The 57,671-nt window shown below is 67.9% G+C and carries 50 protein-coding genes, 2 pseudogenes and 1 riboswitch; of the genes and pseudogenes, 23 read left to right on the top strand and 29 right to left on the bottom strand.

Going from position 1 to position 57,671, the window contains the following annotated elements:
- Window positions 1–2: 2 nt before the first annotated feature.
- Window positions 3–899 (bottom strand): heme o synthase, encoded by an 897-nt coding sequence (locus ON22_RS15490; protein ID WP_231508164.1) that lies wholly within the window; start codon window positions 897–899, stop codon window positions 3–5.
- A 478-nt stretch (window positions 900–1,377) separates the two neighbouring features.
- On the opposite strand from ON22_RS15490, the gene tkt reads away from it, so the two are divergent.
- From tkt to pgl, 5 genes are read left to right on the top strand one after another with little or no spacing between them, the layout of a single operon-like run.
- The gene (gene tkt, locus ON22_RS15495) at window positions 1,378–3,519 is read left to right on the top strand and encodes a transketolase (protein ID WP_033241661.1); all 2,142 of its coding nucleotides are present in this window, start codon (window positions 1,378–1,380) and stop codon (window positions 3,517–3,519) included.
- 6 nt (window positions 3,520–3,525) lie between these two features.
- Window positions 3,526–4,659, top strand: a complete 1,134-nt coding sequence (gene tal / locus ON22_RS15500; RefSeq protein ID WP_033241660.1) for a transaldolase — start codon at window positions 3,526–3,528, stop codon at window positions 4,657–4,659.
- A 5-nt stretch (window positions 4,660–4,664) separates the two neighbouring features.
- The gene (zwf, locus tag ON22_RS15505) at window positions 4,665–6,239 is read left to right on the top strand and encodes a glucose-6-phosphate dehydrogenase (RefSeq protein ID WP_051157670.1); all 1,575 of its coding nucleotides are present in this window, start codon (window positions 4,665–4,667) and stop codon (window positions 6,237–6,239) included.
- Window positions 6,236–7,153 (top strand): glucose-6-phosphate dehydrogenase assembly protein OpcA, encoded by a 918-nt coding sequence (gene opcA / locus ON22_RS15510; RefSeq protein WP_174375589.1) that lies wholly within the window; start codon window positions 6,236–6,238, stop codon window positions 7,151–7,153. The genes zwf and opcA overlap by 4 nt, the downstream gene beginning before the upstream one ends.
- The gene (gene pgl, locus ON22_RS15515; RefSeq protein ID WP_051157671.1) at window positions 7,137–7,892 is read left to right on the top strand and encodes a 6-phosphogluconolactonase; all 756 of its coding nucleotides are present in this window, start codon (window positions 7,137–7,139) and stop codon (window positions 7,890–7,892) included. The genes opcA and pgl overlap by 17 nt, the downstream gene beginning before the upstream one ends.
- 33 nt (window positions 7,893–7,925) lie before the next feature.
- Here the strand turns inward: pgl and ON22_RS38540 are convergent.
- A pseudogene (locus ON22_RS38540) lies at window positions 7,926–8,117 on the bottom strand (histidine phosphatase family protein); the annotation flags it as partial.
- Window positions 8,118–8,160: 43 nt separating this feature from the next.
- On the opposite strand from ON22_RS38540, the gene ON22_RS15520 reads away from it, so the two are divergent.
- Window positions 8,161–9,123 carry a phosphatase PAP2 family protein gene (locus ON22_RS15520; RefSeq protein ID WP_051157672.1) on the top strand — a complete coding sequence of 321 codons (963 nt, stop codon included), beginning with the start codon at window positions 8,161–8,163 and terminating at the stop codon, window positions 9,121–9,123.
- A gap of 262 nt (window positions 9,124–9,385) precedes the next feature.
- Window positions 9,386–9,946, top strand: a complete 561-nt coding sequence (locus ON22_RS15525) for a TetR/AcrR family transcriptional regulator (protein ID WP_033241658.1) — start codon at window positions 9,386–9,388, stop codon at window positions 9,944–9,946.
- A gap of 36 nt (window positions 9,947–9,982) precedes the next feature.
- Here the strand turns inward: ON22_RS15525 and ON22_RS15530 are convergent, their stop codons facing one another.
- Both ON22_RS15530 and ON22_RS15535 read right to left on the bottom strand, forming a co-directional pair.
- Window positions 9,983–11,104 (bottom strand): alpha/beta hydrolase, encoded by a 1,122-nt coding sequence (locus ON22_RS15530; protein WP_051157673.1) that lies wholly within the window; start codon window positions 11,102–11,104, stop codon window positions 9,983–9,985.
- A 345-nt stretch (window positions 11,105–11,449) separates the two neighbouring features.
- Window positions 11,450–12,016: a histidine phosphatase family protein gene (locus ON22_RS15535; RefSeq protein WP_051157674.1), complete on the bottom strand. Its 567-nt coding sequence runs from the start codon at window positions 12,014–12,016 to the stop codon at window positions 11,450–11,452.
- Window positions 12,017–12,229: 213 nt separating this feature from the next.
- On the opposite strand from ON22_RS15535, the gene ON22_RS15540 reads away from it, so the two are divergent.
- Window positions 12,230–13,429, top strand: coding sequence for an alpha/beta hydrolase family protein (locus tag ON22_RS15540; protein WP_051157675.1), 1,200 nt, complete (start codon window positions 12,230–12,232; stop codon window positions 13,427–13,429).
- 173 nt (window positions 13,430–13,602) lie between these two features.
- Window positions 13,603–15,882: a S9 family peptidase gene (locus tag ON22_RS15545; RefSeq protein WP_033241655.1), complete on the top strand. Its 2,280-nt coding sequence runs from the start codon at window positions 13,603–13,605 to the stop codon at window positions 15,880–15,882.
- A gap of 255 nt (window positions 15,883–16,137) precedes the next feature.
- On the opposite strand, the gene ON22_RS15550 is transcribed toward ON22_RS15545, so the two are convergent.
- The gene (locus ON22_RS15550) at window positions 16,138–16,500 is read right to left on the bottom strand and encodes a MerR family transcriptional regulator (RefSeq protein ID WP_033241654.1); all 363 of its coding nucleotides are present in this window, start codon (window positions 16,498–16,500) and stop codon (window positions 16,138–16,140) included.
- Between the two features lie 210 nt (window positions 16,501–16,710).
- On the opposite strand from ON22_RS15550, the gene ON22_RS15555 reads away from it, so the two are divergent.
- On the top strand, window positions 16,711–17,616 hold the full coding sequence (locus ON22_RS15555; RefSeq protein ID WP_033241653.1) for an NmrA/HSCARG family protein: 906 nt from the start codon (window positions 16,711–16,713) through the stop codon (window positions 17,614–17,616).
- A gap of 346 nt (window positions 17,617–17,962) precedes the next feature.
- The gene (locus tag ON22_RS15560; protein ID WP_033241652.1) at window positions 17,963–20,437 is read left to right on the top strand and encodes a thiamine pyrophosphate-dependent enzyme; all 2,475 of its coding nucleotides are present in this window, start codon (window positions 17,963–17,965) and stop codon (window positions 20,435–20,437) included.
- 10 nt (window positions 20,438–20,447) lie between these two features.
- Here ON22_RS15560 and ON22_RS15565 read toward each other — a convergent pair whose 3' ends face one another.
- Genes ON22_RS15565 through ON22_RS15575 form a run of 3 tightly spaced genes read right to left on the bottom strand, consistent with a single transcriptional unit; the run spans window position 20,448 to window position 23,056 of the window.
- Entirely contained in the window at window positions 20,448–21,395 is a 948-nt protein-coding gene (locus ON22_RS15565) for a phosphotransferase (RefSeq protein WP_033241651.1), read from the bottom strand.
- Between the two features lie 60 nt (window positions 21,396–21,455).
- The gene (locus ON22_RS15570) at window positions 21,456–22,433 is read right to left on the bottom strand and encodes a dipeptidase (protein ID WP_033241650.1); all 978 of its coding nucleotides are present in this window, start codon (window positions 22,431–22,433) and stop codon (window positions 21,456–21,458) included.
- A gap of 29 nt (window positions 22,434–22,462) precedes the next feature.
- The gene (locus ON22_RS15575) at window positions 22,463–23,056 is read right to left on the bottom strand and encodes a TetR/AcrR family transcriptional regulator (RefSeq protein ID WP_033241649.1); all 594 of its coding nucleotides are present in this window, start codon (window positions 23,054–23,056) and stop codon (window positions 22,463–22,465) included.
- 68 nt (window positions 23,057–23,124) lie between these two features.
- On the opposite strand from ON22_RS15575, the gene ON22_RS15580 reads away from it, so the two are divergent.
- Window positions 23,125–23,952, top strand: coding sequence for a class I SAM-dependent methyltransferase (locus ON22_RS15580; RefSeq protein WP_033241648.1), 828 nt, complete (start codon window positions 23,125–23,127; stop codon window positions 23,950–23,952).
- A 57-nt stretch (window positions 23,953–24,009) separates the two neighbouring features.
- On the opposite strand, the gene ON22_RS15585 is transcribed toward ON22_RS15580, so the two are convergent.
- Window positions 24,010–24,678: an HAD family hydrolase gene (locus ON22_RS15585; protein WP_033242326.1), complete on the bottom strand. Its 669-nt coding sequence runs from the start codon at window positions 24,676–24,678 to the stop codon at window positions 24,010–24,012.
- Between the two features lie 90 nt (window positions 24,679–24,768).
- Window positions 24,769–25,734 (bottom strand): alpha/beta fold hydrolase, encoded by a 966-nt coding sequence (locus tag ON22_RS15590; protein WP_033241647.1) that lies wholly within the window; start codon window positions 25,732–25,734, stop codon window positions 24,769–24,771.
- 54 nt (window positions 25,735–25,788) lie between these two features.
- Between ON22_RS15590 and ON22_RS15595 the strand changes: the two genes are divergently transcribed.
- On the top strand, window positions 25,789–26,637 hold the full coding sequence (locus ON22_RS15595; protein WP_033241646.1) for an SDR family NAD(P)-dependent oxidoreductase: 849 nt from the start codon (window positions 25,789–25,791) through the stop codon (window positions 26,635–26,637).
- Window positions 26,638–26,640: 3 nt separating this feature from the next.
- Here the strand turns inward: ON22_RS15595 and secG are convergent, their stop codons facing one another.
- The 3 genes from secG to ON22_RS15610 are packed head-to-tail and all read right to left on the bottom strand — an operon-like array spanning window position 26,641 to window position 29,886.
- Window positions 26,641–26,874, bottom strand: coding sequence for a preprotein translocase subunit SecG (gene secG / locus ON22_RS15600; RefSeq protein ID WP_033241645.1), 234 nt, complete (start codon window positions 26,872–26,874; stop codon window positions 26,641–26,643).
- Window positions 26,875–26,888: 14 nt separating this feature from the next.
- On the bottom strand, window positions 26,889–28,496 hold the full coding sequence (locus ON22_RS15605) for an MFS transporter (protein WP_086007744.1): 1,608 nt from the start codon (window positions 28,494–28,496) through the stop codon (window positions 26,889–26,891).
- A 31-nt stretch (window positions 28,497–28,527) separates the two neighbouring features.
- Entirely contained in the window at window positions 28,528–29,886 is a 1,359-nt protein-coding gene (locus ON22_RS15610; RefSeq protein WP_081595603.1) for an MFS transporter, read from the bottom strand.
- Window positions 29,887–30,036: 150 nt separating this feature from the next.
- Here ON22_RS15610 and ON22_RS15615 point away from each other — a divergent pair, with 150 nt between their 5' ends.
- On the top strand, window positions 30,037–30,834 hold the full coding sequence (locus tag ON22_RS15615; protein WP_033241644.1) for an META domain-containing protein: 798 nt from the start codon (window positions 30,037–30,039) through the stop codon (window positions 30,832–30,834).
- A 14-nt stretch (window positions 30,835–30,848) separates the two neighbouring features.
- On the opposite strand, the gene ON22_RS15620 is transcribed toward ON22_RS15615, so the two are convergent.
- Window positions 30,849–31,142, bottom strand: a complete 294-nt coding sequence (locus ON22_RS15620; protein WP_033241643.1) for a hypothetical protein — start codon at window positions 31,140–31,142, stop codon at window positions 30,849–30,851.
- A gap of 145 nt (window positions 31,143–31,287) precedes the next feature.
- Window positions 31,288–31,881 carry a TetR/AcrR family transcriptional regulator gene (locus tag ON22_RS15625; protein WP_033241642.1) on the bottom strand — a complete coding sequence of 198 codons (594 nt, stop codon included), beginning with the start codon at window positions 31,879–31,881 and terminating at the stop codon, window positions 31,288–31,290.
- A gap of 268 nt (window positions 31,882–32,149) precedes the next feature.
- On the opposite strand from ON22_RS15625, the gene ON22_RS15630 reads away from it, so the two are divergent.
- Window positions 32,150–33,688: an MFS transporter gene (locus ON22_RS15630; RefSeq protein ID WP_051157676.1), complete on the top strand. Its 1,539-nt coding sequence runs from the start codon at window positions 32,150–32,152 to the stop codon at window positions 33,686–33,688.
- A 28-nt stretch (window positions 33,689–33,716) separates the two neighbouring features.
- Here the strand turns inward: ON22_RS15630 and tpiA are convergent, their stop codons facing one another.
- Genes tpiA through gap form a run of 3 tightly spaced genes read right to left on the bottom strand, consistent with a single transcriptional unit; the run spans window position 33,717 to window position 36,752 of the window.
- A complete protein-coding gene (gene tpiA / locus ON22_RS15635) occupies window positions 33,717–34,502 on the bottom strand; it encodes a triose-phosphate isomerase (RefSeq protein WP_033241641.1) in 786 nt (261 codons plus the stop codon).
- Window positions 34,502–35,725, bottom strand: a complete 1,224-nt coding sequence (locus ON22_RS15640; RefSeq protein WP_033241640.1) for a phosphoglycerate kinase — start codon at window positions 35,723–35,725, stop codon at window positions 34,502–34,504. Before ON22_RS15640 ends, tpiA begins: the two co-directional genes overlap by 1 nt.
- Window positions 35,726–35,732: 7 nt before the next feature.
- Complete coding sequence (gene gap / locus ON22_RS15645; RefSeq protein ID WP_033241639.1) at window positions 35,733–36,752, bottom strand: type I glyceraldehyde-3-phosphate dehydrogenase; 1,020 nt, start codon at window positions 36,750–36,752, stop codon at window positions 35,733–35,735.
- A gap of 280 nt (window positions 36,753–37,032) precedes the next feature.
- Here gap and ON22_RS15650 point away from each other — a divergent pair, with 280 nt between their 5' ends.
- Window positions 37,033–37,641 carry a GNAT family N-acetyltransferase gene (locus ON22_RS15650; protein WP_033242322.1) on the top strand — a complete coding sequence of 203 codons (609 nt, stop codon included), beginning with the start codon at window positions 37,033–37,035 and terminating at the stop codon, window positions 37,639–37,641.
- A gap of 480 nt (window positions 37,642–38,121) precedes the next feature.
- Here the strand turns inward: ON22_RS15650 and whiA are convergent, their stop codons facing one another.
- The 4 genes from whiA to uvrC form a co-directional block, all read right to left on the bottom strand.
- The gene (whiA, locus tag ON22_RS15655) at window positions 38,122–39,099 is read right to left on the bottom strand and encodes a DNA-binding protein WhiA (RefSeq protein ID WP_174375588.1); all 978 of its coding nucleotides are present in this window, start codon (window positions 39,097–39,099) and stop codon (window positions 38,122–38,124) included.
- A complete protein-coding gene (locus tag ON22_RS15660; RefSeq protein ID WP_033241637.1) occupies window positions 39,096–40,157 on the bottom strand; it encodes a gluconeogenesis factor YvcK family protein in 1,062 nt (353 codons plus the stop codon). Before ON22_RS15660 ends, whiA begins: the two co-directional genes overlap by 4 nt.
- The gene (rapZ, locus tag ON22_RS15665; protein ID WP_373280865.1) at window positions 40,154–41,029 is read right to left on the bottom strand and encodes an RNase adapter RapZ; all 876 of its coding nucleotides are present in this window, start codon (window positions 41,027–41,029) and stop codon (window positions 40,154–40,156) included. The genes ON22_RS15660 and rapZ overlap by 4 nt, the downstream gene beginning before the upstream one ends.
- Window positions 41,030–41,274: 245 nt before the next feature.
- On the bottom strand, window positions 41,275–43,317 hold the full coding sequence (uvrC, locus tag ON22_RS15670; RefSeq protein ID WP_033241636.1) for an excinuclease ABC subunit UvrC: 2,043 nt from the start codon (window positions 43,315–43,317) through the stop codon (window positions 41,275–41,277).
- Between the two features lie 235 nt (window positions 43,318–43,552).
- On the opposite strand from uvrC, the gene ON22_RS15675 reads away from it, so the two are divergent.
- The 3 genes from ON22_RS15675 to ON22_RS15685 all read left to right on the top strand — a co-directional run bounded on the left by ON22_RS15675 (window position 43,553) and on the right by ON22_RS15685 (window position 46,569).
- On the top strand, window positions 43,553–45,505 hold the full coding sequence (locus ON22_RS15675; RefSeq protein WP_033241635.1) for a gamma-glutamyltransferase family protein: 1,953 nt from the start codon (window positions 43,553–43,555) through the stop codon (window positions 45,503–45,505).
- A 123-nt stretch (window positions 45,506–45,628) separates the two neighbouring features.
- Window positions 45,629–45,696, top strand: a riboswitch (guanidine-III (ykkC-III) riboswitch).
- A gap of 9 nt (window positions 45,697–45,705) precedes the next feature.
- Window positions 45,706–46,026 (top strand): DMT family transporter, encoded by a 321-nt coding sequence (locus ON22_RS15680; protein ID WP_033241634.1) that lies wholly within the window; start codon window positions 45,706–45,708, stop codon window positions 46,024–46,026.
- A gap of 81 nt (window positions 46,027–46,107) precedes the next feature.
- Complete coding sequence (locus ON22_RS15685) at window positions 46,108–46,569, top strand: GNAT family N-acetyltransferase (protein WP_033241633.1); 462 nt, start codon at window positions 46,108–46,110, stop codon at window positions 46,567–46,569.
- Window positions 46,570–46,683: 114 nt separating this feature from the next.
- Here the strand turns inward: ON22_RS15685 and ON22_RS15690 are convergent, their stop codons facing one another.
- The 4 genes from ON22_RS15690 to ON22_RS15705 form a co-directional block, all read right to left on the bottom strand.
- Window positions 46,684–47,178 carry a PH domain-containing protein gene (locus ON22_RS15690; RefSeq protein WP_051157679.1) on the bottom strand — a complete coding sequence of 165 codons (495 nt, stop codon included), beginning with the start codon at window positions 47,176–47,178 and terminating at the stop codon, window positions 46,684–46,686.
- 3 nt (window positions 47,179–47,181) lie between these two features.
- Window positions 47,182–47,661, bottom strand: a complete 480-nt coding sequence (gene ribH / locus ON22_RS15695; RefSeq protein WP_033241632.1) for a 6,7-dimethyl-8-ribityllumazine synthase — start codon at window positions 47,659–47,661, stop codon at window positions 47,182–47,184.
- 28 nt (window positions 47,662–47,689) lie between these two features.
- The gene (locus tag ON22_RS15700; RefSeq protein ID WP_033241631.1) at window positions 47,690–48,934 is read right to left on the bottom strand and encodes a bifunctional 3,4-dihydroxy-2-butanone-4-phosphate synthase/GTP cyclohydrolase II; all 1,245 of its coding nucleotides are present in this window, start codon (window positions 48,932–48,934) and stop codon (window positions 47,690–47,692) included.
- A gap of 78 nt (window positions 48,935–49,012) precedes the next feature.
- The gene (locus ON22_RS15705) at window positions 49,013–49,633 is read right to left on the bottom strand and encodes a riboflavin synthase (protein ID WP_033241630.1); all 621 of its coding nucleotides are present in this window, start codon (window positions 49,631–49,633) and stop codon (window positions 49,013–49,015) included.
- Between the two features lie 667 nt (window positions 49,634–50,300).
- Between ON22_RS15705 and ON22_RS15710 the strand changes: the two genes are divergently transcribed.
- Entirely contained in the window at window positions 50,301–50,762 is a 462-nt protein-coding gene (locus ON22_RS15710) for a hypothetical protein (RefSeq protein WP_033241629.1), read from the top strand.
- Window positions 50,763–50,946: 184 nt separating this feature from the next.
- On the opposite strand, the gene rpe is transcribed toward ON22_RS15710, so the two are convergent.
- A complete protein-coding gene (gene rpe, locus ON22_RS15715; protein WP_033242319.1) occupies window positions 50,947–51,618 on the bottom strand; it encodes a ribulose-phosphate 3-epimerase in 672 nt (223 codons plus the stop codon).
- 187 nt (window positions 51,619–51,805) lie between these two features.
- Between rpe and ON22_RS15720 the strand changes: the two genes are divergently transcribed.
- The 3 genes from ON22_RS15720 (at window position 51,806) to ON22_RS15730 (ending at window position 55,442) form a co-directional block, all read left to right on the top strand.
- Window positions 51,806–52,228 carry an ATP-binding protein gene (locus ON22_RS15720; protein ID WP_043740180.1) on the top strand — a complete coding sequence of 141 codons (423 nt, stop codon included), beginning with the start codon at window positions 51,806–51,808 and terminating at the stop codon, window positions 52,226–52,228.
- On the top strand, window positions 52,225–53,163 hold the full coding sequence (locus tag ON22_RS15725) for an RNA polymerase sigma factor SigF (RefSeq protein WP_081595605.1): 939 nt from the start codon (window positions 52,225–52,227) through the stop codon (window positions 53,161–53,163). Before ON22_RS15720 ends, ON22_RS15725 begins: the two co-directional genes overlap by 4 nt.
- A 113-nt stretch (window positions 53,164–53,276) precedes the next feature.
- Window positions 53,277–55,442: a molybdopterin oxidoreductase family protein gene (locus ON22_RS15730; RefSeq protein ID WP_033241628.1), complete on the top strand. Its 2,166-nt coding sequence runs from the start codon at window positions 53,277–53,279 to the stop codon at window positions 55,440–55,442.
- A 30-nt stretch (window positions 55,443–55,472) separates the two neighbouring features.
- On the opposite strand, the gene ON22_RS15735 is transcribed toward ON22_RS15730, so the two are convergent.
- Window positions 55,473–55,826: an MmcQ/YjbR family DNA-binding protein gene (locus tag ON22_RS15735; RefSeq protein WP_033241627.1), complete on the bottom strand. Its 354-nt coding sequence runs from the start codon at window positions 55,824–55,826 to the stop codon at window positions 55,473–55,475.
- Between the two features lie 74 nt (window positions 55,827–55,900).
- Window positions 55,901–57,313 (bottom strand): annotated as a pseudogene (locus tag ON22_RS36335) (RsmB/NOP family class I SAM-dependent RNA methyltransferase); the annotation flags it as partial.
- Window positions 57,314–57,671: the final 358 nt, after the last annotated feature.

A 57,671-nucleotide genomic window follows, 5' to 3' on the forward strand; every position in this document is an offset into this window, starting at 1 on the left:
GATCAGCCGAAGAAGACCTCGCCGAGGGTGGTCCAGCCGAGGACCGAATCGACGGCCAGACCGCAGAACACCACGGCGAGGTAGTTGTTGGACTGCAGGAACAGGCGCAGCGGTTTCACCGATTCGCCGCGGCGGACACCCGAGTAGAGCTGATGCGCCATGAGCAGGAACCAGGCCCCGGCGACCAATGCCACCGCCGCGTAGATCACGCCGGTCGCCGGGACCAGTGCCAGGGTGGTGAGGACCGTGAGCCAGGTATAGATGACGATCTGTTTGGTCACGGCCTGCTCGGTGGCCACCACGGGCAGCATCGGCACGCCGGCGGCCCGGTAGTCCTCCTTGTAGCGCATGGCCAGCGCCCAGGTATGCGGCGGTGTCCAGAAGAAGATCACACCGAACAGGGCCAGCGCGGGCCAGCCGATATCCCCGGTCACCGCGGACCAGCCGACGAGTGCGGGCATACAGCCGGCCGCACCACCCCAGACGACGTTCTGCGCGGTGCGCCGTTTCAGGCCCAGTGTGTAGACGAAAACATAGAAGAGGATGGTGGCGACCACCAGCAGACCGCTGAGCAGATTCGCCTGCCACCACAGCCACGCGAAGGAGCCGATTCCCAGGACGACGCCGAAGACGAAGGCGTGCGAGGTAGGAACGGCATCGCGGGCCAGCGGCCGTTTGGCGGTCCGCTTCATCACTTTGTCGATATCGGCGTCGGCCACACAGTTCAGCGTGTTCGCGCTGGCCGCACCCATCCAGCCACCGAACAGGGTGGCCAGAATGAGCCCGATATCGACCTGGCCGCGGTCGGCCAGCAGCATGGTGGGAATGGTCGCGACCAGCAGCAGCTCGATCACACGCGGTTTGGTGAGAGCGAGATACGCCAGCGGGCGGCGGGCGATCCGGGCGAGTTTCGCACTGCCGAGGACGCGGTCCGCAGGTGCCGGGGCGGAATCGTGGGCGCCGCCGACCCCCGGGTCATGACCGATCCGCAACTGTCTCTCCTCGCACACTGTCGAACGGGCGCAGCCGGATCCACCTCGCTCGCAGCCACACCGGCCGGAGCAGAGCCGGAGGCCGCTGCGCATCGCATCCGGTTCGCGGGCGAGCAGCGCGCGGCTGCGACGCGGCTACTACTACACACGATGGTAGACCCAGGACCGCGACGCCCTGCCGCGCGCCCCTGCGACCCCGGCCACATTCCCGGGCTACGCCCCGCGGGAACGGCGGGTCCGTCTTGGCCGGGGGCCGTGCGCAGGGGCGGCCGGACGCATCTAGGGTATGGGGTGTATGCGGCGCCGCCGTCACCGCGCCGTACCGGTTCGCCGCCCCTGCCCGCCCCCTTTTCGACGCCTCGAAAATGTCAGGAGAAACACGGTCGTGTCAGTGACAGACGACATCCGCGCCCTCACCCAGCCGAACCTGCCGGACGACTGGACCGATCTGGACACCAAGGCCGTCGATACGGCCCGCGTCCTGGCCGCCGACGCCGTGCAGACCGCGGGCAACGGCCATCCGGGCACCGCTATGAGCCTGGCGCCGCTGGCGTACACGCTGTTCCAGCGGACCATGCGGCACGACCCCGCCGACCCGGAATGGGTCGGGCGCGACCGATTCGTGCTGTCCTGCGGCCATTCCAGCCTCACCCTCTACATCCAGCTGTACCTGGCGGGTTTCGGGCTGGAACTCGACGATCTGAAGAATCTGCGCAAATGGGGTTCGCTGACACCGGGACATCCGGAGTACCGGCACACCAAGGGCGTCGAGATCACCACCGGCCCGCTGGGCCAGGGGCTGGCGTCGGCGGTGGGTATGGCGATGGCGGCCCGCCGTGAGCGCGGCCTGTTCGATCCGGAGGCCGCGACCGGTGCGAGCCCGTTCGACCATCACATCTATGTGATCGCCTCCGACGGCGATATGGAGGAAGGCGTCACGTCCGAGGCCTCCTCGATCGCGGGCACCCAGCAGCTCGGGAACCTCGTGGTGATCTACGACGACAACAAGATCTCCATCGAGGACGACACCACCATCGCTTTCACCGAGGATGTGGCGGCCCGCTACGCGGCGTACGGCTGGCATGTCGAGGTGGTCGAGGGCGGCGAGGATGTCGTCGCGATCGAGGCGGCGCTGGCCGCGGCGAAGGCCGAAACCGATAAGCCGACGCTCATCCTGCTGCGCACCATCATCGGTTATCCCGCGCCGAACAAGATGAACACCGGCGCGGCGCACGGTGCGGCGCTGGGCGCGGACGAGGTGGCCGCCGCCAAACGTGCCCTGGGCTTCGATCCCGAGCAGACCTTCCAGGTCGACGACGATGTCATCGCGCACACCCGCAAGGCCGCCGAACGCGGCGCGAAAGCGCATGCCGGCTGGACCGTCGAATTCGACGCCTGGGCCCAGCGGGTGCCGCAGGGCAAGGTGCTGTTCGACCGGCTGTTCAACGGTCAGCTGCCGGACGGCTGGACCGACGGTCTGCCCACCTGGGAGCCGGACGCCAAGGGCCTGGCCACCCGGAAGGCTTCGGCCAAGGTCCTCGCCGCCGTCGGCCCGGTACTGCCGGAACTGTGGGGCGGTTCGGCCGACCTCGCCGAATCCAACAACACCACCATTCCGGAATCGATGAGCTTCGGTCCCGAATCCATCTCCACCGGAATGTGGAAGGCCAACCCGTACGGCCGCACCCTGCACTTCGGTGTCCGCGAGCACGCGATGGGGTCGATCCTCAACGGCATCGCCCTGCACGGACCCACCCGCCCCTACGGCGGCACCTTCCTGGTGTTCAGCGACTACATGCGTCCGGCGGTGCGGCTGGCCGCGCTCATGCGGGTGCCGGTGACCTACGTCTGGACCCACGATTCCATCGGTCTCGGCGAGGACGGCCCCACGCACCAGCCGATCGAGCATCTGGCCGCACTGCGCGCCATCCCTGGCCTGTCGGTGGTGCGCCCCGGTGACGCCAACGAAACCGCCTACGCCTGGCGCGCGGTGATCGAGAAGCACAGCGGTAAGCACAATTCGCCGTTCGTCTCCAGCGATGCCGTGGGCACCGGCGGCCCGGCCGCGCTGGCACTGACCCGGCAGGACTTGCCGGTACTCGAGGGCACCGACCTCGACGGCGTGTCCAAGGGCGGTTACATCCTCGCGGAGGCCTCCACCGGCGTTCCGCAGGTGATTCTGATCGGCACGGGCTCCGAGCTCCAGCTCGCCGTGGCCGCGCGCACTACCCTGGAGGAGCAGGGCATCGGCACCCGGGTGGTCTCGATGCCGTGCGTGGAATGGTTCGACGCGCAGGACAAGGCCTATCGCGACGAGGTGCTGCCGCCGGCAGTGGCCGCCCGGGTCGCGGTCGAAGCCGGTATCGCGATGCCGTGGCACCGGTTCACCGGCGATGCGGGCGAGATCGTGTCGATCGAGCATTTCGGCGCCTCGGCCGATTACAAGACCTTGTTCCGCGAGTTCGGCTTCACGCCGGAGGCTGTCGTGGCCGCTGCGCAGCGCACGCTCGACAATGTGAAGGGATAAGGGTTCATGGCACAGAACGAGAACGTCGCCGCCCTGGCCGCGGCCGGAGTGTCGGTGTGGCTGGACGATCTGTCACGCGATCGGATCAACTCCGGCAACCTCGCCGAATTGATCGCCACCCGCGGGGTCGTCGGGGTCACCACCAACCCGACCATCTTCCAGGGTGCCCTCAGCAAGGGGCACGCCTACGACGAGCAGGTCCGGGCGCTGGCCGCCCGCGGCGCCGATACCGACGCCGCCGTCCGCACCATCACCACCGACGATGTCCGCGCGGCCTGCGATGTGCTGGCCCCGGTCTTCGAACAGACCGGTGGCGTGGACGGGCGGGTCTCGATCGAGGTCGATCCGCGGCTGGCCTTCGACGCCGACAAGACGGTGGCCCAGGCCGTCGAACTGTGGAAGATCGTCGACCGGCCGAACCTGTTCATCAAGATCCCGGCCACCGAAGCCGGCCTGCCCGCCATCACCGCGGTCATCGAGGAGGGCATCAGCGTCAACGTGACCCTGATCTTCTCGGTACAGCGGTACCGCGCGGTCATGGGCGCCTACCTGGACGGGCTGCGTAAGGCCCGGGTCGCCGGGCATGATCTCGCCAAGATCCATTCGGTGGCTTCGTTCTTCGTCTCCCGGGTGGATTCGGAGATCGATAAGCGGCTCGAGGCGATCGGTACCCCCGAGGCCCTGGCACTGCGCGGTAAGGCAGGCGTGGCCAACGCCCGGCTCGCCTACGCCGAATACCTGGATGTCTTCGGCTCCGGTGGTGACCACGCCTCGACCTACAACCATCTGGCCTCCGCCGGCGCGAACCGGCAGCGACCGCTGTGGGCGTCGACCGGGGTGAAGAACCCCGAGTACCCGGACACCATGTACGTCACCGAACTGGTCGCCACGAATACGGTGAACACGCTGCCGGAGAAGACGCTCGAGGCCGTCGCCGATCACGGTCAGGTCCGCGGCGACACTGTCTCCGGGACCGCCGACGAGGCGGCCGGGGTCTTCGAGCAGCTCCGCGAGGTGGGTATCGATCTCGACGATGTCTTCGCAGTACTCGAACGCGAGGGCGTGGACAAGTTCGAGAAATCCTGGCAGGAACTGCTGGATGCCACCACAGCCGAATTGGCTGCCGCAGGAGGTAACTGACCCCGATGGCCGGCGCTCCGGAGAGCACAGTGACGGCGTCCGGCACCCCGTGGCGTAATCCGCTGCGGGACAGCCGCGACAAACGGATACCGCGGATCGCGGGCCCGTGCAGCATGGTGATCTTCGGAGTCACCGGAGATCTCTCCCGGCGCAAGCTCATGCCGGCCATCTACGATCTCGCGAACCGGGGGTTGCTGCCCCCGGGTTTCGCGCTGGTCGGTTTCGCCCGCCGCGAGATGTCGGACCGGGATTTCGGCGATATCGTCCACGACGCGGTGCGCGCGCATTCGCGGACTCCGTTCCGCCAGGAGGTCTGGGATCATCTGGCGGAAGGGTTCCGCTTCGTCCAGGGCACCTTCGAGGACGACAACGCCTTCGCGACGCTCGCCGATACCCTGGCCTGCCTCGATACCGAACGTGGTACCGGCGGTAATCACGCCTTCTACCTCTCGATCCCGCCCGATTCGTTCCCGGTCGTGCTCGATCAGCTGCATCGGCACCGGCTCACCAGCCGGCACGCCGATCAGGGGCCGGCACCGTGGCGGCGAGTGGTGATCGAGAAACCGTTCGGGCACGATCTCGACAGCGCCCGCGAGCTCAACGCATTGGTGAATCGGGTGTTCCCCGAGGAGACCGTTTTCCGGATCGACCACTATCTCGGCAAGGAGACGGTGCAGAACATTCTGGCGTTGCGTTTCGCGAACCAGCTGTTCGATCCGATCTGGAACGCCAACTATGTCGACCACGTGCAGATCACCATGGCCGAGGATATCGGCCTCGGCGGCCGGGCCGGCTACTACGACGGGATCGGCGCCGCCCGCGATGTGATCCAGAACCATCTGCTGCAACTGCTCGCGCTCACCGCCATGGAGGAGCCGATCAGCTTCGAACCCCGGCAGCTGCAGATGGAGAAGATCAAGGTCCTCTCCGCCACGAAACTCGTGGAACCGCTCGACGAAACGACCGCTCGCGGCCAGTATGCGGCCGGTTGGCAGGGCGGTCAGGAAGTGGTGGGGCTGCTGGACGAGGAAGGTTTCGACCCGCAGTCCCGCACCGAAACCTATGCCGCACTGACCCTCGAGGTCGATACTCGGCGCTGGGCCGGGGTCCCGTTCTATCTGCGGACCGGTAAACGCCTGGGCCGCCGGGTCACCGAGATCGCAGTGGTGTTCAAACGCGCCCCGCATCTGCCGTTCGACCAGACCATGACCGAGGAACTCGGCGAGAACGCACTCGTCATCCGTGTGCAGCCGGACGAGGGCATCACCATGCGCTTCGGTTCGAAGGTACCCGGATCGTCCATGGAAGTACGCGATGTGAACATGGATTTCAGCTACGGCGAAGCGTTCACCGAATCCTCCCCGGAAGCCTACGAACGTCTCATCCTCGACGTCCTGCTCGGCGAACCCTCCCTTTTCCCGGTCAATGCGGAGGTCGAATTGTCCTGGCGCATCCTCGATCCCGTACTCGCCCACTGGGCGGCCGACGGTAAACCCGAACAGTACGAGGCCGGGACCTGGGGCCCGGATTCCGCTGCCGAGATGCTGGCCCGCACGGGCCGGGAATGGCGGCGGCCGTGATCATCGATATCCCCGACACCACCACCGGCGCCGTCACCAAACGCCTGGTCCAGCTGCGCGAGAGCAACGGCGTGATCACCATGGGCCGAGTGCTGACCCTGGTCGTGTGCACGCTGGACAGTTCCGAAGCCGAGGGCGCCATCGACGCCGCCAACGACGCCAGCCGCGAACACCCCTGCCGGGTGGTCGTACTCGCCCGCGGGGACCGCTCGGCAGATACCCGGCTGGACGCGCAGATCCGGGTCGGCGGTGACGCCGGCGCCGCGGAGGTGATCGTGCTGCGTTTGCAGGGACAGCTGGTGAACCACGAAAGCAGCGTGGTGATCCCGTTCCTGCTGCCCGACACCCCGGTGGTGGCATGGTGGCCGCGGGGCGCACCGGAATTCCCGTCGAAGGATTCGGTGGGCCGGCTGGCGGCACGCCGGATCACCGACGCCACCTTCGCTCGCGACCCGCAGGCCACCATCAAGAAACGCCACAGCTCCTACGCCCCCGGCGATTCCGATCTCGCATGGAGCCGCATCACCTACTGGCGGGCCCTGCTGGCCGCCGCGATGGATGAGGCCCCGCACGAACCGGTGCAATCTGTGACGGTTTCCGGGCTGCGTGAAGAACCCGCGCTGGATATGCTCGCCGGCTGGCTCGCCCGGCGACTCGACTGTCCCGTGTATCGGACAACCGGCGATCTGGTGGTCGAACTCCATCGCCCGACGGTGTCGATCGCCATCGCCCGCCCGCAGACCGGGGTCACCGCGACACTCACCCGCACCGGTGAACCCGAACAGCGGATCGCGCTGGCACGCCGGGAGACCCGCGACTGCCTGGCCGAGGAACTACGCCGTCTGGACGCCGACGAAATCTATGCCGAAGCCCTCGCCGGAATCGAAAGGGTGACCTATGACCACCAGCCGTGACGCCGCCCCCGCCGCAACTGTGGATGTGCATCCCGACAACGACGCCCTGACCACCGCCGCCGCCCGCCGTTTCGTGGAAGTCCTGGTGGCGGCGCAGGCCGGACGCGGCACCGCGTCGGTGGTGCTGACCGGCGGCGGTACCGGTATCACCCTGCTGGAGAAGGTTCGCGCCGAACCGGGCGAGCTGGACTGGTCGAAACTCGATATCTTCTGGGGCGACGAACGTTTCGTCCCCGCAGGCGACCCCGAACGCAACGAACTCCAGGCACACCGCGCACTGCTCGACCACGTCCCTGTGGATCCCGCTCGCGTCCACACCGTGGCCACCTCCGACGGCGAATACCCGGACCCGGTCGAAGCGGCCGCCGAGTACGCCACCGCGGTCCGCGCCCACCTCGCCGCATCCGGCGGTTTCGACCTGCATCTGCTCGGCATGGGCCCGGACGGGCATATCAATTCGCTGTTCCCCGGGCACGCCGACACGATCCGCGAGGACCGCGAACCGGCCGTCGCGGTCACCGACTCCCCCAAACCACCCCCGGTCCGGGTCACCCTGACCTATCCGGCGATCCGGCGGTCACGACACGTCGTCCTGGTGGTGTCGGGCGCGAACAAGGCCGAGCCCGTCGCCGCCGCGCTGAACGGCGCCGACCCGCTCGAGATCCCCGCCGCGGGCGCTCACGGCACCGAATCCACCACCTGGATCCTCGACAAGGACGCGGCCGCCGCGATCCGCTGAACCGCCTGTCGGGGACCCGATCAGCGCTCGCGCGATGAACGTACCGTGACTGCCGATGACGGCGGTTCGTCCCCGTAGGCCGCCGACGATATCGGTCAGCGCGTCCACCGCACGCTCGGTGAGTTCGTCCAGGCTTTCGGCACCCGGGCGCGCCCACCGCGGATGCGCCCAGCTCTGCGCATTATGGCGCAGGACAACCTGGATTCCGTGCCACACCTGCGACACTGTGGCAGAAGCCGGCCCATCGATCAGTGCGAGGTGACCTCGAGTGAACAGTCAGCTCCCCTCCACAGCCGCTCGCCGGTGGCTGGTGATCGCGGCGGTGGCCTTCGGTGCCGCCGTCGCGGTCTACCTCCTCGCGGTGTGCACCGAGACAGGACAGCGGCTGGAGAACGCCGCGCTGCGAGGTGCCGACGAAGCGAGTTCACGCGACGCCGCGCAGGCCTCGCACGCATTGAACCAGATCACCGTCTATTCGCTGGGTGTCGCGGTGGTGCTCGTCGCCCTGATCGGCCTGCTGCGGCGGCGAATCGATCTCGCGGTGGCCGCGGTCGGGGTGATCGTCGGCGGGCAACTGGTCGTGCAGGTACTGAAACGCTACCTGCTACCGCGACCCGAACTCGTCGACGTCACCGCCGGTTACGCCCACAACAGCCTGCCGAGCGGTCACACCACCATCGCCATGACCGTCTTGTTCGCCACCGTGATCGTGGTGCCCTATCGCTGGCGTGGTGTGGCCATGCTGGTCGTACTGACCTGGGCGGTCGGTATCGGCCACTACACCCTGACCGCCAAATGGCACCGGCTCAGCGATACCCTCGCCGCCGATGCCATCGCCTTGGCCCTGGCCTGCCTTGTCTCCTGGTGGCTGGCCCGTCGAGAGGCGCTCGGTCGCGACGAGGGCCGCCCCCGGATCCTTCCGATCGTCCTCGCCACGTTGATGTCGGTCATGGCGTTGGTCACGCTGATCCTCGGCGGCATTCTGTGGGGTATCCCGCTCACACAGAAGGGCCTCGACACCGCGACCGGAGACTACGCCTGGGAAATCTATTTGGGCGCGACCGCCTTCGCCTCCGCAGGGTCGATCATCGCCGCCCTGATCTTCCTCGCCAGTTGGCGGCGAATCGACAGCACCGGCCGGATCGCCGATGCCGTGCCCGGCACCGCGCGCCCGGATGGCCGGGCGGAACACCGGCCGCGATCACCAGCGAGCCCAACGCCATTTCCCTGACCGCGACGGCTCGGCTCCATGCGCCACGACCCGACCGTCACGGGCGAGGATTCGACCGCCGATACGCAGCCAGGCCCGGCCGGTGCGCCGACGCGGGCATGGGAGTTGTTCACCGCGGCCCGCGGCCTGATGCGGCGATTGAGCCTCGCACAAGATCTTCCACTCGGGTGATCGGACCGCCTGCTTGACCGTTGGCATGCCGAGGCCGTTCTTGGGGTCCGATCAAGATAGCATCGGGGCCGGTACTAGGTCAGGACTGGAGATGCCTCGCAACAGACGTCCGCAGGATCGGGAAGAGAAGCGCGCGGAGATCGTGGTGGCTGCCCGGCGATTGTTCGTCGAGGAGGGATACGACGCGGCGTCGATGACGCGGATCGCCCGCGACGCCGGAGTGGTGTCGAATACGCTGTACTGGTACTTCCAGGACAAGGACGCGGTATTGATCGCGGTCCTCGATGCGGTCTTGGCCGACTCGATGGCCTCGTACAGCGAAGTGCTGGGCTCGGGGCTGGCTGATCGGCTGTTGTGGCTCGTCGAGGAATTGGAGCAATTGGGGCGATTGGTGAGCACGGTGCATACGCGCGCCGAGGAATCCGCGTCCATTCAGGAATGGCACGAGCAGTTCCACGCACTGGCCGAGGGATTGTTCCGGGCAGAGCTGATCGAGCTCGGCGTGCCCGCTGACGAAGTGGATCCGCTGGTCACGATCGGCGTTTTCCTTGTCGAGGGCTTGCTGACGCATCCGACGGATCGGGCTCAACGGCGCGCGGTGATCGAGACACTGCTGAACAGCGCTCGCAGTCTTGCCGCGGCCGCCCGTTGAGTGCCTGATCTCCCGCACGTCCACGAGCCCCGGGCACTACTGCGTAGTACGTACGGGGTAGTCGAATTGTGTCGCCAGGAAATAGAGTTGGTCACGCACGGCGCGTTCGAAGTGCTCGCCCACGTAGATGTCGAAGTGGTCGCACGGGTAGTTCTGGACGTGCACGTGTGCCAGGCCCTGCGCGCGACGCTTGGTGGCCTTCGCGGGCGCGGCCGCATCGTTGTCGCAGACACACAGCAGCGTCGGGGTGCTGGAGCGAGCCAGCGCGCGACCGGGCCGATCGAGCGGAAGGTGCAGCACCAGCCGTGCGGCCAGGGCGTTGGCGGCATCGAATTCGTCGTCCGGACCGCGCAGTACACCCCATATGCTGTCGCGACCGACACCGGTCACGGGTTCTTCCGCACCGTCGATCTCGGACAGCTCGATATTCTTCGACACCCGAGCCCGCACCGAGGGCAGCCGTTTCAACCACGCGCTGGTGCGCCGGGAGAGCCGGGTCCCCGCCGGCAGAAGTGCCGAAGCGCCGGCGAGGGCGTCGGGTGAGGCCACGAACGCGGGCATCCAGGACGTCCCCGCCATCGGCAACAGGATCGGCTTCGCGCCGAACCAAGAACCGACCGTGTCGAGGATGCCGACCACGGTCAGCGCTACCGCGCTCAGCGGGCCGGTCCGCAGACGTGAGCGCAACGACGCCGGTCCGTCGGTGAAGGGGCACTGAGCCACGACCGCTGCGATACGGGTGTCATCGGCGGCGACCCGAAGGACATGTCCGCCGCCGAATGAGCTGCCCCACAAAGCGATCCGGTCGATATCGACCTCCGGGAGCGTGCGCGCGAAGGCCAGGGCGGCATGCCAATCGGCGCGTTGGCGGCCGATATCGAGGAGCTGGCGCGGCGCTCCGCCGCTGGCCCCGAGGTGACGGTAGTCGAACACCAGCACCGACCACCCCGCCTCGGCGAACCGTTCCGCGTACGCATCCAGGCGCATCTCCCGCACCGCCCCGAGCCCGTGCCCCATGATCACCATCGGACGCGGGCCGTTCAGCTCGGATGCGGTGTACAGCCATGCCGCACACTCATCCTGGGCAGAGGGAAACGAGACCTCACGCCGCTGCACCGCTACCGCCTCGCGCCGATCGGCAGGCCCACTGATTTCCATGACTCGCGTCCTCCCACTCCACCACTGCTCTTCTTGGACGTCGTCCAAGAAGCAGGTCGCGGTTACGGTAAAGGCTTCTTGGGCGTCAGTCAAGAAGGCGGCAGCGGGGGCTCAGGTCTGCGTTGGCAGCAATCCAAGTGACGTCGGCGATGTCGATGATGCGGTGGCGGCTGCTGAAGGTAGCCCGGCCAGGGTGTCGGCGACCTCGATACGGTCGGCTCCACGCGTCCGGCACTGTTCATCAATTGACGCATTCTTGGACAGATGACGAAATAGTCATCGCTGGTCAGCGATGAACCCGGCCGAGGCGAGGGCCGCAGCCATCTCCGAATTCGTTGTTGCCGGTCAGAGGCCCGGCCCGACCGCGTGAACGGTTGAGCCGCCGAACTCGAGCCTGTAGACCGCAGGCATCGGCATCGCCTGCTGGAAAGCCCAGCTGACACCAGAGCATCCGAGCCCGATCAGCGCTCGCGCGACGAACGTGCCATGACTGCCGATGACCGCGGGTCGGCTTCGAAGTCCGTCGATGATATCGGTCAGGACGTGGACCGCGCGCTCGGTGAGTTCGAGCAGGCTTTCGGCACCCGGTCGCGCCCACTGCGGGTGGGCCCAGCTCTGCGCATAATGGCGCGCATAGTCGGGAGCTGGTTCGATTCCCGAATCCCACTCCCGTAGCCGCGGGTCGGTATGGATCGGTAGGTTCCATTGCTGGGCGGCAGGTTCGAGGGTTTGGACCGCGCGCAGGTAAGGGCTTGATATGACCACGCTGGGGTCGAGATCGGCGAGGGAGCCAGCGACCTGGTTTGCCTGAGCCCTGCCTATATCGGTCAACGGCCGCTGGTACTCGTCGGGTCCGTTCAGTGCGGGTGGGACAGATTGAGCGTGCCGCACCAGGAAGATCGAGGATCTCACAGGTGAAGTGTTTCACCATTCTGTGCGCGGCGTACGAGTCGAGCGCTCCGTCGAATCCGGTCCTTGGCACTCGGTGCAGGCCACCGACCTTGTCCATAAACTGATGCAACAACCCCTATTCGTGAATACTGGGCCGCTACGCGTCGGGAACCGGTCGTCGATCTTGTAGGGTTCCGGCCGACAGCAGCTGGTTCGGGGGTTGGATTGATGCGCATGAAGTTACGGCGATTCGGGCTCGTGTTGACTGCCGTCCTGGCGGCCGTCACCGGTGGTGCGGGTCTGGCGCACGCCGATCCAGTGCCGCCGGCCGCACCAGTGGCACTCACGCTTCCAGCGCCCACCGGGCCATATCCGGTGGGAGTCACGGAAGTTCACCTGGTCGATTCCGGCCGCGCTGATCCATGGCATCCAGATCAGCGCCGGGAGTTGATGGTCCAGATCTGGTACCCCGCTATCGCGGATCACACGGCGCCGCCGGCACCGTGGATGCCACCCGGCGGTCGTCAGGCGCAGAACACCTATCTCGACGAACTCGGAGTACCCGAGGGAAGCTGGATTCTCGGGCCCAGCAACAGCCACCGGGACGCGCCCGCCCTGCCCGATCACGGCCGGTTTCCGGTCTTGCTGAATTCCCCGGGGATGACCGACACCACCGGCTGGAGCACCGCCCAAGCCGAGGACCTCGCCGGCCACGGCTACGCCGTGGTGGCCATCAACCACACCCACGAAGCGTTCTCGGTGCACTTCCCCGACGGCCGGGAAGCAGTGACGGAGGTGCCGCTGGACTCTCCGCAGGAAGTGCTGCGCGACCTCCTGCTGCCGACCCGGGTAGCCGATACCCGGTTCGTGCTGGACCGGCTCGCCGAATTCGCCGGCGGAACTGACCCGCGACAGCTACTTCCGCCGTCCCTGGCCGCCCACCTGGATCTCTCGAAGGTCGGGATGTTCGGCCATTCACTCGGCGGGTCTACCACCGCCCAGGCGATCCACGACGACCCCCGGATCCGCGCCGGTGTCAACCTCGACGGTCCGATCCTCGGCTCGGTTGCCACCGACGGACTCGACCGCCCGCTGCTGATGCTGGCCAGCGGCAAATTTCCGTGGTCCGAGGATCCGGGCTGGCAGCCGGGCTGGCCGAACAACACCGGTCTGAAAGTCCCGCTGCGCGTGGAAGGCACCGAGCATATGTCCTTCTGCGACCAGCAAGCGATCCTGCCGCAGCTCGCCGCGGCCGGCTTGATCCCCGCGGACACCGCCACCCGAACTGTGGGCGGTATCGCCCCGGACCGGTCGATCGATCTGCAGCGCAACTATCTGCGCGCCTACTTCGACGCCGCCTTCGGGCGAATCGGAACGGACATCATCGGAACCATCACCGGCCTGGCGCAACCCGAAATGCTGCCCCAGCCCTGACCTGATCTATTGGACACCTGGCTATGCCAGTGAATGTGGCAGCGGATCCGGGCAGAAGTCAGCGATGCGGCCCCCGACGGAAGAAATCTGTGATCTGGCTCTCATAGGGGTGGATGTTGCCGCGGCGGCACAGTGTGAGGTGGTCGGGAGCGTCTGTGACGAGAGGATCCGATATGACCGACCCGGCCGGGCGAATCGCGCTCACCGACACCGATTACGCCCGCGCGGAGCAGATGCTCGCGCCGTACCGGGACCGGCTGCTCCCGCAGGCGGCGGTGGTCCCGCACTGGTCCGACGACGGTGCCCGGTTCTGGTACCGGTCAGGGGCGTATCACGTCCTGGTCGACCCGGCGGCGGGCACCCGCCGGAACGCGTGCGACCACGAGCGGCTCGCGGCGGCGCTGTCGCAGGCGTCCGGGCGCGCAGCGGTAGCCGACGACCTGCCGCTCGCCTCGGTGGAGTTCGAAGTTCCCGACCGAGATCCGGACGTGCTCCGCTTCTCGGCGTTCGACGCCCGGTGGGAGTGGTCGGACCGCGCCGGGACCTGCACGCAGGTCGAGGACGGCCCACCGGTGGGGGCGGGTGAGATCGCGTCACCGGACCGGGCGTGGGTGGCGTTCCGGCGAGACGGCAATGTGTGGGTGCGCAGCCGGGATGGTGAGCAGGAGTTCGCGCTGACCGGGGACGCCGAACCGCACTGGGACTACGGCGGGCTCCCCGAGGCAGCGACCAAGGTGAAGCTGCCCCTCCTTGGGATCGAATCGCTGCTCGTGGCAGCGTGGTCGCCGGACTCCACCCGGCTGATAACCCACCGGATCGACCAGCGCGGGCTGCCCGAACAGGTCTTGGTGGAAGCCGCCCCATCCGGCGGTGGACGGCCGGTGACGCACCGCGTGCGCTACCCGATGCCCGGTGACGTGGCGCAGGCGACGATGACGTGGCACGTGCTCGATGTCCGCACCGGGCAGAATGTGCCCGCGTCCGCCGGACCGGAGGTCCTGGTGTCTCCCTACGCCCTCGACCGGCGATGGTGGTCCGGGCAGAAGGGGAACGCTGTCCACCTCCTGCACCAGTCCCGCGACGGGCGCACCCTCGAACTGCGGCGCCTCGACCCCGAGACCGGTGCGATGACGACACTGATCACCGAGACCGGGCACACCCGGGTGGACCCCTCGCCGTACCTGCACGCACCGCCCGTGGTCCGCATCCTCGACTCCGGCGAGATCCTCTGGTGGTCCCAACGCGACGGCTGGGGACACCTCTACCGCTACTCGGCCGAGGGCGAACAGCTCGGGCGGGTCACCGCAGGTCAGTGGCTGGTCCGCCGGATCCTGCGGGTCGACGAGGACCTCGGCCACGTGTGGTTCCTCGCCTGTGGACTGAACGAGGACCCTTACCTCCGCCAGATCTGCCGGGTCGACCTCGACGGCGGCGGGTTCGTGCGGATCACCGACGACGACCTCGACCACGACGCCGTCGCCCCGCCCCGCGGCGACTACCTCGTCGATCGCGCCTCGACCGTCGCCCTCCCGCCCCGCACGAGAGTGCTCGGCGACGACGGCCAGGTGCTGGTCGAACTCGAGGCACCGGAGGCGACCGCGCTGGAGGCAGCCGGGTGGAGCCCACCCGAGCGGTTCCGAACGACCGCCGCCGACGGGCACACGCCGATCTATGGGCTGTTGTGGCGCCCCCACGGTTTCGACCCGGCACGACGCTATCCCGTCGTCGACCACACCTACCCCGGCCCCAATATCCACCGGGCCTCACCGGCGTTCGGCGACCTGTTCACCGGGGAGCCCGAGGCGCTGGCCGCGCTCGGGTTCGCAGTCGTCGCCCTCGACGGCCGAGGCACCCCGGTGCGCAGCAAGGCGTTCCTCGACCACTCCTACGGCGACCTGGGCATGACCGCTGCGCTGGACGACCACGTCGCCGCCATCCGCGAGCTCGGGCGGCGCCACTCCTGGCTCGACACCGACCGGGTCGGGATCACCGGCCACTCCGGCGGCGGATTCTTCACCGCCCGGGCCCTGCTGACCAAGCCAGAGTTCTACTCGGTGGGGGTCGCTCAGGCCGGAGCCCACGACTTCTCGATCTACCTGCCGTTCTGGGTGGAGCAGAACCACGGGGAAGTCACCGAGGAGAATCGCCCGGCGCTTATCAATACGCTGCACGCCGGCAACCTGCGCGGCAAGCTCCTGCTGATCGACGGCGAACTCGACGACAACGTCCTGCCCCACCAGAGCATGCGCCTGGTCGACGCACTCATCGACGCCGACGCCGATTTCGATATGCTCATCGTCCCCGGGGTCGAGCACAGCTTCCACGGCCGATACCACTACGTCACCCGACGTACCTGGGACTACCTCGTGCGGCACCTGCACGGCACCGAACCCCCGGCCTATCGCCTCGCGCCGTTCCCTGCGATGCCCGAGTGGGCCGTTCATCCGTCCTGACACCTGCCCCAACTGTCGTGGAGACGACGTCCGCTCCGCGGGCCACACCATATTCGTCGCCGCCTGAACCGTCCGTCACCCCCGGACTCGACCTGCAACGCCTGCCCGAGCATCCCGGCGGCGGAAGCGATAGCGAAGCGGCACTCCGGATGAAGCCGGCGCGCGTTCTCGATCACGGCCTCGGGGAACATCGGTACAGCGGTTATCGGTGAGAACGATCACGGTCCGGGCCGTGCGAGTGTGGCCGCCCCTGCTTCAGGATGGACTTCCTGTTCCGTCATGATTCCGGGCCTCGGTTATGCAGGCGTGCAGCCGGTTGCGCACGTCCCGCAGGTCCGTCATCTGCCGGTCGAGGCGGTCGCGTTCGGCCGCGAGCAGCTCCAGCAGTTCCGGTGACGTCTCACCGGAGTCGGCGAACGGCAGCACCTCGCGGATGGTTCTGCTGGGCAAGCCCACGGAGTAGAGCTGCTGGATAAGCCTGACCCGTTCGACGGCACCGGCCGGATACTGGCGCTGGCCACCCGGATTCCGGGTGGAGTGCAGCAGGTCCTGCTGCTCGTAGTAGCGCAGCGCCCTGACGCTGACGCCCGCCTTCGCGGCGACCTCTCCGATCCGCATCCCGGCCTCCTGACTCGACTCCACGTCTGGCTTGCACCTGACGTCGGCGTCAGGTTTTAGGGTAGCGGACACGGCACGAACCACCCCTTACAAACTCTGGATCAGGCCTGTGACCAGCACATCTCCGACTCACTCCGCAGGATCCCAGGAAGGATCAGCAATGTTCATCAGGAACACGTCCGTGATCGCCGAAAGCGCAGCGGGGTCGGCATGACCAACATCAACAAAACCGTCGTCGTCCTGGGCGCCACGGGGCAGCAGGGAGGATCGGTCGCCGCTGCGCTGCGGGCCGACGGCTGGATGGTGCGCGCGGTCGTGCGCGATCCGTCCGGCTACCGGGCCCGGTCCCTCTCCGCCGCCGGCGTCGAAACTGTCCGCGGTGACCTCGGGGATCCGGAGTCGCTCCGCGCGGCCTTCGCCGACGCCCACGGTGTCTTCAGTGTCCAGCCGAACTCCGGCCAGGCCGGCGCCGGCGTGACCAACGAGGACGAGGTCCGCTTCGGCAGGGCGGTGGCCGATATCGCCGAGCATTCCGGCGTCGCCCACCTTGTCTACAGCTCGGCGGTCACCGCGGGCTCGACAACGGGCGTCGACCATCTCGACACCAAGAGCCGTATCGAGGCCCATGTCCGGAATCTCGACATCGCCGGCACCATCATTCGGCCGGCCACGTTCATGGAGCTCCTGGTGACCTCCGAAATCGGCCTCGACCCGGGACACCTGTCCTTCCTGATGCGCCCCGACCAGGCCATGCAGTTCATCGCGGTACGCGACATCGGCCGCATCGTCGCCGCGGTCTTCGGCTCACCCGAAAGCTACGCCGGCCGCACCATGGAGATCGCCGGTGACGCTCTCACCGGCAACGCCCTGGCCGGGCATCTGACCCAGGCCGCCGGTCGACCGATCAGCTACAGCCGCCTGCCGGCACAGGACGAGGTCCTCAGCAAGTTGGAAGCACTGGTAGACGACGGCAGGCTGGCGGGGAACGCGAACCTCGACGCCTTGCGCACGGAGTTCCCGTTCCTGCTGCGCTTCGACCGCTGGCTGGCGGGCCCTGGTGCGGGCCTCCTCGATGAGGCGCTGCGTTCCACGGACACGGGAATCGCTCCGCGCTGAACGCGGCCCTTCCAGGCATTGGGGAGCATCAGTACAGCGGGTGGCGCCGGGTACGCCCAACGAGGTTGCCGCACAGGGTGGTTCATGATTCAGGACGAAACAGCGATCCACTCGCACCCTCGCTGTTGCCAGAGCTCATGCGACGCAGTATTCGACCTCGAGTTCCTCGAGGCCGACCGATCAGGAGGCGAGTATGGACGTCGGCGCCGACGGGTATCGCCTGTTCGGCAACCTGCGGTGCAGAGGAACGACAGGGGCGATCGGGGTTCGGGCACGCCGCGACTTGCCGTGTCCGGACACCTCGAGCTTCCGGTCCGCGCCTTAGGCTCGTAACGGTGATGGTCCGGTGAATATCGACGAGGCCGAACAGCAGTTCCGCGCGGAGATCGCGGGACTGCAAACTGCAGCGCCTTCACCAGGTCATGAACTCGCGCCCGGGATCACCGGTGCCCGGTGCCTCGACCTTTTCACCGCGCAGGTGCTGAGCAGGCAGGCCGACCTGGCGGCCCGGCGATTAGGGGCGAGCGGGCAAGGGTTCTACAGCATCGGATCGTCGGGGCATGAGGGCAACGTCGCCTTGGCCGCCGCGAGCCGCGTCACCGACCCAGTCATGCCGCATTACCGTTCCGGTGCACTGTTCGTCGAGCGGGTGCGCCGGGCGGGCGGTATGCATCCGGTACGGGACCTCCTACTCGGAGTGGTCGCCGCCGCTACGGACCCCATCTCCGGCGGCCGGCACAAGGTGTTCGGCAGTGCGGCGGCCCACATCATCCCGCAAACCTCGACCATCGCTTCCCAGCTACCGCGCGCGGTAGGGCTCGCGTTCGCGATCGACCGCGCCACCCGGCTCGGACTCGACTGCCCTTGGCCACGAGACGCGGTGGTGCTGTGCAGTTTCGGCGATGCCTCGGCCAACCATTCGACCGCCACCGGGGCGATCAACGCCGCGGTGCATACGGCGTATCTCGGTGTGCCGGTTCCGGTGCTGTTCGTCTGCGAGGACAACGGGATCGGGATCAGTGTCCCCACCCCGCCGGAGTGGATCGAGCAGGCCTACGGTCACCGGCCGGATCTGCGCTATTTCAGCGCGGACGGGTGCGATCTCCTCGACGCGGTCACCGTCGCGTCCACCGCCGTGGATTGGGTGCGCGCGCAGCGACGGCCGGCGTTCCTGCGCCTGCGTACGGTGCGGTTGTTCGGGCATGCCGGATCGGATGTGGAGTCCGCCTATCGCGACAGTGCCGCGATCGCCGCCGATCTGGCCCGCGACCCGGTTACCGCCACCGCTCGACTGCTGGTTTCTGCGGGAATCCGGACTCCGCAGGAGATCCTCGACGATTACGACCGCCTGGCCGCGCAGGTGACCGCCACGGCCGAAGACGTATGCCGGGAACCGAAACTCGGCTCGGCGGACCAGGTGATCGCACCGCTGGCGCCATCTCGCCCGGACGCGGTGCGCACCGACGTCCGGCGTTCCGGCCCGCTGCCCCGGCACCCGGGCGCGCCGCACGAGACCGGCAGCCGCGACGCCGCCGACGGCGCGTTGGCGGCCGCCGCCCCCGAGATACCCGGCGCCGGCCCCGACCACGAGATGCCCGTCCACGGCGGCCGCGGTCCGGATGCGGCGCGAGTTCGCCGCGATCAGCGGGCCGGGCAGGCTCGGAACTCAACCGCCGAGTATGAGCGGCACCCGGCGCCCGGGCAGGACACCCATGCGGACAGCGCGCACCATGCCCCCCTGAAATCGGCTACGGACCGCCCCTGCCCCGACAGCTCGGAGGCACCGGCTGCGAACCCGCTGACGCTGGCGCAGGCACTCAACCACACGCTCGCCGAAGTGCTGGCCCGCGACGGCGATATTCTCGTTTTCGGCGAGGACGTCGCACGAAAAGGCGGTGTCTACGGGGTCACCAAAGGACTTCGCAAGCGATTCGGCGCACGCCGGGTATTCGATACCTTGCTCGACGAACAGAGCATTCTCGGTACGGCACTCGGCGCCGGACTCGCGGGGTTCGTCCCGATCCCGGAAATCCAATACCTGGCCTACGTGCACAACGCCCTGGACCAGTTGCGAGGCGAGGCGGCCACCCTGTCGTTCTTCTCGGCCGGCCGGTACCGCAATCCGATGGTGGTGCGGATCGCCGGCTACGGCTACCAGCGAGGTTTCGGCGGGCATTTCCACAACGACAATTCCGTGGCCGCGCTGCGCGATATCCCCGGGCTCATCGTGGCTTCGCCGTCTCGCCCCGACGATGCGGCGGCCGTACTCCGCACCTGTGTTTCGGCGGCACGGGTGGACGGGCGGGTCTCTGTGCTGCTCGAACCCATCGCGCTTTATCACACCCGAGACCTGTATGAACCGGGTGACGACCGATGGGCCGCCCCCGTCACCGGCGACCATGTGCCCGTCGGGCGGGCCCGCGTGTACGGCGAAGGAACCGATCTGACGATCGTCGCCTTCGCCAATTCCGTTCCCATGAGCCTGCGGGTCGCCCGCCGCCTCGCGCAGCACGGAATCACCACCCGTGTTCTCGACCTCCGCTGGCTGTCCCCGCTCCCCCACGACGATCTGCTGCGGCACGCCGAAGCCACCGGCCGCGTTCTCGTCGCCGACGAGACCCGGCGCAGCGGCGGAATCAGTGAATCGGTATGCGCGGCACTGGTGGACGGCGGGTTCACCGGAGCCCAGGCCCGGGTGACCAGTGCGGACAGTTTCGTCCCTCTCGGCCCGGCCGCGGCGTCGGTCCTGCTGAGCGAAACCGATATCGAAGCCGCCGCCCACCGTTTGATCGCCGGCACAGGGCATCCCCGGCCCGCGTGAATCCAAACCGCTATCCGGCGATTCCACCGGCGAACGGCAGCTCACGCCACTGTGCGAGGGCAGGGTACAGATAGTCGTGCAGGACCGGCTGTTGCGGTACGAGGGCCAGGCAGGCGATAACCCGCAGCATGCCCACCGCGTTCACGAATCGCAGTACACCGGCGTCCAACGGGCGGATGCCGTTGCGCCGGGCACCGTTGTCGTAGGCGGCCTCCAGTTCGGGGCCGAGACCCGCCAGATCCCATTCGACCGGGCCCAGGGTGACGAGTTCGAAATCGGCGAACAGGTGTCCGTCCACACCGGGGAAGATGTTTGCCGGCGGCGAATCACCGTGCACGGGCTGCAGGTCGATCCCGGGGAAGAGATCCTCGAAAGCCTGCCGGGAACGGACCAGCGGGGCGAGAACGCGCCACTCGCGGCGTGCCCGATCCAGATCGGCGGCGTCGAGCAGATCCGGGTGTTCGCCGAGGACCGTGAGACTTTCGGTGACGAAATCCGGTTCGGCCGCGGACAGGAACGGCAGCGATCCCGGATACGCCCGTAGCGCGGCGTGCAGATCGGCCACGAGATCACAGTTCACCGCATAGTCGGGCGATGCGCCCCGATCTTCTTCTGCGTACTGCCAGAACGTCATCGAGAATCCGTCGCGCCGGACAGGTTCCCGCGGTACGTCCGGACTCGGCGCGATCACCGGGACCCCCTGCCCGGCAAGCCACGTCGTCACCTCCAGCTCCGCCTGCTGGCGCCTCCCCAGTGACGCGAGCTGAGCCGGCGACAACACAGTGGGGACTCGCGCCACCACGGGCGCGGGACCGAGATGCACCACCACCGAGAACATATCGTGCAGCACAGCGGCATCTGTCACCACGAGCCCGAGATCGCGGGCAGCGCCGACCGCCGCATCGACGGCAGCGGACGTACGGCGGGCAAGCTCCTGCGGCGTCGCGAAATCGGTCACGCCGGAATCGTCGCACGTCCCGGGCCGGCGCCCGGCCCCCTCCCCGCTTGTCGCAGCCGTTCACCCACCGACGGCTACCCGCTCCCGATCTCGCCAGGTCGCCCGGGCGACACGCTCGAAATTCCGGCCGAGCACCGCGCCGATATCGCTATCGGACCAGCCCCGCGCACGGAGATGGCTGCCCAGGGCGACGAATGTTTCCGGCGGCATCCAACGAATGGGACCCCAACGCGTATACGACTCGTCGAACAAGTCCGGGTTCGCGGCCACTTCCGCCCGGAAGTCCTCGGCATCGAACGAGTGGTCGGTACTCACGCCGACATGGTCGATTCCCACCAGTTCGACGGCATATTCGAGATGGCTGATCATGGCCTCCGGAGTCGGGGTATTCGGGCCCAGGAAAATACCGACGCCGGTGATCCCCACGACGCCCCCGGTCTCCGCACAGGCCCGCGCTTGGTCATCGGTGACGTTCCGTGGGTGATCCCATACCGAACGCATGCACGAGTGGCTGTACACCACGGGCAATGCGGAGGCTTCGCACATATCCAGCCCGGTGCGTTCGCTGCAATGCGACCCGTCGGGCACCATCCCGGCGGCGTTCATTTCTTCGACCAGCGCGCGACCCCACCCGGTCAACCCGGTGTCCTCGGTATCCAGGCAACCACAGCCGGCCCGGTTCGCATGGTTGTAGGTGGGCACCAGTGTGCGGACACCCAAGTCGGCGAAGGCGTGCACGTTGGCCAGGTCACCGTCGAGAGGGTTGGAGTCCTCGAGATCGAAGGCCACGGCAATACGTCCCGTCGCGCCGACGGCCTCGATATCATCGACTGCAGCGATCACCGCCAGCTCCGGGTGGCGGGTTACGGCGGTCCGGTAGTAGTTCAGCAGCGCGACCGAATCCGCGAAGCTGTGTGGCGAGTACCCGGCGTTGACCGAGACGAACGTCGGTCCCGGACGCCCGAAGCGGGACAGTACGCCCACATCCGTTCCGACCTGTAGGGGCAGGCATGCGTGCTGGTCCCAGAGCAAGTTCATGGTTCGGATACTGCCTGCCCGCGGAACATTCACAGCAGCCGCCGCTGGACGGCATCGGCCATGATCGTGTCCACGATCCGGCCGACCGCCGCGGTGTCCGGACGTGCCGGGGCGCCCGCGAACAGTAGATGTCCGGCACCGATCAGCGATAGCGCCAGGGTCTCGGTGTCCGCATCGGCAGCGATACGGCCCTGTGCGCATTCGTCGGCCAGGTAGGCGGCGAGCATGGCACCGGCCTCGGTGAGGACGGGCAGACCGGGTGCGGTCCGGCGTAGTCGCGTGCGTAATTCGTCCCGGGCCACGATAAGGGCCACGACCGCCACCGCGACCGGGTCGAAAAGCTCGAGCAAGGCCTCGGTGAGGTTGTCCTTCACGGTCCCGGTGCCGGCGGATGTGCGCAGGGTTCCCGCCTGGTCCGCGAGCCGGGCGAGCCGGCCTTCGACGAGTTCGGCGAGGAACGCATCGAAATCGGCGAAGTACCTGTGCAGGACGCCCTTGGCCACTCCGGCTTCGGTGGTGACGGCGCGGCTGGTCAGGGCGTTCGCCCCATCCCGCAGCAGGATGCGTTCGGCCGCGTCGAACAACTGCTGACGCGCGTCTCGGATATGCACACCGGTCGGCACCGAGTCCGTCCCTTCATGGTTCCGGCCCACCGATTGCCTAGTGGGCGCCCGCCCACTAGTGTGGGCATATGCCCACACTATCGCGGCACTCCTCGCCAGCTCCCCGGCCGGAGCCACACCGGCACCGCGAGGTCGCCGAATCGTTCGGCGTCGACCCACAACGCTACGACCGGGCCCGCCCCCGCTACCCCGACGCACTCGTCACCCGGATCATCGCCACGAGCCCGGGCCGCGATGTTCTCGATATCGGTTGCGGCACCGGTATCGAAGCCCGGCAATTCCAGGAGGCCGGGTGCACGGTGCTCGGCATCGACCCGGACGACCGGATGGCCGCATTCGCCCGCAGCACCGGGGTCGAGGTCGAAACCGGCACGTTCGAAGCGTGGGATCCGGCCGGCCGCACCTTCGACGCGGTCGTCGCCGGCCAGGCCTGGCATTGGGTCGACCCGGTCACCGGCCCGGCAAAGGCCGCGCAGGTCCTGCGTCCGGGCGGCCGGATCGCCGTATTCGGGCATGCATTCGATGCCCCCGCCGAAGTCACCCGGGCACTGGCCGCGGCCTACGCGAAGATCGCGCCGGACTCCCCCTTCACCCATGCAGCCGCCGGTGCGAAATCCGCGCTCGAAACCTACCGGGAGATGTTCGCCGCAGCCGCCGCCGGTATCCGCCGGGCGGACCGGTTCGACGAACCCGAGCACTGGCGTTTCGACTGGGAGCAGTCCTACACCCGGGACCAGTGGCTCGACCATCTGCCCACCACCGGCCCGCTCACCCGGCTCGCACCGGATCAGCTGGCGGTCGTGCTCGACAGTGTCGGCGCGGCCATCGATGAGATCGGCGGCGGTTTCACCATGCCGTACACCACCCTCGCGGCGACTGCCACGCTGACCGGCTGATCCCGCCGCAGGGGCCACGAGCACAGCGGGCGCCGGTCGTCGACATCTCGCTGTGTGTCAGCGGATCCCGTACTCGGCCAGCGCATCCACCAGTGCGCACGGACGCTGGCCGACAGGAACGGGCTCCACCAGCGTGACTGCACAGCCGAGTTCGGCAGCAGCACCGTCCGCCTCGTCACTGTCGCCGATCATCAGCACCTCGCCGGGGGTGATACCGATACGGCGACAGGCGATATCGAAGAGCCGCGGATCGGGTTTCACCGCACCCTCGGCATACGACAGGACGAATTCGGTCACCTGCTCGGCGACCCCGGCCCGTTTGAACACCGGCCGGATATCCCAGGCGATATTGCTGACCACCGCGATCGGCATCCCGGCCGCCGCCACCGCTGTCAGGGCGGCCTCCGTATCCGGGAAGGGCCGCCAGGCCTCCGCCGACAGCAGTTGTTCGTACAGATATTCCGGATTACCGACCCCGGACCCACGCAGCACAGCCAGATAGAGTTCGCGATGCAGCGGCGGGTCCAGGTCCCGACGCCCCCATTCGTCGCGCAGCCGCTCCGGCAAACCACCCGGCCGCCCGACCGGCGCCGTCATCCGCCGCACCACCTCGGCCTGCGCCTCACCGTCGAGAGTTTCCCCGTCGTGTCCGACCAGCCCCTCCAGTTCCGGCTCGAATCGAAAGAGGGTACCGGAGAAATCGAACAGCACACCGCGGACAGTCATACCGGCCAGGTTACGGAGCACCCACAGCGTGCGGACAAGCGGTTTCCCGGCGGCCATAGGTGCGCCGCTCGCGTCGGGTCCGGCGGAACCTCAGGACGCGAGATCGCGGAGGCTGTCGAGCAGGAAGCTGTTCACCGCATCGGTGGCTTCCAACTGGACCAGATGTCCGGCTTCGGGGACACACCGGACTTCCCGCAGGTCCGGTAGCGTCGCGCGCATCGTCGCGAGCGGGTCGCGGCCGCTGAAACCCTCCATATCCGGGTCGTTCTCCCCGTAGACGAAATACACCGGCGCGGCGGGAGCGGCCTGTGCGTAGTCGGCGGTGAGTTCCCAGTTGCGGTCGAGGGCACGGTACCAATTCAGTCCGCCGGTGAAACCGGTGCGTTCGAATTCGGCGGCGAGGATATCGAATTCCGCTTCGGGAAGCCACGGCCACGGAAATTCCGGGGCCTGCGGCAGCGCATCGATATATCGCATACCCGGCGGGTTCTGCCAGACATCGAGGTAGTGGTAGTCGCCGCTCAGCGCGTAGTACACCCGGGACAGGAATTCGCGCGGCTGTTCGGCAAGATGGGCGTCGGCGACGCCGGGTTCCTGGAAGTACTGCATATGCAGGAAGTGCCGTTCGGCCATTTTCGCCCAGTAGTACCCGGGTGGTTTCGGCGAGCGCGGCGCGAACGGATTGTTCAGCACCATCAGGCCGCGCACCCGCTCCGGTGCCCGCATTCCGAGTTCCCACAGCAGCGCGGCACCGAAGTCGACACCCGCGAACACCGCTCGTTCGGCGCCGATATCGTCGAGCAGCGCCAGCAGATCACCGATCACGGCCCGATTGGTGTACTCGTCGATGGCCGCAGGGGCGTCGGTGCGGCCGGCGCCGCGCAGGTCGGGAGCGATCGCCCGGTATCCGGCCGCCGACAGGGCGGCGAGCTGCCGGTGCCAGACGTACCCGGTATGCGGGAATCCGTGACAGAAGATCACCGGATCGCCCTGCCCCTGTTCGGTGATGTGCATCCGCACACCCCCGGTATCGATGAACCGGTGTATCGGCGTCACGGAACCTCCCGAATACTAGAACGCGTTACAGTTTCACGGTAACGTCCCGGGACTGTGAACGGAACACCACACCCCCTGAAAAACCGGATCGCAGTGGTCACCGGTGCGAGTCGCGGTATCGGCAAAGGTATCGCGCTGGAACTCGGCGCGGCCGGCGCGACCGTATACGTCACCGGGCGAACGCAGCAGCCCGGCAAACTCCCGGGCACGGTGCACGAAACGGCCGCCCGGATCGACGAACTGGGCGGTACCGGCGTACCCGTGGTCTGTGATCACGGCGACGACGAGGCCACAGCGGCCCTCTTCGAACGTATCGGCACCGAACACGACCGGCTCGACGTCCTGGTCAACAACGTCTACAACTCCCCCGCCGCCGCCCGCTGGCTGGGCCGCAAATTCTGGGATGTACCGCCGAAGGCCTGGGACGAAACGTTCCGGATCGGGGTGCGTTCCCATTACGTCGCAGCCGTGTACGCGGCACCGCTGCTGCTGAAAGCGGGGGGTCTCCTCGTGAACGTGTCCTCGCCCGGCGCGCAACGCGCCATGCACAACGCCGTGTACGGGGTCGCAAAAACGGCACTGGACCGGATGACCGCCGATTTCGCCCGCGACCTCGCCGATACCGAGGTCACCGCCGTCTCGATATGGCCCGGCCTGGTCGCCACCGAACTACTACAAATGGTGCCCGCCGATGATACGGGTAAACGCGTGGTGACCCTGCCCGGTGAGGGCAGCTTCGACCTGGACGAGGCCGAAACGCCTCGGTTCGCGGGCCGCGCGGTGGTGGCGCTGGCCGCCGATCCCGACCGCAGGAAACGAGCGGGTAAGGCCTGGAAAGTCGCCGATCTGGCCGAGGACTACGGATTCACCGATATCGACGGACGGATACCCCGGACCGACTGACGATCAGGCGAACTTGATCTCCAGGCCGATCCCCAGAATCGCGATGAACCAGACCAGCCCGGTGAAGACCGTGATGCGGTTGAGGTTCTTCTCCGCAACGGTCGAGCCGGACAGCGCCGACTGCGTCCCACCGCCGAACAGGCTGGACAGACCTCCGCCCTTGGCGCGGTGCAGCAGCACCATCAGCACCAGCAGCAGGCTGGTGACGATCAGGAGGATATCCAGGAACATCCGCATGCCGGACAGTGTATCTATGCGCGCGGCTCGACCGACACCAGGTGGGTGAGCGTCTCGTCGTGAGCGAATTCCGCAACCGCGCGTTCGCGCATCAGGTCCTGGGCGGTCAACCGCACCTTGTGCTGCTGCATATGCTCCGACCAGGAGCGCACCACGAACGCCTCGACGTAGCGGTCCTCGGCGCCGACATCGCGGTACAGCCGCCATTCCATGGCACCGGTGCGCTGCCGGGACCGGCCCACGAAACTCATCGCGTCGAGGAATCCGGGGACCCGGTCCGGCGGAACGTCGTAGTCCTTGAGCACGAGCACCGGGCCGTCGTCCGGTTCCGGTTCCACCACCAGCTGCGGTTCGGGCCAGTACGCCTGCGGGGTCAGGTCGAAACCGGCAGCGAACTGGCGCATGGGCAGCCATACGGTACTGAGCGCGGCCAACCCGAGCAGCGCACCGGCGATCAGCAGCGCGGTGACCGCCCCGTAGGCGCCGGCGACCAGGCCCCACACCACCGAACCGATCGCCTGACCGGCCATGAAAACCAGCATGTACACCGACAGTCCACGCGCCCGCACCCATCCGGGGAGCAGCAGCTGCATGGTGGCGTTCATGGTCGAGAGGGTGAGCAGCCAGGCCGCACCGGCGAATACCAGCAGGATCAGCACCAGCGCCTCGACGCGCAGCAACGCGGTTCCGCAGCAGGCCGCACCGAACATCAGCGCGGCGACGGCGACCTGCTGGGTGGGTGTGAGCAGCGCCCGCACCCGCGCCAGGCTCACCGCGCCCAGTACCGCCCCTACTCCGAGCGCGCCGAGCATAACGCCGTAACCGGAGGATCCCAGGCCCAGCTGATCCCGTGCGATCACCGGTAGCAGCGCCCACAACGCGCTACCGGGGGCGACGAACAGCGCGGTGCGCAGCAGTACCCGCCGGATCGCCGGTGCCGATTTGATGAACCGGGTCCCGGCCTGCAGTGCCGCCAGCGGGCGTTCGCTCGGGAATTCGCGCGCCACTTTCGGCCGCCGCCACAGCAGCAGCGCACCGACGATCGCGCAGAACGAAAAGGCATTGAGGGTGAACACCAGCGCCGGGCCGGACAGCGCGACCAGCACGCCCGCGATCGCCGGGCCCACTGCCCGCCCGATGTTCATATTCATACTGCCCAGCGCCGCTGCGGACGGAATCTGGTCGCGCGGGACCAGTTCGGGCTGAATCGCCTGCCACGAGGGAGCGACCACCGCCTGACCGCAGCCGAGCAGGAACAACAGGATGAGCAACACCGACGGAGTGGTGTGACCGGTGGCGGTCGCGATCGCCAGGACCGCCGCCAGCACCGCCATGGTGCACTGCGCGCCGAGCAACAGGCGCCGGCGGTCCAGCAGATCGGCGAGCACCCCGGACGGTATCGACAGGATCATCACCGGCAGCGTCGTCGCCGTCTGGACGAACGAAACCAGGGCCGCCGCATTGGGTTCGTCGACCAGCACCCACTGGGCGCCCACCATCTGCATCCAGGTGCCGAGATTGGAGACCAGCTGGGCGATCCACAGCGCCCGGTAGACCGGGGATCGCAGCGGCGCCCATGTGGAAACTGGTGGCGGCGCGGCTGTGGTCACTCGGGACAGCATAGCCGCGTGCTCTGACCGGCCTGGCGGATGCTCACGCGGTGAGGCGATCCTCCTCGCGGATGAACCAGGTCGCGATCACGCTCACCACCGCGGTGCCCACCAGATACCCGCAAGCCAGCCATGGTGTACCGCCGGCGGCCGCAATCAGCGCCGTGACGATCATCGGAGTCAGCCCGGACGCGTAGATTCCGGAGAACTGATAGACGAACGATAAACCCGTATACCGCACCTCGGGCGGATACAGACCGGCGTACAGGGTGCCCTGCGCTCCGTAGAACACCGCGTGCGCGACACCGAATACCGCGATTATGGCCACGGTGAAGACCACGATATTGCCGGTCTCGAAAAGCAGGAATACCGGATATACCAGTACCCCGTAGCCAGCGATCCCGGCGATATACACCCGCCGCGGCCCGAAACGGTCGGTGAGCAAGCCGGATACCGGGATGAGCGCGGCCATCACCACCGCCGCGACGGTGACCGCCAGCAGTACCGGCACCTGCTCGAATCCCAGCTGACCGGTCGCGAAGCTGATCGCGAAAACACCCCAGGTGTTGAATGCCGCCCCCTCGCCCCAGCGGGACAGCAATCCCAGGGCGGTGTTGCGCCGGGAACGGGCGTTGCGGAACAACTCGACCACCGGCACTTTCGAGATCCGCTTCAACCGGTCCACCTCACGGAAAGCGGGCGTCTCGTCGATCTTCAGCCGCACCACCAGGCCGATCAGCACCAGAACCAGACTGGCGCCGAAGGCGATCCGCCATCCGTAAGCCAGAAACGCGTCTTCGCTCAACACCGTGCGCAGCAGGGCGAAGACTCCGGTGCCCAGCGCGAGGCCGAGTGCCAGCCCGACCTGCGGATAACTACCGAACAATCCTACTTTCCGGCGCGGGCTGTGCTCGACGGCCAGCAGGACGGCCCCGGCCCATTCTCCGCCGAGCGCGAAACCCTGCAGCATCCGCAACGCCAGCAGCAGAATCGGCGCGGCGACACCGATCGCGGCGGCAGTGGGCAGTACGCCCATCAGGGCCGTGGCTCCGCCCATGATGGCCATCGTCAATGCGAGCGTACGTTTCCGGCCGATCCGGTCGCCGATATGCCCGAAGACGAGTCCGCCCACCGGACGCATCAGGAAACCGACGGCGAAGGTGGCGAACGACAGCATGGTTCCGACGAAGGCACTGGTGCTCGGGAAGAACAGTTTGTCGAAAACTATGCCCGCTGCGGTGGAGTAGAGGAAGAAGTCGTACCACTCGACGGTGGTCCCGATCAGGCTCGCGGCAACCGCTTTCCGGGTATCGCGAGCGGCCGGCCCGCCCGTGCCCGGCTCGGCCGCGACCGCGGGGTCGTCCGTGCGGGCGGGTACCTCCGCGGTTTCCAGCAACGACATGGTGCCCCCTTCGGTACGGCATCGACTCGACCGGTGAGGTTATGGCGCCCCGGAGCGGGACGGCAGGGTTGGAATCAGCGCGATTCGAGCGCGGTCACTCCCGGATGTCGCCGCCGGGGTGGCCGGCCCGCGCCGGGTAGCATCGGCGGCATGCCCGGACGACTGCTCCGATTCGGTGCGGCCCTCGCACTGATCCTGCTGGCCGCCACGGCCTGCGCGAACGATGAGGAGCCGGAGCCCGCGGCGCCCGAGGCGACACCGATGGGCCATACCTATATCTCCACCGAGGTCACCGGTACCGCGATCCCGGGCGGTGGACCGCTCACCCTTGTTTTCGCCGACGGCCGGATCACCGCCGACGCCGGGTGCAACACACACAGCGGTGCAGTGGATCTGCACGGTCACGTTCTGCACGTTTCCGAACTGGCGAGCACCCTCGCCGCCTGTCCCGGTGAACGCGCCGGATCCGATACCTGGGTGGGCGAGCTGCTGCGCGGCGAACCGACCTGGGAGCTCGACCGCGACCGGCTGACGCTGATCGGCAAGAAATCGACGGTGGTACTCACGGACAAGAAAGTGGCACAACCGGACCGGCCGATCCGCGGTACCGAATGGATCGTCACCACGCTGCTCACCCCACAGGCCCGGGTATCGTCCCGCACAATCGACGAAGTGCGGCCCCGCCTCACCATCGCCGAGGACGGCGGGCTGACCGGTTTCGCCGGTTGCAACCGGCTGACGGGTCGCGCCGAGGTCACCGAAACCCCGGACGGCGCCGATATCGCGTTCACCGCGGCCACCACCCGGATGATGTGCACACCCGAGGTCATGGAGGTTGAGCGCGCGGTTCTCGCCGCCCTGGACGGCACAGCACAGGCCACGGTCGACGCCGATACCCTCACTGTGCGCAATCCCAACGGCCACGGTTTGACGCTGCGGGCCCAGTAGTTCGAGCCTCGGGGCTAGGAGCCGAACACCACGCTCTCGAATGCTCCGGTTTCCGCGTCCATGGGCACACCCTCACAGTTGGGTCCGGGAAAGGCTGCCACGTCCATATCGGTGTCGTTGGCGAGCATTCCGGCGGCACCCGGGGTGTTGTAACACCGGTCGGATTCCAGATCGTTCAGCACGGACGGACCACCGACCTGGGAACGGTAGACGAAGTCGCCGGGAGCCGCCTCGGCGCCGAGCTCGACGGTCAGTGTGAGCGCTGCGCCGACGGCGAAAACACCCACGGTTTCGAGGAAATATCGCACGCACTGTTCCTTTCGCTCGGAGTTGTGGGCTCTTCGGATCCGGCACCGCAGTATTCCGGATCCACCGCCGGGTCTGCGGTAATCGAGCGGTATCGCCCGTCGATGGGCACGTCGCGGCAACCGGATATCCGCACCGGCCCCGGAATCACCGGGCGGGCCGCGCGACCTGGTCTTCGGGGCGCCCCTCGGTGTCCCGGGGGCGGAGGGCAGGGATGAGGAAACGTTGCAACAGCTGAGCTTCCGATTCGGCATCGGTCGGCCACAGCAGCAGAGATAACACCGACCGGATGAACCAGATGCCGATGAGGGGGTCGTCCGGGGGCGTGCCCAGCATGTCGGAAACGATGCCGATCAGGGCCGGCGATTCGGCAAAGGTCACCACCGAGCGGGGCCCGTGCTGTGAGGCGAGAAATGCGACGACGATCGGATCGGAGCGGACTTCGTGAAGTGTGACGGTGAGCGCCGCGTACACGCGGTCGGAGCCGGTGAGGTCACCGAGAGCGGACTCGACCACACCGGCGATACGGTTCGCCGCGCGAGCAAGGACAGTCTCGCGGAGATGGGTGACACCGCCGGTATGCCGGTAGACGGTGGCGCGTGAGCAGTGCGCATGCCGGGCCACGGTATCGACGTCGAGACCGTCGAAGCCCCGGCGCGTGATCAGCTCGGCGACCGCGGCATAGATATGGTCGGCCGCGGTGTCGTGACGATCCGCGCCGAGTAGCCAGTCTCGACCCATCGGCTCAGTATGAGACAAATCGGAGGCGGGAGTTTTCGCTTTCGCCCAGTTCACAACAATGGTGTGAGACGGCGGCGGACGGTCTCGCGGCGCACTGCGTATCTACTTCGGTCGCAGATCTTGTTCCGGCGGCAGGCAGCGACGACCGTGGATGCGGATACGACGCCGGCGACCGGTCGTCGCGCCGGGCGGCCCGGCGCACGGCCGCCTTCGGCTGCCGCCCCGGTATCCGAAGCCGGCGGCGCGTCGGACTGTGAACGGAGAGCGGATGTCGACCATCGAAGTGATGGACCCACCGGCACGCGGGTGGTCCTGGGCTCAGCGGCAAACCCTGGCCGTATCGTGCCTGGCGGTCACGTTGGTGATCGCCTCGATGGCCGCCCTCTACACCGCGCTGGCGCCCATCACCATCGGCACCGGCGCGAACCACACCCAAGCAACGTGGATCGTAGACGGATACACCCTCGCGCTGGCCTGCTTGGTACTGCCCGCCGGAGCCCTCGGTGACCGCTACGGCCGACGACGGCTGCTGATCGGCGGTCTCGTCGTCTTCGCGGCCGCGTCGATCATCCCGCTGGCCACCTCGGCAGTCGCGTGGCTGATCGCCGCCCGCGTACTCGCCGGTGTCGGTGCCGCACTGGTCATGCCGTCCACCCTGTCCATGATCACCGCCGTATTCCCGCCGGGTGGGTCGGGACGAGCCGTCGGAGTCTGGGCCGGCGCAGCGGGCTCCGGCGGCCTCATCGGGCTCATCGGATCCGGATTGCTATTGCAGTGGTGGTCGTGGCAATCCATTTTCGTCGGGATGGCTGTCGCCGCGGTCGCGCTCGCCGCCGCGGGGCTCACGCTCGCCGAATCCCGCAGTGCCACACCGCCCGGGCTGGACCCGCTCGGTGCGCTCACCAGCGTCACCGCGATCGCACTGCTGGTCTGGGCATTGATCGCGGTCGCCGACCGGGGATGGACCGATCCATATATCCTGGCCGGCCTGGCCGGCGCGGCGCTGGCCGCGGAACTGTTCGTGGTGGTCGAACTCCGGGTCCGGTCTCCCATGCTGGACCTACGGCTGTTCGCCCGCCGCGGTTTCGGCTGCGGAGCGGCATCGATCACCGTCCAGTTCCTCATCACCTTCGGGCTCTTCATGATCGTCGTGCAGTATCTGCAGCTGATCCTGGGCTACAGCCCCCTGCATGCCGCCGTGGCCGTCCTACCCATGGGGGTCGCAGTCATCGGACTGTCGTTGCTGTCGCCCCTGCTCACCGCACGCTACGGACTCCGGCTGCCCACCGCGACCGGGCTGACAGTCCTCGCCGCCGGGCTACTGCTCATGACCCGCCTGGCCCCCGAGGACGGCTACCCCGGCGTCCTGATCCCCCTGTCGATCGTGGGCATCGGCATCGGATTCGCCGCGGCACCGGCCACCACCGCGATCATGAGCGATGCCGCCGCCGATAGGCACAGCGTTGCGGCGGCGGTCAACGACGCCGCCCGTGAGATCGGCGCGGCCATCGGTATCGCTGTCGCCGGCACCGTGCTGGCCACCGGCTACCGCACCAGCATCGCCGCCGATCTCCCACAGTTGCCGGCCCCGGCCCGCGAACCGGTCGCGCACTCGCTTGCCGCCACCACTCAACTCGCTGAACAGGCGGGCCCCGCAGCGCAACCGCTGCTCGAACTCGCCCGCACCGCTTTCCTCGACGGCCTGCACCACACTGTCTTCACCCTGGCGGTCATCAGTCTCATCGCTGCTGCCGCCTTCGTTTTCTGGGCCCCCGGGCCTCCGGAAACGTCGAGGCCCGCCGGGTAGACCGGCGGGCCTCGATGGATTCACCTACTCAGGGCAGCGGACCGCCCGCGGCAATCGCGGACAGCGTGGCGAACTCGTCGCCCTTGAGCGAAGCTCCACCCACCAGCGCACCGTCGATATCGGTCTGCTTGCTCAGCTCACCGACATTCTTGGCGTTCACCGAACCGCCGTAGAGCACCCGCACGGTCTCGGCGACCTCGGCTCCGGCCAGCTGGACGAGCTCGCCACGGATGGCGCCGCACACCTCCTGGGCGTCGGCCGGGGTGGCGACCTTTCCGGTGCCGATCGCCCATACGGGTTCGTAGGCGATGACGACCTTCGCGATCTCCTCGGGCTTCAGGCCCTTCAGCGAACCCCGCAACTGCTCGAGGTTGTACTCGACGTGGGTGCCCGCCTCACGGACGTTCAGTCCCTCACCGATGCAGACGATCGGGGTGACCCCGTGCTTCAGCGCCTGCTTCGCTTTCGCGAGCACCGTGGCGTCGTCCTCGTTGTGGTACTGGCGGCGCTCGGAATGCCCGACCACCGCGAACCGGCACCCCAGCTTGGCCAGCATGGCCGCGCTGACCTCACCGGTGTAGGCGCCGGATTCGTGTACCGAAACATCCTGCGCGCCGTAGGTGATGCGCAGTTTGTCGCCTTCGATCAGCGTCTGCACGCTGCGGATATCGACGAACGGCGGAATCACCGTGACATCGACCTTGTCGAAGTACTTGTCCGGCAGCGCGAACGCGATCTTCTGCACCAGGGCGATGGCCTCGAGGTGATTGAGGTTCATCTTCCAGTTGCCCGCGATCAGCGGTTTCCGAGCCATTACGCGTCCTCCGCATCGTCGAGCACGCTGATGCCGGGCAGCGTCTTACCTTCCAGGTACTCCAGTGAGGCACCGCCACCGGTGGAGATATGCGAGAAATCGCTTTCCGGGATACCGAGCGCCCGCACCGCCGCCGCGGAATCGCCACCACCGACAACGGTGAACGCACCCTTACCGGTGGCCGTGGCGATGGCCTCGGCCACACCGCGGGTACCGGCCGCGAACTTGTCGAACTCGAACACGCCCATCGGGCCGTTCCAGAACACCGTGCGCGCCTCGGTGAGCAGTGCGGCGAAACGCTGCACCGATTCCGGGCCGATATCCAGGCCCAGCCAGCCGTCCGGGATCTCGTGGCACGGCACGGTCTTCGATTCCGCGTCCGCGGCGAAGGAATCGGCGACGACGATATCGCGCGGCAGATGGATGACATCGGCGTAGCGATCCAGCAGCTGTTTACAGGTGTCGATCATCTCCTCCTGCAGCAGCGAGGAACCGACGGACAGACCCTCCGCGGCCAGGAAGGTGAAGCACATCCCGCCGCCGATGACCAGGGTGTCGACCTTGGGGGCCAGCGCCTCGATCACGGCCAGTTTGTCCGAGACCTTCGACCCGCCGAGCACCACCGCATAGGGGCGGTCGGTGGATTCGGTGAGCTTGGCCAGCACATCGGCCTCGGCCGCAACGAGCGTGCCCGCGTAGTGCGGCAGCAGTTTCGCCACGTCGTACACCGACGCCTGCTTCCGGTGCACCACACCGAAACCGTCGGAGACGAACGCACCGTCGTCGCCGACCAGTTCCACCAGCGCGGCGGCCAGTTTCGCACGGTCGGCGTCGTCCTTGGCGGTCTCGCGCGGATCGAAGCGGATATTCTCCAGCAGCAGCACATCGCCGTCGGTGAGGCCCTCGGAGCGCGCGAGCGCGTCCTGACCCACCACATCAGCGGCGAGTTGCACGTTGCGACCCAGCTCGGCGGCCAGGCGGGTCGCCACCGGAGCCAGCGACAACGCCGGATCCGGGGCACCCTTCGGGCGGCCGAGATGCGCGGTGACGACCACCTTCGCACCGGCTTCCACCAGTGCGCGGATGGTCGGCACCGAGGCGATGATCCGGCCCGGATCGGTGATCTCGCCGTTGTCGAGGGGGACGTTGAGGTCGGAACGCACCAGTACGCCACGGCCCTCGACGCCCTCGGCGAGGAGATCGTCCAGAGTTTTGATGCTCACGCCGGTCCTAGAGGGACTTGCCGACGAGGCCGATGAGGTCGGCGAGGCGGTTGGAGTAGCCCCACTCGTTGTCGTACCAGGAGTAGACCTTCACCTGGTCGTCGATGACCTTGGTCAGCGGCGCGTCGTAGATGGAGGAGTGCGGATCGGTGACGATATCGCTGGAGACGATCGGATCCACGTTGTACTTCAGGATGCCCTTCAGCGGCCCCTCGGCGGCGGCCTTGAACGCCGCGTTGATCTCGTCGACCGTGGCCTTCTTCGCCAGATCCGCGGTCAGGTCGGTGATCGACCCCGTGGGGATCGGGACTCGCAGCGAGTAGCCGTCGAGCTTGCCGTTGAGCTCGGGCAGCACCAGGCCGATGGCCTTGGCCGCACCGGTGCTGGTCGGCACGATGTTCACCGCGGCGGCGCGGGCGCGACGCAGATCCTTGTGCGGGCCGTCCTGCAGGTTCTGGTCCTGCGTGTAGGCGTGGATGGTGGTCATCAGACCCTTGACGATGCCGAACTCGTCGTTCAGCACCTTCGCCAGCGGGCCCAGGCAGTTGGTGGTGCAGGACGCGTTGGAGATGATGTTCTGGCTGCCGTCGTACTTGTCGTCGTTGACACCCATCACGATGGTGATGTCCTCGCCCTTGGCGGGCGCGGAGATGATGACCTTCTTGGCGCCGGCGGCCAGGTGCCCCTTGGCCTTGGTGGCGTCGGTGAAGATACCGGTGGATTCGACGACGACGTCCACGCCCAGATCGCCCCACGGCAGCGCCGCCGGACCCTCCTTGACGGCCAGCGCCTTGATGCGCTGGTCACCGACCACGATGGTGTCCTCGCCGTCCAGCGAGACATCCTTCGGCAGCCGGCCGAGGATCGAATCGTATTTGAGCAGGGTGGCCAGAGACGCGTTGTCGGTGAGGTCGTTGACCGCCACGATCTCGATATCGGTGGTGCCGAGCGCTTTCTGCGCCTCCACCGCCCGGAAGAAGTTACGTCCGATACGGCCGAAGCCGTTGATACCTACCCGGACAGTCACGTTTCTCGCTCCTCAGCTGTCAAGCGGATGATTCCGACGCCACCCACACTAATGCCTTCGGGTCTTCTCTCCGACACACCCCTGGTGTTGGTGACCACCGGCTATCCGGGCGCGCCCGAACCTCATCCGCGGCGCCACTTCCGCGTGTCGGGCCGGGCGTGCCGGATCCGGCGGGCAACCGCAGCTCCGGCCCGAATCCGCGCCCCGCGGGGGCGTACGGCCGAGGCCGGGTCCCGAAAATCACTGGCAACTCCGGACACCGCACCGCAGGATGGTGGGGATGCCCAGTTCACCTCTCCCCGGTTCGGGGCCGCACGTCCGTCCGGCCACTCCCGCCGATATTCCCCGCGCCACCAGAAGCCTCACCCGCGCTTTCCTCGACTACCCCTGGACCCGGCACACCATCGCCGCGGACGACCACGAACGCCGGCTATCCGAGTTCCAGGAACTCTTCCTCACCCGCATCGGACTACCCCACGGCCGGGTGTGGGTCGCCGACGACGGTGACGCGGTCGCGGTCTGGACCACGCCTGCCACCGATGCCGGCCCGGTATTCACCGAACTCGCACCCCGCTTCACCGAACTGGCCGGTAACCGTGCCGAGGCGCAGGCAACAGCCGAGGCTGCACTGCATCCACACCGCCCGGCCGACCCCGTCTGGTTCCTCGGCACCGTGGGGGTCGAGCCCGCCCGCCGCGGCAGCGGACTGGGCCGCGCCGTGATCGAGCCCGGCCTGGCCGCCGCCGAACGCGAAGGTGTCGGGGCGTTCCTCGAGACGTCGACCGCGGAGAACGTGCGCTTCTACGAGCACCTCGGTTTCCACGTGACCGCAGAAGTGGATATCCCCGACGGCGGCCCCCTGACCTGGTGCATGCTCCGGCAGCCGTAGCGGTTCCGGTCCACCGGACCCGCGTACCACACGATGGGGCGCCGAGCGGACCCGCTGCCCCTTGGTTGCTGCGGGATCAGCCAGAATTCGGGGCGCCGGAGTATCGCCACGAACGGTTCGACCATGTCGAGTCGCTCTCCGGAGGGACCGGGCGGGCCGCCCGAGCCGCTCCGGTTCTACGCGGCCCGGCCGGGCACGTGCCCATGGGGGCGAGTGATACGTCCGGACGGGCCGCGAGCCCGCGCCCCGTGTTTCGGCCTGCCCAGCCGGCTACCTACGGCCCGAGGGCACCTCGCTGGTCACCGTCGCGATCGCTCGCGTCGAGCCGGCGCGCGCACGGCCGGCGCGCAATATGTCGGGAGAGGAGCCGACACGGCGGACAGGTCGTGCTGGAGCCGGTTCGACTGCCGGCTCCGCGCCGTGTCGTGGAGCCGGATCGTCACCACAACACGGCGCCGGTCACCAGTCCGGGACGGGGGCTCAGGCGTCGTCGAGCAGTTCGGCCGTGACCGCCGATTCGGTATCCGGCACGCCGAGTTCCTTGGCACGCCGGTCGGCCATCGACAGCAACCGCCGGATCCGTCCGGCCACGGCGTCCTTGGTCATCGGCGGGTCGGCGAGCTGGCCGAGTTCCTCCAGGGAGGCCTGCCGGTGTTCGACGCGCAGCTTTCCCGCCGCCGCCAGATGGTCCGGGACGTCGTCGCCGAGCAGTTCCAGCGCACGTTCGACCCGGGCTGCCGCCGCGACCGCGGCACGTGCCGATCGCCGCAGGTTGGCGTCGTCGAAGTTGGCGAGCCGGTTGGCGGTGGCGCGGACCTCACGCCGCATCCGGCGTTCCTCCCAGGTGAGCCGGGTGTCCTGCGCGCCCATCCGGGTGAGCAGCGCGCCGATCGCCTCACCGTCGCGGACCACGACCCGGTCGGTGCCGCGCACTTCCCGCGCCTTCGCCGAGATACCGAGCCGCCGCGCGGCGCCCACCAGCGCCAACGCCGCCTCCGGGCCCGGGCAGCTCACCTCGAGTGCCGAGGAGCGGCCGGGTTCGGTGAGCGATCCGTGGGCCAGGAAGGCGCCGCGCCACGCGGCCTCGGCATCGGCGACACTGCCGCCGACGACCTGGGCGGGTAGTCCGCGCACGGGCCGGCCGCGCACGTCCAGCAGTCCGGTCTGGCGCGCGAGGGCTTCGCCCTCCTTCGCGACCCGGACCACGTACCGGGAGGATTTGCGCAGGCCACCGGCACTGAGCACATGCACATCCGACCCGTATCCGTAGAGTTCGAAGATCTCCCGCCGTAGCCGCCGCGCGATGGACCCCATATCGACTTCGGCTTCGACGATCACCCGCCCGCCGACGATATGCAGACCGCCGGCGAAACGCAGCAGGGCGGACAGTTCGGCTTTACGCGCACTCACCTGTGTTACGGCGAGCCGGCTCAGCTCGTCTTTCACTTCGGCTGTCATCGCCACGAGACGTGCTCCTTTCCACCCAACCCGGACCGCACATCCTGACCCATGTGCCGTCCCTCGACTCGAAGCCCCGGCAACGCCGGCCGGGGCTCGTGGATCAGTTGATCCAGTGCGGCGGCGAGCTTTCCGGCGTCGTGCCGGGCCGTTCCCGCGTCGGCGACATCGGAAAAGACTACTCGTGCCCGCAGTTGCCCGGCCGCTCTGGCCACATGTTCGCGCTCGCGTCCCTCCGGTACGCACCCGGAATCGACCAGAACCTCGTCGACCGCGAAATCCGGTGCGTGCTGGGACAATACATGCAGATGACGTTCGGCGGAGAAACCCGCCGTCTCACCGGGCTGTGCGACCAGGTTCAGAATCAGCACCTTACGCGCCCGGGTATGGACCAGCGCATCGCGCAGGCCGGGCACCAGCAGATGCGGGATGACACTGGTGAACCACGATCCGGGTCCCAGGACCACCGCATCCGCTCGTTCGATGGCGGCGGTGGCCTCGGCGCAGGCGGGCGGGTCGGCGGGCAGCAACCGCACCCGGCGCACCTTGCCGGGGGTGGTGGCCACCGCCACCTGACCGCGGATACAGCGGCTCACCCGCGGGTCGGTTTCCAAGCCCGAGACATCGGCCTCGATATCGAGCGGGAGGGTCGACATGGGCAGTACCCGGCCACTGATACCGAGCAGCTCACCGACCTTGTCGAGGGCGGCCACCGGATCACCCAGCACCTCGGTGAGACCGGCCAGCAGCAGATTCCCGACCGAATGCCCGGCCAGTGCGCCGGTACCGCCGAAGCGGTGCTGCACGGTCCGGGTGAGGACGCCGTCGGCGTCGGCCGCCAGCGCCGCCAGGGCCATCCGCAGGTCGCCGGGCGGCGGAACGCCCAGTTCGCGGCGCAGCCGGCCGGACGAACCGCCGTCGTCGGCGACGGTGACCACCGCGCTGATCCGCCGGGTGAGCCGGCGCACCGCCGACAGGGTGGCGTAGAGACCGTGTCCGCCGCCGAGGGCGACGACCTCGGGACCGTGGCCGGTGACGGGACTGCCCGGGGCACTCATTCGCGCCCCAGATCCCGGTGCAGCACCCGCACCGCATCGACCGGGCCGTCCGCATCGTCGTCGATGCTGCGGCCGGCCAGCTGCCCCAGGGCCTCGGCGATCGCGACACTGCGATGTCTGCCGCCGGTACAGCCCACTGCGACGGTCATGTATCGCTTCCCCTCTTGGCGGTAACCCTGGGTGGTCAGCTCGATCAGATGCTCGCAGGTCCGCAGATAGTCCTCGGCGCCCGGACGCGACAGCACATAGTCACTGACCACCGCTTCCTGACCGGTGTGCTGCCGAAGTTCTGGTACCCAGTGTGGGTTGGGCAGGAAACGCACATCCAGCACCATGTCCGCGTCCAGCGGGACACCGTACTTGAATCCGAACGATTGCACGGTCAGCTGCAGTGCGGCGGGCGTGCCGCCGCCGTAGACCTCCTCCAGTTTCCGGTGCAATTGGTGGATCGACAGCTCCGTGGTGTCGATGACCACATCGGCGGCGGCCTTCACCCCGGCGAGCCGGACCCGTTCGGCGGCGATCCCGGCCGACAGGGTCCCGTCGGCGCTGTCGTTCTGCAGCGGGTGGCGGCGCCGGGCGAACCCGAACCGCCGGATCAGCACATCGTCGGAGGCTTCCAGGAACAGAATCCGGGTGGGCACGCCGCGGGCACGCAACTGTTCGGTGACCGCGGGGAGATCGCCGGTGAAGAAGCGGCTCCGCACATCCATCACGATCGCCAGCCGGCGGATGGGCGGATCCGCCGAGGCGCCGAGTTCGACCATCCGCCCGATGAGTTCCGGCGGCAGGTTGTCGGTGACATACCAGCCGAGATCCTCCAGAACTCGCGCGGCGGTCCCCCGCCCGGCACCGGACAGCCCGGTCACCATCACGACCTCGACCGGGGTCCCCGAACCCGGTCCCCCACCCGGCACCACTTTCGTACTGCTGTTCGATTCGACGCGAGTCATGTACCACCCGGATCTGTGTTCGGGAATGCGTTTCGGTCACCCTGCTGTAGCGCATGCGCCCGGTCCCTGTCCCGGAGCGCAGCAACACCGCCGCGGGGCGCAGGAACAAACGTACGTGACCCGCGCCGGTCACCGCGCTGTTGCGCCGTGCGCCGCGCCGGAGGCTATCGGTCGTGCAGGGCGGCCAGCACCGCCTCCGCGGTGGCCCGGCCGATACCGGGCACCTCGATGATCTCCTCCACGGTTGCTTCCTTCAGCCGGGCCACCGACCCGAAATGCGTGACCAGCGCAGTACGACGGGCCGCACCGAGCCCGCGCACCGAATCCAGCGCGGAGGCCGTCATCCGCCGGGATCGTTTACTGCGATGGAAGGCGATCGCGAAGCGGTGGGCTTCATCACGTACGCGTTGCAGCAGGTAGAGCGCCTCACTGGTGCGCGGCAGGATCACCGGGTCGGGTTCGCCCGGCACCCAGACCTCTTCCAGCCGTTTCGCCAGCCCCACCACCGCGACATCGGTGATCCCGAGTTCGTCGAGTACCTCGGCCGCGGCCGCTACCTGCGGTGCACCACCGTCGACGACGTACAGATTCGGCGGATAGGCGAACTTACGGGGGCGGCCGGTCTTCGGATCGATTCCGGGCCGGGTGGTGATCTCCTCCTCCGCGAGGTCTTCGGCTCCGGGGGCGGTCTCGAACTGTGGCACCTCGGCCGTCCCGGCGAGATCGGCCTGTTCCGTGGCATCGCGTTCCCGGCGCAACCGCAGGAACCGGCGCCGGGTGACCTCGGCGATACTGGCGACATCATCGGAGCGGCCCCCGCCGGCCGCCTCCCGGATCGCATAGTGCCGGTAATCGGATTTCTTGGGCAGTCCGTCCTCGAACACCACCAGCGAGGCCACCACATCGGTGCCCTGGACATGACTGATATCGACACATTCGATCCGCAGCGGCGCGGTATCGAGGTCGAGGGCGTCCTGGATATCCTGCAGCGCCACCGAGCGCGAGGTGAGATCGCCGGCCCGGCGGAGTTTGTGCTGTGCGAGCGCCTCGGTGGCATTGCGGGCGACGGTATCGGCGAGAGCCTTCTTGTCACCGCGCTGCGGTACCCGTACCTGTACGGCGCTGCCCCGCAGTTGCGACAGCCAGCGCTGGACCTCGTCGACATCGGCGGGGAGCTCCGGTACCAGGACCTCCCGCGGGACGACCGCCGCCGTGTGGTCTCCGGCAGTCTGCGCGGCGACCGCGGCCTGCTCACCGTAGAACTGGGTGAGGAACTGTTCCACCAGCGCGGCCAGCTCTCCCCCCTGGTCCGGGGTGTCGGCCGCGTCGCCGGATTTGTCCACCACCCAGCCGCGCTGGCCGCGCACCCGGCCGGCGCGCACATGGAAGACCTGCACCGCGACCTCCAGATCGTCGCCGGCGAAAGAGATCACATCGGCATCGGTACCGTCACCGAGTACTACGGCCTGTTTTTCCAGCGCCCGGCGCAAGGCCTGCACATCGTCGCGGAGCCGGGCCGCGGTTTCGAAATCGAGGTCCTCGGATGCGGCGCGCATCCGGCGTTCCAATTCCTTGACCATCCGGTCGGTACGACCGGCCAGGAAATCGCAGAAATCCTCGACGATACGCCGGTGCTCGTCCGCCGAAACCCGGTCCACACACGGCGCCGAACATTTGTCGATATAACCGAGCAGACAGGGCCGGCCGATCTGCCCGTGCCGTTTGAACACCCCGGCCGAGCAGGTACGGGCCGGAAAAACCCGGAGCAGCAGATCGAGGGTTTCCCGGATCGCCCACGCATGGGCATAGGGCCCGAAATAGCGGACCCCTTTCTTCCGTGCACCGCGATAAACGAAAAGTCGCGGATATTCCTCGTTCAGGGTGACGGCCAGCACCGGATAGGATTTGTCGTCGCGGTAGCGGACATTGAATCGCGGATCGAATTCCTTGATCCAGTTGTATTCCAGCTGCAGCGCTTCCACCTCGGTGGAAACCACCGTCCATTCCACGCTCGCGGCGGTGGTGACCATCTGCCGCGTCCGCGGATGTAATGCCGCCACATCGGCGAAATACGAGTTGAGCCGATTACGCAGACTTTTCGCCTTGCCGACGTAGATGACCTGCCCGTAGGAGTCACGGAACTTGTAGACACCGGGTTCGAGCGGAATACTGCCCGGCTGCGGCCGGTACGTCGCGGGATCTGCCACGGGTCCAAGGTTAGTAGCGACCTCGGACAGACTTCCCCCCGGTCGGATCGCCGCAGGGTTCCCGGCCGGGGATCGCCATCATGGGCCCGTCGCACCGGCGGGCGAGAGTCCGGAGGTTCGGTAGCGCGCCCGCCGCGACGACAGGTCACAGCGTTCGGAGAATCGGTGCGCGGTGGCGCGATCCGCTCGGCGGTTCGGCCGCCGAGAGTCGTACCGGACGGCTACAGTTCGGAATATGCGCCCGGTACAACGGATTCGGTACGCACTGACCATTACGGGCCTGCTCGTGGCCGCATCCCTCAGCGGATGTTCCGGCGAGACCGATACCGCGGGACCGTGTGCGCCGGTGCCCAACGGCACCGCCGTCACCGCCGCCCCCGGCACCGGCTCGGCGGCACCGGCCACCCGCGATCTCGCGACCGACCCGGAGATCGCCTCCGGCTACCGGTCCGATATGACCGCCGTACGCACCACGGGATATGCCGTATCCACCGCCAACTCGCACGCGACCCGCGCCGCCTGCGAGGTCCTGCGCGCCGGCGGTACCGCGGCGGATGCGCTGATCACCGCACAGACCGTGCTCGGGATCACCGAACCACAGGCTTCCGGACTCGGCGGCGGCGCCTTCCTGCTGTACTACAACGCGGAGAACGCGACCGTCGAGGCCTACGACGGGCGGGAGACCGCGCCGGCGGCGGCAACGGAGAACTATCTGCGCTGGATCAGCGATACCGACCGCACCGAACCGCGGCCGGATACCCGCGCCAGCGGGCGCTCCATCGGGGTCCCGGGGGTCGTGCGCATGCTCGGGATGGTGCATGCCGAGCACGGGCACACCGCCTGGCGCGAACTGTTCGACCCCGCCGTCGCCCTCGCCGATCAGGGATTCGAGATCAGTCCGCGGCTGGCCGGGCAGATCGCCGAATCCGCGCCCGAGCTGGCCCGCGATCAGGCGGCCGCCGAATACTTCCTCGAACCGGACGGCTCCCCCAAACCCGCCGGGACGGTACTCACCAATCCGGCGCTGTCGAAAACCTTGGGCACACTGGCCACCGAGGGCGCTGATGCCTTCTACACCGGGCCCATCGCGCAGGACATCGTTGCCGCCACCGCGGCGACCACCGGCGGCCGCACTCCCGGCGCCTTGACGGCCGCGGATCTGGCCGGCTATCGGGCGGTGAAGCGCACACCGCTGTGCACGGGGTACCGGGAACACGAGATCTGCGGAATGCCGGGTCCGTCCTCCGGCGGCACTACCGTCGCGGCCACCCTCGGCATACTGGAGAACTTCGATATCCCAGCCCTGCCGCCCGAACGGATCGACCGCAACGGCGGAGTCCCGCACGCCGAGGCCGTCCATCTGATCGCGGAGGCCGAGCGGCTTGCCTACGCCGACCGCGACAAATACATCGCCGACCCGGATTATGTTCCACCGCCCGGCGGTTCCCCGCAGACCCTGGTCGACCCGGAATATCTGCGAGAGCGGGCCGGGCTCATCGATCCGGGTCGCAGCATGGGCACCGCCCGGCCCGGCGACTTCGGCCCCACCACGCTGGGAGCCGGGCCCCAGACCCCCGAGCACGGCACCAGCCATATCTCGGTGGTCGATTCCTACGGCAATGCCGCGGCCATGACCACCACCGTGGAATCGGCGTTCGGCTCGTTCCACATGGTCGACGGATTCCTGCTGAACAACCAGCTCACCGATTTCTCGGCCGATCCGGTCGATACCGCCGGCGTTCCCGTGGCGAATCGGGTCGAACCGGGTAAACGCCCACGCAGCTCCATGAGCCCGACTCTGGTCTTCGAACCCGGCCCCGGACCCGGGCCCGGCACGCTCACCCATGTGGTCGGCTCACCCGGGGGTTCGGTGATCATCCAGTTCGTGGTGAAAACCCTGGTGGGCATGCTGGACTGGGGCCTGGATCCGCAACAGGCGGTCTCCGCCGTATCGTTCGGTGCCGCGAACACCCCGCTCACCGGGGTGGGCGGGGAGCATCCCGCGATCGATACACGCGATGACGGCTCCCACGACCCGCTCGTCACAGCCTTGCGCGAGCGTGGGCACCAGGTTTCGGTGGCGCCGCAGACGAGCGGGCTCAGCGTCCTGAGCCGCGACGGTGAGAACCATTGGATCGGCGGAGCCGACCCGCGGCGCGAAGGCGAAGTGCTGGGCGATACTCGCTGATTCGGTGAACCTTATGCCGGGCCGGAGCTGAGCTTGGAGGTCTTTCCGGGGCTCCCACTGTGAGTTGCCTCGCCGAATCAGGCGGAAAGGTTGCCGGCCGGTAGCGGATGTGCGATTTTGGGTTCATAGCCCCGATGAGGTGGGCTTCCGGACGAGAGGGTCGTACCCGGCGTGCGACAAGACGACCCGCGGAGGTCGTCATGGCATCGGCATGGATCGTTCTCGTCGTATCCGGTGTGCTGGAAGCGGTGTGGGCCACCGCTCTCGGCAAAACCGAAGGCTTCTCCAAATGGCCGCCCACCCTGCTGTTCGTCGTCGCACTCGTTGCCAGCATGGGCGGGCTCGCCTACGCAATGCGCGATCTTCCGGTGGGCACTGCCTACTCGGTGTGGGTGGGTATCGGAGCGGTACTCACCGTCATCTATGCGATGGCCACTGGCGAAGAACCGGTCACGATCGGGAAGTTGCTCTTCCTGACGATGATCATTTCCGGAGTGGTCGGGCTGAAGCTCGCCCACTGAGCAACACAAAATCGTTTTGACGTCCGCACAGTCCGGCCCAAGATGGCTGCTATAGACGCACCGATTGTGACGTTGCGGAAGATGACCGAGGCGGAGTACGAGCAGGCAACGCGGCATCGCGAAGCCGAAGGAGCCCGTGCACTCGCCGAATTCATGCCCGAAGCGGAGGCGTGGAAGCGGTCGCGACAGGGTACGGCGCACTTCCTTCCCGACGGGCCCGATACCGCAGGCCATCACCTCGTCGTCACCGAGAACGAGTCCGGCGAGGTTGTCGGCAATGCATGGATCGGGCCCGACCCGCAGGATACGACCGGCACAGCCGAATCTGCGTGGCTGTATGACATCAACGTGTTCGAACGCTTCCGCCGCAGGGGCTACGGGTCTGCGATGCCGGCCGTGGCAGAGGATCTGGTTGCCGCCGAGCACCGGACCAGGCTGGGGTTGAATGTGGTGGGCGACAATGCGGCAGCGATCGCGCTGTACCGCCGGAACGGGTACCGCGTTTCATCGATGCATATGGACAAGCAGTTTCCTTCTCGGTGACGCCCGGCGGCGCCGAGGACCGCGGCCGGCCGGGATCGGGTTCCCACGGCGGAGCAACCCGCATCGTCGCGCCGGCCCACTACTCGACCGGCCCTGCGCGTCGACCGCCGTGGGTCAGGCGGCGTCGGTGTACTTCGCGCCGAGCTCGCGGAGGCGGTCCAGGGCGGCGGCGGCGCGCTCACCGTCGTTGGAGCGGATGGCCAGCATGGGAACGTAGTCGTCGTTCACCAGCTCCAGCCGGGCCCACGCCTTCCGGTCGGGGAAGGACACGCCACGAACGTGTTTCCATTCGAATTCATTGTCGCCCAACACATTACGTACCACGACACCGCGTTCACCGGCACGTACCCGTGGCCTGGTGAGAAGTAGTACGGCGATGGCGCCGAAGATGCCGATACACGCCATCGCGAATTGATCGACCACCCGGAAGTTCACCCCGGTGTAGTCCACCCGGAGGAACACCCCGAGCAGTACGAAGGCCACCACCAGACAGATGGCCACGATGAACGCGGTCCGGCGCGCTTTACGCGGGCGCACGTCGAACTCCCACTCGGACGGCTGATCCGCGGCCGGGCTCACACCCCGCCGCAGGATACGCACTACCGGCATCGTTCAGCCCGCCGCGCGCAGCCCGCGCAGGGTCAGGGCGGCATCCAGCGCGGCCGCGGCCGCCTGCTCGCCTTTGTTCTCCACCGAGTCGGGCAACCCGGCCCGGTCCAGCGCCTGCTGTTCGTTGTTCGTGGTGAGGACACCGTTGGCGACCGGGGTGCTCTCGTCCAGCGAGACCCGGGTCAGCCCGGCGGTCACCGCATCGCAGACATACTCGAAATGCGGGGTATCGCCGCGGATCACCACACCGAGCGCGACCACTGCGTCATGAGTGCGGGCCAGCTCCTGCGCCAGTACCGGCAATTCCATCGCCCCGGCGCACCGGGCGACGGTGGTGTGCCGGATGCCCGCGTCCGCGGCCACCCGCTCGGCGTTGGCCACGAGGGTGTCGCAGATCTCGGTATGCCAGCGCGAGGCGACAATGGCCAGGCGCAAGCCCTGCGCGTCGGCGAGCGCGAACTCCGGTACGCCGGTGCCGCTCATCGGTTTCCGCCTTTCGATCCGGCTACGGTCACTGTGCTGTCTCCCCGAGGTCCAGATCGTCCAGACCCACCAGGTCGTGACCCATCCGGTCACGTTTGGTGCGCAGATAGCGCAGGTTCTCGGCATTGGCCCGCACCGGCATCGGTACGCGTTCGGTGATCCGCAGGCCGTAACCGTCGAGCCCGACCCGTTTCGCCGGGTTGTTCGTGAGCAACCGCATCGACCGCAGGCCCAGATCGACCAGGATCTGCGCGCCGGTGCCGTAATCGCGGGCATCGGCCGGCAGCCCGAGTTCGATATTGGCGTCGACGGTATCGTGCCCGGAATCCTGCAGCTGATAGGCCTGCAGTTTATGCATCAGGCCGATTCCCCGGCCCTCGTGCCCGCGCATGTACAGCACCACACCGCGCCCCTCGGCGGCCACCATTTCCATGGCCGCGTCCAGTTGCGGGCCGCAATCGCAGCGCAGCGAACCGAACACATCACCGGTGAGGCATTCCGAATGCACCCGGACCAGGACGTCCTCGCCGTCACCGATATCGCCGCGGACCAGTGCCACGTGCTCGACATCGTCGTAGATACTCTGGTACCCGACCGCGGTGAACTCGCCGTGCACGGTCGGGATCCGCGCCTGCGCCACCCGCACCACATGCTTTTCGTGCTTACGGCGCCAGGAGATCATCTCCGCGATGGAGATCAACGCCAGTTCGTGTTCGTCGGCGAAAACGCGCAGCTCATCGGTGCGGGCCATATGCCCGTCTTCCTTCTGGCTGACGATCTCGCAGATCACGCCCGCGGGCCGTAGGCCCGCCATCCGGGCCAGATCCACCGCGGCCTCGGTGTGGCCGGGACGCCGCAGCACCCCGCCGTCCTTGGCGCGCAGCGGCACCACATGCCCCGGCCGGGTGAAATCGTTGGGTTTGGCATCGCCGTCGGCGAGCAACCGGATGGTGGTGGCGCGATCGGCGCCGGAGATACCGGTCGTCACGCCTTCCTTGGCATCGACGGAGACGGTGTAGGCGGTCCCGTGCTTGTCCTGGTTCACCGCGTACATGGGCGGCAGGCCGAGACGGTCGCAATCGTCACCGGTGAGCGGTACGCAGATATACCCCGAGGTGTACCGGATCATGAACGCCACGAGCTCCGGGGTGGCTTTCTCGGCGGCGAAGATGAGGTCGCCCTCGTTCTCCCGGTCCTCGTCGTCGACCACGACGACCGGTTTACCGGCCGCGATATCGGCGACGGCGCGCTCGATGCTGTCGAACCTGGTCACGTCTGCAATGCTCCATCTCGATTGGTCGCTGATCACACTACTGGGTCCGTCCGGCCCGTCCGGGCGCGGCCGGAAGTATCAACCGCGCTGATGGAGGCGCTCGACGTACTTCGCGATCACATCGACTTCCAGGTTCACCACGGTCCCGGCAGCGGCGGAGCCGAGATCGGTCAGGCTCAGTGTGGTCGGGATGAGGGAGACCTCGAACCAGTCGCGGGCGCCGTCGGCGGCCGGTGTTCCGGCGCGGCCGAGCCCGGATACGGTGAGCGAAATACCGTTCACCGTGATGGACCCCTTCTCCACCACATATTTGGCGATCGGGTCGGGCAGCGAGATCCGGACGACCTCCCAGTTCTCGCCGGGCGTGCGGGTCAGGACGGTACCGGTGCCGTCGACATGGCCCTGCACGATATGGCCGCCGAGACGGCTGTTCACGGCGGCGGCCCGCTCGAGATTGACCTGCGCACCGGGGACGAGACCGCCGATACTCGACCGGCGCAGCGTTTCGCCCATCACATCGACGGTGAACACATCGTCGATGACATCGACCACGGTGAGGCACACTCCGTTGACCGCAATGGAATCGCCGTGCCCGGCATCGGAGGTGACCAGTTTGCCGCGGATGGTCAGCCGGGCCGCATCGGTCAACTGTTCGCAGGCGACGATCTCACCCAGCTCCTCGACAATGCCTGTGAACATGCCTTCTCCCGTTCGCATCGGTGTTCCGCCTACGGAACGGCGCCAGCGGTACCGAATATTCCCAGTTCGCCGTCCACGACCAGACTAGTTGGCGCCCGCGCCCGCGAACCATGGCCGCCCACTCGCCGGAACGCCGTTGGTCCGATCACATACCGGTGCGGCACGGCCGAGCGGACCTCCTCGGCCCCGGCCGGAAATTTTTCGGTTGAATGACCGTCATCACAGTTTCCACACAAGGACAGGTAAACCCTCCAACGAGCGACTATATGGTCCGGACCGGTTCCCGGCGATTCATCTTTTCCCGGCCGAGACCGCATCGAAACCGGAAATGTTCCTCGATTTGCGCGCTCACACCGGCCGACGCAATATGGTGAGGTGATCGGTCCACCGCCCTCGACCACCCCGCGGCGCGGCCGGGCACGATATTCACCGATGACGGCCACCGCCGCGGAAGACCGTGCGCCACAAGCCTTCACGAACAACCGGATCGAATCACCACAACGCGGCCGGAACCTACGGCCGCGGATCGGCGATCCGGCACCCCTCACCCCAGCGACAGTGTTGTCCGGCTACCGGATCCCGCGGTGACAGCACCGGGCGGATCCGCGCGGACCACCGAGACCGCACCCGATCAGGCACGTCCACCACTCGAGGAAGCCCGAGCGTCATGACCACATTCACCGAGTCCGCCCTCGACCAGCATTGCCGGCGATACCGGGAGCGGGATCTGCTGCCGGCCGTGGTCGATCCGGTATCGCAACGCATCCTGCTGCATATCGGCGCCGCCTACGGAGCGGTGACCATGCCCACCGAACTCGGCGAACCGGTACTGCAGCGGCTCCGGGCCGCCGGATCGGCCGGGCCGGTTTTCGCACATCCCAGGGCCGGGCGCTGGACGTTCCTCACCGGCCCCACTCGACACAACGAATTCCCGGCCGCTGCCGCGGCCGAACTGTTCCGCCGTTACACCACGGTTGCCGGCACCGGTAGCCAGATCGTGCTGCCCTCCGCCGAGGACGAAGCCAGCGGTTACCGACTATGGGTGGCCGGGCCGGATACCTACGGCACCCGGCCCCCGCAGCAAGCGGTGATCGACGCGGTCTGCGCGAGCGCTCACCACACTTCCTGAGTGCGCGACCGGCCCCGGGGAGTCGCTCTATGCGCGCGAGTCGCAGATACGCACCCCGGCGGCCGGACCACTGCCGGCGGTCGGACATCGTTGACGAGCCGCCCGGCCACGGCGGTCACCGAATCGCAGGCGCAGTCGAGTGGGTCGTTACCGCGGAATACCCCCGCGCGGACGCGACCGGGGTTCAGTGTGCGGCGTGATGCGCTGACCTGGCCGCGGCCGCCTGACCGCGCAGTTTCTCCACGGTCGCGCCCGGGTCGGCAGTGTTGTACACGGCCGATCCCGCAACGAAACAGTCGATCCCGGCCGCGGCGGCCTGTTCGATGGTGTCGGCGTTGATCCCGCCGTCGATCTCCACCACCAGCCGCAACTCCCCCGCGTCGACCAGCCGCCGCACGGTCTTCGCCTTGTCCAGTACGGCGGAAATGAACGACTGGCCGCCGAACCCCGGCTCGACACTCATCACCAGCAGGGTGTCGAAATCGCGGAGAATCTCCAGGTACGGCTCGATCGGCGTATTCGGTTTCACCGACAGTCCGGCTTTCGCCCCGGCCGCCCGGATATCCCGGGCCACCGCCACCGGATCGTCGGTCGCCTCGGCGTGGAAGGTCACGTTGTAGGCGCCGGCCTCCGCGTAGGGCGGCGCCCATCGCGCCGGATCCTCGATCATCAGATGGCAGTCCAGCGGAATATCGGTGGCCTTCAGCAAGCTCTGCACCACCGGCAGACCCAGTGTCAGGTTCGGCACGAAATGCGCGTCCATCACATCGACGTGTAGCCAGTCGGCACTCGCCACCGCCTCGGCCTCATCGGCCAGCCGCGCGAAATCCGCGGACAGGATGGACGGGGCGATCATCGGGGCCGCCGGACGGGTGAAGGTGGGCTCGGACGCAGTCACGCGGCGCAGTCTAGTGCGGTCCGGCGCCGCCGCCGAATGCGCCCGACCGCGCCGACGTGCCGGGTCGGGCTGCGGGGATTCGCCGGTGCAAGGGGCGCGAAACCCCGGGCGCGCCGATACGCCGCAAACCCAGTAACCTGCCAGAGTGATCAATACTTCGGCGGAAGAGGGGATTCACGGCTCCCCGGTGGAGATTCGAGTGGCGGCATCGGTGACGCAGCTGCCGATCGTGCGCGGTCTCGCCGAAACTCTGGTCCTGCTCAGCGATTTCACCTTGGACGAGGTCGCCGATATCCGGCTCGCGGTGGACGAGGCCTGTTCGACGCTGATCGGCCTGGCGGCACCCGATACCAGCCTGCTGTGCGTGTTCACCATCGGCGAGACCGATCTGCGAGTGCGCGTCGCCGGGGTCGCAGGCCGGGAGGGGCTGCCCGATTCGCGCAGTTTCGGCTGGCATGTGCTGCGTACCCTGACCGATGCGGTGGACGCCCGGCAAGAGCCCTTCGACCAGCAGGTTTCCGGATTTCCGACAGCGGTCGAGTTCCGTCGGGTCCGGGGGAAAGCGTGACCGAACAGGACAAGCCGCTCGACCCTCCTACCGGCACGCCCGATACTCATGGTCCGGAACCCGATTCCGGCCCGGGCCCCGATACCGCGGCGGCCGCGGAGGCCCGATCGGCTGCGGAAGCCGCCTCGGCCCCGGACGCCGATTCCGAGACCGAGGCGGAGCTGGCGGATTCGGGTAAGGCCGGCGGGTACGACGATGTCGCGGGCCTGTTCACGCAGTTGGCGGCCGCGGAACCGGAATCGGCGCAGCATGCCACGCTGCGTAACGAGCTGATCGGCCGCTGTATCCCGCTGGCCGACCATATCGCCCGCAAGTTCAGTGGCCGCGGGGAGCCGTTCGACGATCTGACCCAGGTGGCCCGAGTGGGACTGGTGCACGCGGTAGATCGTTTCGATGTGTCGCGCGGTTCGAATTTCCTGTCGTTCGCGGTGCCGACGATCATGGGCGAGGTACGCCGGTATTTCCGGGACAACACCTGGGCGATGCGGGTGCCGCGCCGGGTGAAAGAAACTCATCTGCGTATCGGTGCGGCGGTGGATGCCCTCTCGCAATCGCTGGGCCGGTCGCCGACGGCCAAGGAGATCGCGGCCGAGCTCGATGTGGATCCCGACGAAGTAACGCAGGCCGTGATCGCCGGCAACGCCTACCAGCCGACATCGATCGATGCGGCGTCGGTCGGCCGCGATACCGATGCCTCGCTGCTGGACACGCTCGGCGAGGAGGAGGCGCAGTTCGACCGGGTCGAGGAGTATGTGGCGATCCGGCCGCTACTGGCGGGCCTCCCGGAGCGGGAGCGCCGGATCCTGACCATGCGGTTCTTCGAATCGATGACCCAGACGCAGATCGCCCAGCAGATGGGGATATCGCAGATGCACGTATCGCGTATTCTCACGAAAACCCTGGCGCGGCTGCGGGAACAGTCGTCGCGGGAGTAAGTGCGCCGGTTCGTTTCCGGTAACTGTTGTGTCTGGTTCGCGGATCGGTCTACCCTCATCTGTGAGAGATCGAGTGGGTAATTATCTCAACGAACCATTCACAAGGTGAGGCCATGACCACAGAAACCGTCGCCCGGCAGTGCACCCTGTGTGAGGCCCACTGCGGCATCCTGGTAACCGTCGAGGATTCGGCCGTCACCAGGATCGAAGGAAACCCCGAGGACGTGCTGTCCAAGGGGTACATCTGTCCCAAGGCGACGGCGATGGCCGGCCTCCACGACGATCCGGATCGGTTACGCACTCCGATGCGGCGGGTGGGAGACCGGTTCGAGGCGATCGGCTGGGACGAGGCGTTCCGGGAGGTCGGCGCCCGGCTGCGGCAGGTACGGCGCGACCACGGCCCCCACGCGGTCGGTATGTACCTCGGTAATCCTGCAGCACACAATTCGGCGATCATGTACGCCATGGCCTTACGGGTCGGCCTGATGACCCGCAACTTCTACACCGCTTCCTCCATCGATCAGTTCCCCCAGGAGTTCGTGGCCTGGCAGATGTACGGCTCGAATTTCCTGATGCCCATCGCCGATATCGACCGCACCGATCGGCTGGTGATCATCGGCGCCAATCCGGCGGTGTCCAACGGTTCGGTGACCACCATGCCGGGCGCCAAGAACCGGATCAAGGAAGTACGGGCCCGCGGCGGCAAGGTCGTGGTGATCGACCCACGGCGGACCGAAACCGCGCGGCTGGCCGACGAACATCTCGCCGTATTGCCGGGCGGCGACCCGTACCTGTTGCTGGCCGTCCTGCACGTACTGCTCACCGAGGACCTGTGCGACCGGACCGCCGTCCGCACGCAGTGCGCCGGATCGGATACGTTGCGGCAGCTGGTATCCGGGTTCTCCCCCGAGGAGGCCGCACCGTACGCAGGCGTCGACGCCGCGGCCATCCGGCGACTGGCCCGCGAACACGCCGAGGCGAAATCGGCGGTGATGTACGCCCGGATCGGGGTCTGCCAGACGCTCACCGGGACGATCACCCACTGGCTGGTCAACACCATCAACGCGGTCACCGGGAACCTCGACCGGCCCGGTGGCCAGATGTACGCCACCCCCGCGGTGGACCTGCTGCCGCTGGCGCGGCGGATGCCACCGTTCCACGGTGCCTGGACCGACCGCTCGGGCAAGTACAAATCGTTCCGCTTCGAACTGCCTGTGGCCGCCTTGGCTTCCGAAATCCTGGACGAGGGCCCGGAACAGATCCGCGCCATGATCACCTATGCCGGGAACCCGGTTCTGTCCACCCCGCAGCGCGGGCAGCTGGACAAGGCGCTGAGTTCCCTGGACTTCTACGTGGCCGTGGATATGTACATCACCGAAACCACCCGCCACGCCGATATCATCCTGCCGCCGGTATCGCCGCTGGAACGCGAGGATCTCGACATCCTGCTGACCATGTTCAGCGTGCACAACAACATTCGCTACAACGCGCGGGCGGTCGACGCCCCGGCGGACGGTCTCGAGGACTGGGAGATCATGGCCCGGCTGACCACCGAGATCCTGCCGCTGCCGGTCCGTTCGCTGACCGGCCGGGCCCTCAACGCGGTATTCGCCCGATTCAGCCCGGTGCGCGCGGCAGCCTTGGGTATCGCGGTCGGCCCACACGGTGTACTCCGCCGGGGCCGCCGCGGCGTCACCCTGACGAAAGTCCGCGCGGCCCGCGGCGGGATCGATCTGGGACCGCTGCGTCCCCGGCTGCCGTCCCTCATCGCCACCGCTGACCGGAAGGTGCAGCTCGCGCCGGCAAGCTTCGTCGCCGAAGCACGCCGGTTGCTCGCCGACGCCGGCTCCGCGCGCGGCCAGGGTTTCGACCTGCGTCTGATCGGCCGCCGCCATCTGCGGAGCAACAATTCGTGGCTGCACAATGTGCCGTCGATGGTGAAGGGCCGCGACCGCTGCACCGCGCTGATGCATCCCGACGATGCCGCCGCACGCGGCCTGGCCGACGGCGACCAGGCGACCGTGAGTTCGCCGATCGGTGCCATCGCGGTACCGGTGGAGATCAGCACCGATATCCGGCCCGGGACGGTAGCCATCCCGCACGGCTGGGGGCACCGCGAACCGGGCGTCGGCTGGACCGTGGCGGCCTCGCTGCCGGGCGCCAACGTCAACCTGCTGCACGATCCGGAGCAGGTGGACCGTATCTCGGGGACCGCCGCGGTGAACAGCACCTGGGTCAAGATCGAACCGGCCGGGACAGCGGCGGCCACCGCCGGCTGATACGCCGAGACGATATGCGTCCTCGTCCAGCTATCCGCCGGTTGCTTGATCTCTGGTTTTGCGTAACTTCGCGGGAGCGACGAGCCACCACGCGGCGTCGAGTAGTTCCCGCAATTGCCCGGTGTCGACCCGCTCCAGGTCGATGAGGATGTAGGGATATCCGTCGTAGTGCGGGGTGGTGTAGAAGGCCGGATCGCCGGAGGCCAGCAGGGCTTGTTTCTCCGTCATCTCGCAGCGCAGCGCAAGACCGCCCTCGGCCTCCGTGCGCAATCGAGCGAAACTCTTACCCGATACCTTCAGCGCCGGGGTCCGATAGGAGGTCGATTCCGCGACTTCCGGTAGTTCGGTGGCAAGTCCGACTACGTTCTCCCAGGTGAGGCTCATACCGTCGAGTCTGCCCGGGTCGGTGGCGGCAGGCTTGGAAATCCGTCGCCTGCCGCGCGAGCCCGGCTGCCGCGCTACTGCGGTTTGCGCAGGGCGGCCACGAACATGGCGTCGGTGCCGTGCCGGTGCGGCCACAACTGCACCGCCGGTCCGGCGCCGAGCCCGGTGACGCCGGGGAGCAGCTCGCGGGCGTCCAACTGTTCGGCCCCGGTACGACGCACCGTATCCGCCACCACCGCAACGGTTTCGGGTAGGTGCGGGGAGCAGGTCGAGTAGACCAGGACGCCGCCGGGTCGCAGCAGATCCCAGGCCGCGGTCACCAGTTCACGTTGTAGCGCCACCAGCTCCGCGACATCTCCCGGGGTGCGCCGCCAGCGGGCCTCCGGGCGGCGGCGCAGGGCGCCCAGTCCGGTGCACGGGGCGTCGACCAGGATCCGGTCGTAACCGGCGGGCAGACCGCTGTCGCGGCCGTCGGCGATATGTACCTCGACCGGCATGTCCCGGGTCGCCGAACGCACCATTTCGGCGCGATGCGCGGCCGGTTCCACCGCATCCACCCGGTAGCCGTCGATACCGGCGAGCGCACCCAGCAGTGCGGTTTTACCGCCCGGCCCCGCGCACAGATCGAGCCAGCGTCCGGTATCCGGGCCGTGCAGCGATGCGCGGGTGAGCGCGAGCGCCACCAGCTGACTGCCCTCGTCCTGTACCGCCGCCATTCCCTCGCGGACCGGTTCCAGCGAGCCCGGGTCGCCGCCCTCGAGATACACCGCGTACGGGGACCAGCGGCCTTCCTCACCGCCGGTGACGAGAGCGAGTTCCTCGGCGGTGATATCACCGGGACGGGCCACCAGATGCACCACCGGACGGGCGTCATCGGCGGCGAGCAGATCACGCAGTTCACCCGCATCAGGACCGAGTGCGTCGGCGAAGGCCTGGGCGATCCATTCCGGGTGCGCGTATTCGAAGGCCAACCGGCCGACCGGGTCCGGCGGGGCCAGCCGCGCCACCCAGTCGTCCGGTGAGCGTTCAGTGACCCTGCGCAGTACAGCGTTGACGAATCCGGCGCGGCTCGCACCGGATTCGGCACGAGCAAGTTCCACCGCGGTATGCACGGCGGCATGTGGTTCGACACGAGTGCGCAGCAATTGATAGGTGCCGAGGCGCAGGACATCCAGCAGCGGACCGTCGATATCCGTGATCTCCCGGCCGGCGCATTCGGCGATCACCGCATCGAGAACGCCGAGGCTGCGGCACGCGCCGTACCCCAGTTCGGTGGCCAGCGCGGCATCACGGCCCTGCACGGAGTATTCGCGCAGGAACGCCGGGAGCACCAGGTTGGCATAGGCATCCCGCTCCCGGACCGCGCGCAGGGTTTCCAGCGCGACGGTGCGCGCCGGATCCTTGACCCGTTTCGGCCGCGCCGTGGATTCTCCACGGCCGGGACGTGTCCGGTCGGTACCGGACCGCTTACCGGCACCGGACGTCCTGGATCCGCCACCCGAACGCCGGTGGTCGTCCTCGCGCCGTCGCGGCCCGTTCGTGCTGCGCCTGTCGCCGCCCTCGGCTGCCCGGGAGCTCCCGCGGCCCTCGGACCGCGCGGAAGTGTCACCACGCCGACCTGCCCCCGTATCCCGGCCTGCGCCCGTATCCCGGCGTTCGCTCGAATGCGGGCCACCCTCGCGACCACTGTTCGCGCGGCCCCGATCCGCTCGGCCCTCGCCGAATTCGTTGCGTTGCCGAGGATCCGACCGGCCGCCATGTGCCGGTGCGCCCCGACCGGCAGCGCGGCCGCCCGAATCCGGCCCGCGCCCTTGCTTTTCGCGACGGGCCGGCCCCTCGCCCCGG

The sequence above is a fragment of the Nocardia carnea NBRC 14403 genome, from assembly GCF_000308515.1.
GTDB lineage: Bacteria > Actinomycetota > Actinomycetes > Mycobacteriales > Mycobacteriaceae > Nocardia > Nocardia carnea.

Excerpts from the sequence above, each read along its gene's own strand:
- tal (WP_033241660.1), top strand. The coding sequence starts at position 3,526 with ATGGCACAGAACGAGAACGTCGCCGCCCTGGCCGCGGCCGGAGTGTCG.
- zwf (WP_051157670.1), top strand. The coding sequence starts at position 4,665 with ATGGCCGGCGCTCCGGAGAGCACAGTGACGGCGTCCGGCACCCCGTGG.
- pgl (WP_051157671.1), top strand. The coding sequence starts at position 7,137 with ATGACCACCAGCCGTGACGCCGCCCCCGCCGCAACTGTGGATGTGCAT.
- ON22_RS15525 (WP_033241658.1), top strand. The coding sequence starts at position 9,386 with ATGCCTCGCAACAGACGTCCGCAGGATCGGGAAGAGAAGCGCGCGGAG.
- ON22_RS15530 (WP_051157673.1), bottom strand. The coding sequence starts at position 11,104 with ATGGAAATCAGTGGGCCTGCCGATCGGCGCGAGGCGGTAGCGGTGCAG.
- ON22_RS15540 (WP_051157675.1), top strand. The coding sequence starts at position 12,230 with ATGAAGTTACGGCGATTCGGGCTCGTGTTGACTGCCGTCCTGGCGGCC.
- ON22_RS15545 (WP_033241655.1), top strand. The coding sequence starts at position 13,603 with ATGACCGACCCGGCCGGGCGAATCGCGCTCACCGACACCGATTACGCC.
- ON22_RS15550 (WP_033241654.1), bottom strand. The coding sequence starts at position 16,500 with ATGCGGATCGGAGAGGTCGCCGCGAAGGCGGGCGTCAGCGTCAGGGCG.
- ON22_RS15555 (WP_033241653.1), top strand. The coding sequence starts at position 16,711 with ATGACCAACATCAACAAAACCGTCGTCGTCCTGGGCGCCACGGGGCAG.
- ON22_RS15570 (WP_033241650.1), bottom strand. The coding sequence starts at position 22,433 with ATGAACTTGCTCTGGGACCAGCACGCATGCCTGCCCCTACAGGTCGGA.
- ON22_RS15580 (WP_033241648.1), top strand. The coding sequence starts at position 23,125 with ATGCCCACACTATCGCGGCACTCCTCGCCAGCTCCCCGGCCGGAGCCA.
- ON22_RS15585 (WP_033242326.1), bottom strand. The coding sequence starts at position 24,678 with ATGACTGTCCGCGGTGTGCTGTTCGATTTCTCCGGTACCCTCTTTCGA.
- secG (WP_033241645.1), bottom strand. The coding sequence starts at position 26,874 with ATGCGGATGTTCCTGGATATCCTCCTGATCGTCACCAGCCTGCTGCTG.
- ON22_RS15605 (WP_086007744.1), bottom strand. The coding sequence starts at position 28,496 with ATGCTGTCCCGAGTGACCACAGCCGCGCCGCCACCAGTTTCCACATGG.
- ON22_RS15610 (WP_081595603.1), bottom strand. The coding sequence starts at position 29,886 with ATGTCGTTGCTGGAAACCGCGGAGGTACCCGCCCGCACGGACGACCCC.
- ON22_RS15615 (WP_033241644.1), top strand. The coding sequence starts at position 30,037 with ATGCCCGGACGACTGCTCCGATTCGGTGCGGCCCTCGCACTGATCCTG.
- ON22_RS15625 (WP_033241642.1), bottom strand. The coding sequence starts at position 31,881 with ATGGGTCGAGACTGGCTACTCGGCGCGGATCGTCACGACACCGCGGCC.
- ON22_RS15630 (WP_051157676.1), top strand. The coding sequence starts at position 32,150 with ATGTCGACCATCGAAGTGATGGACCCACCGGCACGCGGGTGGTCCTGG.
- tpiA (WP_033241641.1), bottom strand. The coding sequence starts at position 34,502 with ATGGCTCGGAAACCGCTGATCGCGGGCAACTGGAAGATGAACCTCAAT.
- ON22_RS15650 (WP_033242322.1), top strand. The coding sequence starts at position 37,033 with ATGCCCAGTTCACCTCTCCCCGGTTCGGGGCCGCACGTCCGTCCGGCC.
- whiA (WP_174375588.1), bottom strand. The coding sequence starts at position 39,099 with ATGACAGCCGAAGTGAAAGACGAGCTGAGCCGGCTCGCCGTAACACAG.
- ON22_RS15660 (WP_033241637.1), bottom strand. The coding sequence starts at position 40,157 with ATGAGTGCCCCGGGCAGTCCCGTCACCGGCCACGGTCCCGAGGTCGTC.
- rapZ (WP_373280865.1), bottom strand. The coding sequence starts at position 41,029 with ATGGTGACCGGGCTGTCCGGTGCCGGGCGGGGGACCGCCGCGCGAGTT.
- ON22_RS15675 (WP_033241635.1), top strand. The coding sequence starts at position 43,553 with ATGCGCCCGGTACAACGGATTCGGTACGCACTGACCATTACGGGCCTG.
- ON22_RS15680 (WP_033241634.1), top strand. The coding sequence starts at position 45,706 with ATGGCATCGGCATGGATCGTTCTCGTCGTATCCGGTGTGCTGGAAGCG.
- ON22_RS15685 (WP_033241633.1), top strand. The coding sequence starts at position 46,108 with ATGACCGAGGCGGAGTACGAGCAGGCAACGCGGCATCGCGAAGCCGAA.
- ON22_RS15690 (WP_051157679.1), bottom strand. The coding sequence starts at position 47,178 with ATGCCGGTAGTGCGTATCCTGCGGCGGGGTGTGAGCCCGGCCGCGGAT.
- ribH (WP_033241632.1), bottom strand. The coding sequence starts at position 47,661 with ATGAGCGGCACCGGCGTACCGGAGTTCGCGCTCGCCGACGCGCAGGGC.
- ON22_RS15705 (WP_033241630.1), bottom strand. The coding sequence starts at position 49,633 with ATGTTCACAGGCATTGTCGAGGAGCTGGGTGAGATCGTCGCCTGCGAA.
- ON22_RS15710 (WP_033241629.1), top strand. The coding sequence starts at position 50,301 with ATGACCACATTCACCGAGTCCGCCCTCGACCAGCATTGCCGGCGATAC.
- rpe (WP_033242319.1), bottom strand. The coding sequence starts at position 51,618 with ATGATCGCCCCGTCCATCCTGTCCGCGGATTTCGCGCGGCTGGCCGAT.
- ON22_RS15730 (WP_033241628.1), top strand. The coding sequence starts at position 53,277 with ATGACCACAGAAACCGTCGCCCGGCAGTGCACCCTGTGTGAGGCCCAC.
- ON22_RS15735 (WP_033241627.1), bottom strand. The coding sequence starts at position 55,826 with ATGAGCCTCACCTGGGAGAACGTAGTCGGACTTGCCACCGAACTACCG.